A 57671-nucleotide genomic window follows, 5' to 3' on the forward strand; every position below is an offset into this window, starting at 1 on the left:
AATTTTGGCCACTGTATCATGCGATACTGTGGTCTTATGAGGTATTAATCACCGTTTCCGGCGGCTATCCCTCTGTACAAGGCAGGTTACCCACGCGTTACTCACCCGTCCGCCGCTTTCCAGCTCTATCTTCTCCCGAAGGATTAGTTAAAGCCTTCTCGCTCGACTTGCATGTGTTAAGCACGCCGCCAGCGTTCATCCTGAGCCAGGATCAAACTCTTAAATAAAATTTTCGGGTTTGACCTTTTATTGGTCAGGCTAAACGTTGACTTTTACATCAATCGTTCAACATGTTTTTTTATCCTTACACTGTTCAGTTTTCAATGTCCAAAGTTTTTGTCGTTTGTTGCCGACTTATTAATATTATCATATTCAATATCGCTTTGTCAATCTTTTTTTTTTGCTTATTTATATTTTTTTGGCAACAGAAAATATGATATCATTATTTTGATTTTTTGTCAATTGATTTTTAAAATTTATTTTTTTATATGCTTTTTTAGTTTAATAAGATCTTCAAAATAAATATCTTTTAAATTTCTATTATAAATTATTGCTGCTGGATGATACAAAGGAAAAATTGTATATTCTTTAGTTTCAATTATATTTCCATGAACTTCACCCACTTTTATATTTTTTTGGCTAGTCAAAGTTTTTAATGGTACATTACCTAGAGTTACAATTAACCTTGGCCTAATTATTTCTAATTCCTGAAATAATATTTTAGAATATTTTTCTATTTCATTTTTATTAGGAGGTCTATTTACTTTTCTACCGGTTTCTTTATTTATCCTATATGGTCTTATTTTTACAACATTAGTTATATATATATCTTCTCTTTCTAATTCAACTACCTTTAAGAATTCATTTAAATTTTTTCCTGCTTGACCTACAAAAGGCTTCCTTAGTTCTATCTCCTTTGAACCTGGGGCTTCTCCTATTAAAACAATTTTCGCATCTAGATTGCCTTCTCCAAAAACTACGGTTTCTTCACTTTCATCTATACAAATTTTCTTTAACTTCTCATATGTTTTTTTCTTTAACATTTATAACACCTCTTTCTTGAGTGGAGAATTTACACAATTACTTTTTAGGAAAAATAACTATTTATATATAAGTTCAGATTTTTCTAAATACTACCAAATATATTATATAATTGTCCTAAATTCCAGTTATGAAATTATCTAAAGTAAAGTAATCCTACCTTTAAAACTTAATTTTAATATAGGGAAATAAATTGATTTGCCCCCACTAATTTATAAAAATAGTGGGATAAGTATTTACAAAATCTATTTTCGTTTCTTAAGTTTGAAAATTAAATCTCTATAATAATATTATTATACAACTTCTCAATCAAAATACTAGAATTTCATTATAAAACCCATAAGATTTGTTTAATAACTCCTATGGGCTTTTAATATATAATTTTAATTATTCTCCTAAATATGCCTTTTGAACTTTATCATTATTAAGAAGATCAATACCATTCCCTTCAAGTACTATGGTTCCTGTTTCAAGTACATATCCGTAGTCAGCAATTTCTAAAGCTGCCTTTGCATTTTGCTCTATTAATAATATAGTAACTCCTTCTTTGTGAATTTCCTTTATTATATCAAATATATCCTTTACTATGAGTGGGGCAAGTCCTAAAGATGGCTCATCCATCATAAGTAACTTGGGCTTAGTCATAAGTGATCTTCCCACAGCAAGCATTTGCTGTTCTCCACCAGACATAGTACCAGCTTTTTGCCATAATCTATCTTTTAATATTGGGAAAAGTTCATAAACCCATTTCATATCTTTATTTATCGAATCCTTACTCCTTCTTGTATAAGCACCTAAAGTTAAATTTTCTTCAACTGTAAGATTTGGAAAAATCCTTCTTCCTTCGGGTACCATAACAACTCCCTGTAAAACTATATCCTTGGTTTTTTTATTGGTAATATCTTTATCATTATATATTACAGTTCCACTTGTACTTTTAACTAACCCCATAACACTTCTGAGTGTAGTACTTTTTCCTGCTCCATTAGCACCTACTAAAGTAACTATTTTATTGTGTGGAACATTTATATTTAATCCTTTTAAAGCATGTATTCCTCCATAATATACATGTAAATCTTTTATTTTTAACATTATTCCACCCCTAAATAAGCTTCTATAACCTTTGGATTGTTTTGTATTTCAGTTGGTGTACCTTCGGCTATCATTATTCCATAATCTAAAACATAAATCCTTTCACATACCCCCATAACAACCTGCATATGATGTTCAATCATTAAAATTGTAATATTGAATCTATCTCTTATTTCTGTAATAAACTCCATTAATTTCATAGATTCTTGAGGGTTCATACCTGCTGCAGGCTCATCTAATATTAAAAGTTTTGGATCTGTGGCTAAAGCCCTAGCAATCTCAAGCCTTCTTTGCTTTCCGTAGGGAAGAGATGAAGATTTTTCATTTATAACATCATCAAGTCCCACATCTTTTATTAATTTAATAGATTTCTCTAATATTTTTCTTTCTTTATTCCTATAATCAGGAGTTTTTATTATTGCTGAAAATAAATTTGAATCAAGTCTCATATGGTTTGCAATTAAAACATTATCAAGTACAGAAAGCTCTTTGAAAAGCCTTATATTTTGAAATGTTCTTGCAATGCCCAGTTTTGTTATCTCATGGGTTTTCATTCCAGTTATATTTTTGTCTTCAAAATATATTTTTCCTTCAGTAGGAGTATAAACACCTGTTATCATATTAAAACAAGTAGTTTTTCCTGCACCATTAGGTCCTATTAATCCAATAATTTCATTTTTCTCTATTTCCATATCAAATTTTGAAACAGCAGTAATTCCTCCAAATTTCATAGTCATTTTATCTGTTTTTAAAACAGTCATACTTTCACTTCCTTTTAACTAGCTTTTATTTACCTATAGCTGTTTTGTCTTTTTTCCTTAATATCCAATCCCAGCTAAATTCATTGGTTCCCATAAGACCTCTTTGATAAAAAAGTATAACAAGCATAAGTAAGGTTGAAAAAACAACCATCCTCATACCTGATATTCCCTTTATAATATATCCACCTATTTGTATATCCGTATCAAGTACCCTTAATGCCTCCATGGATATAGTAACTATTACAGCTGAAATAACACTTCCTGTAATACTTCCAATCCCCCCTAGTACAACTATAAGTACAATATTAAAAGTTAATAGGAATCTGAACATAAGAGGATCTATAGTTCCCATAAGATGTCCTAATAAAGCTCCCCCAATTCCAGCAAAAAATGAACCTATAACAAATCCCATCATTTTATGTTTAAATAAATTAATACCCATAGCTTCAGCTGCCACTTCATCTTCTCTAATAGCCTTAAAGGCACGACCATAACTACTATTTATAAGAAGAACCATAAAGATAATGGTGATTAATGCAACTCCCCATGTCCACAAAATAATCTCCTTAGGATTTCCAGTTATGCCTATATTAGGCAGACCCTTTATTCCTAAAGGCCCATTAGTTAAACTTTGTGTATTTGTAAATATTACTCGAATAATCTCGCCAAAACCTAAAGTGGCTATTGCTAAATAGTCATCCCTTAATTTTAAAACTGGTGCTCCAACTAAAAATCCAGCCACAGCAGCCACTATACCTGCTATTATTAAGGCCACTGGAAATTGATTTAATGGAAAAGGTACATTTTTTAGCCAAGGTACTATAGGCTCTAGGAAAAAATTCATTTCCTTTGCCTCGGAAGACATTGTAAGTAATGCACTGGTATATGCTCCTACTGCCATAAAACCGGCGTGTCCTAAAGAAAACAGTCCAACAAATCCATTTATAAGATTAAGGCTTAGTGCCAATATTACATATATACCACAAAGGTTAAAAATCCTCATTTTATATAAACCAAGATTAGCATTTAATATAAATAGAAGTATCACAAAAGCTAATATTGCAATCAATGTTAAAATATTTTTCTTATCCTTCATAGTCTACACCTTCTCCACTATATTTTCTCCCATTAAACCTCCAGGTCTAACTAATAATATTATTATTAAAAGAACAAAAGCAAATGCATCTCTATATCCCGACAAAGCTGGTGAAATAGCAACTATCATAATTTCACCAAGCCCTAAAATAAATCCACCTAAAACTGCACCTTTAATATTGCCTATTCCTCCTACAACAGCAGCTATAAAGCATTTAAGACCCGGCATTAATCCCATCGCAGGAATAAGTTGAGGATATTTTAACCCCCACATAATACCTCCAATGGCTGCAAGGGCTGAACCTGTTCCAAAGGTAAAGGATATTATACTGTTTACATTTATCCCCATTAATCTTGCTGCTTCATAATCCTTAGAAACAGCCCTCATTGCCATTCCGACCTTTGTCTTATTAATTATATATAGTAAAATATATAAAGCTATTGCAGTTATTATTGGAATAATAATTGAAACACTAACAATAGAAACTCCACCAATATTAGTTATCTTTGAAAAAATCGGTGGTATTGGAAATGCCTTTGGTCTTCCACCAAAGATAACTATACCTAAGTTTTGTAATAGAAATGATGCACCTATAGCAGAAATCATAATAGAAATTCTTGGAGAATTTCTAAGGGGTCTATATGCTGATCTTTCTAAAATAATACCAAATATACAGGTTAAAATAACTGCAATTAAAAATGATGCCCACCAAGGAAGTAAAAATGATGTCATAGCGTAGAATGCAAAATAAGTTCCTAACATAAAAACTTCACCATGAGCAAAATTAATTAATCTTAAAATTCCATATACCATTGTATAACCTATAGCCAAAAGAGCATATAAACTGCCAAGGGAAATCCCATTGACCAAGTGCTGCATAAAAGTGCTAAAACTCATTGAAATCATATCTTTTCCCCCATATCTCTTGTCATTTAAGTGAATATAGAAAGTTATATAAAATTATACAATATTTAACATTTAATCGATTTAGAATAGCAATGTAGACTCCCCCTTGGGAAGCCTACATTATAAATTTATTAATTAATAAATATTCTATTACTTTTTCATTGGCTCAACTGTTGTAAGGTAAGTAAATTTTCCATCCTTAACTGTTTTTATTACTGCAGCTTTAACAGCATCGCCATTTTCATCTAAATTAACTACTCCTGCAGCCCCTGGAAAGTCCTTGGTCTGTTCAATAGCATCTCTTATAGCAACAGGATCAGTGCTGTTTGCCCTCTCGATTGCATCTAGTACAAGTAAATATGCATCGTAGGCTAGTGCAGTAACTGCTGCTGGCTCTTTACCATACTCTTCATTATAAGCTTCTAAGAATTTAGTTGTATTATCGGTAAGTTTTGCATTGGCATCGAAAAATGTTGAAAATACAATACCTTCCGCAGCTTCACCACCAATTTCTATAAATTCTGGTGTTTCCCATGTGTCCCCACCTAATATTGGAAGATCAAGTCCTAGCTCTTTAGCTTGCTTTGTAACAAGAGCCGATTCAGTAAAATTACCCGGTGCAAATATAGCCTCAGCTCCTGATTCCTTAATACTTGTTAACTGAGCTGTAAAATCTTGATCTCCTGTATTATAAAAAGCTTCATATACTATTGCATTTTCATCACCAGTTAATTCCTTAAAGGTATTTTCAAAAAACTTAGCTAGTCCAACTGCATAATCATTAGTTTTCTCAATAATGAAGGCCACTTTTTTAGCCCCAACTTCATTATATGCATAATTGGCCATAACATTTCCCTGGAATGGATCTATGAAGCATACTCTAAAATAATAATCATTTCCTTTTGTAACTAACGGATTTGTACATGATGTTCCAATTGCTGGAACTTTTCTCTCGGATTTTTTTATAACTTCCCCGGCAGAAATTGAAAAACCACTTCCCCAGCTACCTATTATAGCCGATACCTTTTCCTGGTCTATTAATTTTGTTGCCGCATTGGCAGCCTCAACCTTATCGGATTTATTGTCTACATAAACTAATTTTACTTTTTTCCCTAAAACCTCAGGATACAGCTTATTTGCTAAATCAATACCTTCTTTTTCCAAAGCTCCACCTGCTGCATTTGGACCAGTTAATGGTTCAAATACTCCTATCTTAATAACCTCAGATGATTCTCCACTTCCATCTCCTTCAGATGTAGTTGCCTTTTCAACACAACCAACTAAAAATAATGATATAACCATTACAAAAACCAAAAGTAATGATATCTTTTTCATTTTGCAATCCCCCTTAATTTTTAATCGTTTAAATATTCATTGAAAACTAATAAATAAAAATCTTAACAATTGTTATAATAATTTAATATGTCTGATAATAATTTTAAATCTATGTGACGGTTTTGTCAATATAAATGTTTTTATTACATGTACAAATGTATTTATATCATCGACATTTTTCTTGTTTTTTCCTCATTATTCCGCATTTTTCATTATTATGGTATTTAATTAAGTTTTCCTATAACACATAGGAAATTATAAACTTACTAATTCTTCGAATAAATATAATTTTCGTTATGTGTTTCATCAAAATCTACATTTAAAAACTATCTTTCAAATTTATTTTAAGTCTTAATATTGTTTATCTTTATATACATATAAAAATATCAATGCTTCTGGATTTTTTTGATATATAAATTCATTTTTCAATTTTTAACAACTTATAAACTATAGATTTTATTGATAGGACTTGTATATTATGATATTTTAATATATTATAAAAATTAAATATATATGGATAACCAACATTAAAATTTATAACACTTTAGAGTTGTTTACCTATAGTTAAACAATGACAAAATTTAATTTATTCATAAGATATTTGCATAATGATATCCTATAATTGTTCATGTATAAATTAGACTTTGCTATATATAGTCATGCTACATTAAAACTTAAAATAAATTTTACTGATATAGTAAATGTTTTTATATTCTTTCAGTTCAGCGAAATTTATTAATCTTTTAGAGTAGCGTTACTATAATCCTATATTCATGATTTTATGTATAAATGGAGGTATACCTATGAAAAGAGTTTTTTCTGGTGTCCAACCAACATCACAAATTCATATAGGAAATTATATAGGTGCTATTAAAAGATTTGTTGATTTACAAGATGATATGGATTGTTTCTTCTGTATTGTAGATTTACATTCAATTACTGTACCTCAAGATCCCAAAAAACTATATGAAAATTCTTTGCAGCTTGCCGCTCTTTATATGGCAGTTGGTTTGGATCCAAATAAAGTTACTTTATTTCTTCAATCCCATGTTCCTGCTCATTCTGAACTTGCATGGCTTCTACAATGTAATACCTATATGGGTGAATTGAATCGTATGACTCAATTTAAGGAAAAAAGTAAAGGAAAGGATACAGTTACTACTGGTTTATATACTTATCCAGTACTTATGGCTGCTGACATTTTGCTCTATGGTACAGATTATGTTCCTGTAGGCAATGATCAAAAACAACATCTTGAAATATGTAGAGATGTGGCCTTAAGATTTAATAAAAAATTTGGCGAAACATTTGTTATTCCAGATCCATTAATTTCTAAATTCGGAGCAAGGATAATGGCATTAGATGACCCTACGAAAAAGATGAGTAAAAGCAACGAAAATAAGCATAGTAAAATAAATCTATTAGATACTCCTTCAAAAATCAAAAAAAGCATTATGAAAGCCATCACTGATAGTGATAGTGAAGTAAGATACGATGTGGAAAATAAACCTGGGGTTAGCAATCTAATGACTATATACAATATCTTGGGAGGCTTATCCTTAGAAGATATTGAAAATAAATATGCCGGATTGGGTTATGGGGCATTTAAAAAAGATTTGGTAGAAATTGTAGTATTGTCTTTAGAACCTATTCAGAAAAAATATGAAGAAATTCTTAACTCTGGTGAAGTCGAAAAAGTATTGAAAAAAGGTGCTGAAAAAGCAAACGAGGTATCTAATGAATTTTTAGAAAAAGCAAAAATAAATATGGGTTTTGTAGTATTTTAAATTAGAATTATCTGATATAGATATCTTACTGAGAAACAAAAGAATGAGTATAGATAACGAACTCTTTAATATTCGTCATCTATACTCCCCTGATTTAGATATTTTAATAAAAAAACTTCCACTTGTTTATCCTTGGAAGTTTTTTTATAATTCATTTAATTTTTTGAGTTCCTTTCTAAATTTCTTAATTATCTTCTTTTCCATTCTTGAAACAGTCATTTGAGATACTCCAAGATTCTTTGCAACTTCAACTTGAGTCTTATTTTGAAAAAATCTTCCATCTACTATCTTAATTTCTGCTTCATTAAGATTTTCCATACATTTCTTTAAAAAATCTCTATTATCAATAAAATCATAACTTTTATCATCTGTACCTATAATATCTTTTAATTGAACTTCTTTATCATCACCATTATTATCATAGCTTATATCAAGGGATTTAGGCGTATAAACCTGACTAGCCTCCATAGCTTCTAAAACTTCTTCCTGTGTAACTGATAAATAATCAGCTATATCCTTAACCTTAGGAACTCTTTGTAAATTTTGTTGAAGCTTTACTTTAACATCATTAACCTTTTTTGATAATTCCTGAATTCTTCTCGGAACCCTTATGGTCCAACCTTTGTCTCTAAAATACTTTTTAATTTCTCCAATTATAGTGGGAGTTGCAAAACTGGAAAATTCAAAACCCCTATCTACATCAAATCTTTCAATAGCATATATCAATCCTAAGGATGCAACTTGATAGATATCGTCATAATCAATTCCTTTATTTACATACTTTTTTGATAGAATCTCTGCAATATATAGATGTCTATTAACAAGCTCGTTCCTGATATTTATATCTTTAGTTTCTTTATAAATATTGAATAATTCTTTATGATCTAGCTTATCTAGGGATTCTACCATATCGTATTCCTTAGTATCATTTGCTTGGCTTCTCATATATTACCATCCCCTTAATTATACACTTCTTCTTTATTAAAATACTTTGTCATTCTTATTATTGTTCCTTTTCCTGGGGAAGATTGTACCTCAACATTATCCATTAAGGATTTAATTATAAATATACCAAGGCCACTCTCCTTTGGATTACAAGCATCTGGCTTAGGACATTTGTCTATATTAAAACCTTTACCTTCATCCTTTACCTCTACTGTCAGTTTATCATTACTAATAATAAATTCTACTTCAAAATTATTATTACACCCATGTAATACAGCATTATTACATGCTTCACCTACTGCAACCTTTATATCATCAATATCTTCAATATTAAAACCTACTTTATTTGCAATAACTGAAGATGTCATCCTCACAACACTTACATATTCTGGTTTACTAGGGAGTAATATACAAACGTTTTCTTTGTTGAAACGTTCAATTTTTTTTTCAGTTTTAGCATTCATAAAAAATTCACCTTCCTAAATTTGAATTACTTCATAACAAATATTTGATCTAAACCAGTAATTCTTAAAAGCTTAGACATATTTGGTTTTGGATTGGAGATTATTATATTTTTTTCAATATTTTTTAATTTTTTTAATATGCCTATTAAAACACCTAAACCAGTACTATCGATATATTCTAGTTCTTCACAATCAAGTTCAATATCAGTTTCTTTTTCTTGCAAAAGGTTATTTAAATTTTCTTTTAAATTATTGGCATTGTAAATATCTACTTCACCCATCAATTTAACTTCCCATAGATTTTTTTCATTATTAAATGTCTTATTAATGTTTAATGACACAAAAAAACCTCCTCGTAAAACTATTTTAAATTTACCCATTTTTTTTAATAAAAAAACACTATTTCTATATTTCTTTTTTAATAATAATATCATAAAAATAAATTTTATCAAAATATGTTGGAGATTGGTATTTTATAGATTCCCATTGATTTTTCTTTATTAGTGAACTTTATAAAAATTTAAATTAAAATAAATTTTTATTTTTTCCTAAAACTTTATTGTTTTACTGTATAATTTAAATATGTTAATTTTATGAATATAGTGAAATAAATTAAATTTTGAAATCATTTCACTATATTCAAATATATTATAAACGACAACTGACCCATTACAATGCATTATTTATTCATTACATATTTTTTATTTTTATCTATTATTATTTTTTGGGGGGATGCCTATGTTAAAATTTTTTAAAAATTGGAAATTTGTATTTATACTTACTCTTCTGCTGCTTTATATAGTTTATTTTACAGTAGTTTACAAAACTGAACTTGAATTACCTTCAGAAAAGTGGAGTAGAGATCTATTATTAACTGAATTCAAAGCTGAAAGTATAAGTGAGGCTATGGCAAATAGCAATATATCTTCTATACCTATTTCAGATGAAAATGTTTTTATAACTTTTTGGTATAATAATAACAATATCAATTATTCTATAATAAACAGCCAAGGAATTATCGTTTTAAAAGATAATTTGAATTTCAGCATAGAATCTTTAAAAAAAATTAGGGGAATATATAGAGATAATATCATTTTTTTATATAGCTTAGAAAATAGAAATTTAAAAATCTATGAATTTGATTTTAAAGCTAATAAAGTTCTATCTAAAAAAAATATAGCAGATGATGTTAAAGATTTTATTGTAAGAGAAGATATTCTTATTTATTCTAATAATAATTCCTTAAATTTCGTAGATACATCTGGTCATAAGGAAACTGTAAAAAATATAAATGTAGAAAAATTTGAAATTATAAAGGATAAGGAAAATCCTTTATACCATATTGCCTTATATGAAAAATTAAATTCTAAGGACAATTATCTTACTTATCTAACCTATAATTTAAACAACAGAAAAATAAATGTACATAAGCTAACAAGTATTGCAAATTCCGTAAAAATATCTTTAGACCGTGTTGATATAGGTATTATTGACGATAAAATAAATATACTAGCCTCTTTAAATGATAATAGATTTGGAACTAACGTTTTACATAATTTTACATTTAAAAAGAATGATGTTTCTAATTTTTCTAAAAATACAATGAGTTTAAATGGATCAAAGCCATATCCCCAAATTTTAAAGGAAGAAAGAAAAAAATTAACATTCATTGCCTCGGTAAATTTAATAAAGGGGAAGGACACTGAAACTGTTAATCTAATAAAATATACTATAGATAAAAAAAATAATATTACAGGTGAAAAATTATTAACTAAAACAAATTCCTTATCGGTAAATCCTTATTATTTCAATTTAAGTAACAATGACTATCTAGTGTGGACAGATATTAATGGAAGAAATAAGAGTATTTTAATATCAAGCAATTCCAATGACATAATCAAAGCATCAAAAAAATTAAGAAGTAGTGAAATACTAGATTTATTTATGGCAACTTTCACAAGTCTAATACCTAGTATTTTTATTTCCTTGATATCAGTTATGAATATATTTATGCCAACCATACTATTTATATTTATAGTTTCTGTAATAAATCTTAGATGGGTTGAATTTTACTATAATAGAGTATTTATTATTATATTTATATTACATTCTATTTTAAAAATTTTTTACACTAATAGAATACTAATAGATAATCATGAGGTTTATAAATTTCTACCAATTTTTTTAAAAAATCCAATAAGCTTATACTTTTTAATCGGAATAGCCACTTTAATTGCTTTATATTGTCTTAAATTATTCTTAAAAAATAGTAAAAATAGAAAGCATCTAGTAAAAACATACTCCTTCTTTGCCTTTATAGACATATTTATTTATACATTTTTAACTATTCCCTATGTTTATTCATATTTACTTTTAACTTATAAAATTAATATTAGCTAAATCATTTTAAAATAGTATAGGGAGGCATATAAAAACATGCCTCCCTATACTATTTTATTCTTCTTCTTTTTCTATCTGATGTGATATTTTGGCTATAGATGCTACAGTGTTATCTTCTCCAATTCTCATTAGTTTTACTCCTCTAGTGCTTCTACCAAATCTTGATATATCTTTAACTTCCAGTCTTATAACTATACTCGATGTATTTATAATCATTATTTCACTATCTTCACCAACTATTTTAGCACCTACAAGTTTTCCTGTCTTTTTACTTATATTGTAGGTTTTTATTCCTTTACCACCTCTAGTTTGTATTCTATATTCATCTAGTGAAGTTCTTTTCCCAAATCCATTTTCACTAACTACCAATAAATCCGTTCCTTCATCAGCTAGTCCCATATCTATAACATGATCGTTTTCATTAAGGTTTATGGCTTTAACTCCCATAGCTGATCTTCCCATACTTCTCACATCTTTTTCACTAAATCTTATGGACATGGCTCCTGAAGTTGCTAAAATTAATTCCTTTGTTCCATCAGTTAATTTTACACTTATGAGCTCGTCTTCATCCTTTAAGCTTATTGCTATTAATCCGGATTTTCTTGATGTGTTAAATTGTGGCAAATCACACTTTTTAATCATACCGTTCTTAGTTGCCATAACTAAATAACCATCTTCAGTAAATTCTTTTATAGGTATTACTGCAGTAATTTTTTCATTAGGCTCTAAATACAGTAAATTCACTATATTTGTCCCTTTGGCTTGTCTCCTGGCTTCTGGAATTTCATAGGCCTTCATTCTGTGTACCTTTCCAAAATTAGTGAAAAACATTAAATAGTTATGAGTAGAAGTAATAAATATTGTCTCAACAAAGTCTTCTTCCCTGGTTGAAAGTCCGGCTATGCCCTTACCACCTCTTTTTTGACTTTTATATGTGGTTGCAGGTACCCTCTTAATATATCCCATATGGGTTAAAGTAATAAATACTTCTTCTTCATCTATTAAATCTTCTATATCTATTTCATCTTCTCTAGCTGCTATCTTTGTTCTTCTCTTATCACTATATTTTTCTTTAATTTCAAGCAGTTCATCTTTTATAATATTCATGAGAAGTCTTTCATTTGCAAGTATTTCTCTAAGTCTATTTATAGTCATAATCAATTCTTCATATTCTGAATCTATTTTTTCTCTTTCAAGTCCTGTTAATTTTTGAAGTCTCATATCAAGTATAGCTCCAGCCTGTATTTCTGTAAGTTTAAAATTCTCCATTAAACCTTTTTTAGCTTCAGCTACATTTTTTGATCCTCTAATTAACTTAATAATAGCATCGATATTATCTAAAGCTATTTTTAAACCTTCTAAAATATGGGCCCTTGCTTCAGCCTTATTAAGGTCATACTGAGTTCTTCTAGTTACAACTTCTTTTTGATGAGCTAAATAATGATTTAATATTTCATATAGATTTAAAACCTTTGGCTGTCCGTCTACAAGTGCTATCATTATTATACTAAAGGTAGTCTGAAGCTGAGAATGCTTATATAATTTGTTTAAAACTACATTTGCATTAGTGTCTTTTTTAAGCTCTATAACTACTCTAATACCGTTTCTATCACTTTCATCTCTTAAGTCAGTTATTCCTTCAACCTTTTTATTTCTAACTAAATTTGCTATTCCTTCAATAAGCTTAGATTTGTTTACTTGATAAGGAATTTCGCTAACTATTAATGCTTGTTTTCCTTTACCTATATCAACAATCTCAACATTAGACCTTACTGTTACTTTTCCCCTGCCTGTTCTATAGGCTTCCTTAATAGATTCCTTACCCATTATTATTGCGCCGGTAGGAAAATCAGGCCCCTTTACCACTTTAATAATATCTTCCATCTCTGTATCTGGGTCATCAATCATTTTAACAGCTGCATCTATAATTTCACCTAGATTGTGGGGAGGTATAGAAGTTGCCATACCTACTGCAATACCTGTTGAACCATTTACAAGAAGATTAGGATATCTGCTTGGGAGTACTGCAGGCTCCTTTAGAGTTTCATCAAAGTTAAGTGTATAATCTATGGTTTCTTTATCTATATCCCTAAGCATTTCTACAGAAAGCTTTGTCAATTTTGCTTCTGTATACCTCATTGCTGCAGCGCTATCTCCATCAATAGAACCAAAGTTTCCATGTCCATTTACAAGCATGTATCTTGTGGAAAATTCTTGGGCAAGTCTTACCATTGCATCATAAACAGCTGTATCACCGTGGGGATGATATTTACCTAAAACATCACCGACAATACGGGCTGATTTTCTATGGGGTTTTTCTGGTGCTAAACCTAATTCATTCATTGCATACAATATTCTTCTATGGACAGGTTTTAGTCCATCCCTTACATCAGGAAGGGCTCTACCTACTATTACACTCATTGCATAGTCTATATAAGATTTTTTCATTTCACTAGCTATATCAACCTGTATAATATTTTGTTTTTTTTCCTCCATTTAAACTCCCTCCCTTATACATCTAAATTGTTTACATATTTAGCATTTAATTCTATAAATTCTCTACGGGGTTCAACCTTGTCACCCATTAAAGTAGTAAATATCTCATCAGCTAAAATTGCATCATCTATATTTACCTTTATTATAGTTCTTTGCTCTGGATCCATTGTAGTTTCCCAAAGCTGTTCAGGATTCATTTCTCCAAGACCCTTATATCTTTGTAAGGATATCCCTTTTCTTCCTATTTCATTTAATAATGTATTTAAGTCATTTTCATCATAAATATAATGTTCAGCTTTACCTTTTTTAACCTTATACAAAGGTGGTTGCGCAATATATACATACCCTTGTTCTATTAGAGGTTTCATATATCTAAAGAAAAAGGTTAAAAGCAAAGTTCTTATATGGGCACCATCAACATCAGCATCGGTCATTATAACGATTTTATGATATCTTAATTTGCTTATATCGAACTCATCTCCTATACCACATCCAAAGGCTGTTATCATAGCCCTTATTTCGTTATAGTTCAATATTTTTACTAGATTTGCCTTTTCTACATTCATTATCTTACCTTTCAGGGGTAAAATTGCTTGAATTTCTCTATTTCTTCCTTGCTTTGCAGAACCTCCGGCAGAATCACCCTCGACTAAAAATATTTCACTTTTGACTGGGTCCTTTTCTGAACAATCGGCTAATTTTCCTGGAAGAGTTAAATTATCAAGTATACCTTTTCTTCTAGTAAGTTCCCTTGCTTTTCTAGCTGCTTCCCTAGCTTTAGCTGATCTAAGACATTTATCAATAATAATCTTTGCCTCTGAAGGATTTTCTTCTAAAAAATTTCCAATAGTTTCAGAAGCTATTGATTCTGAAATACCTCTTATTTCACTATTTCCTAGTTTAGTTTTAGTCTGTCCTTCAAATTGAGGATCCGTTAATTTAACTGAAATTATTGCTGTTATACCTTCTCTTATATCTTCCCCCTGAAGATTATTGTCCTTCTCCTTTAAAAAATTATTCTTTCTTGCATAATCGTTCATTACTCTAGTTAGAGCGCTTTTAAAACCACTTAAATGGGTACCACCTTCATGGGTATTAATATTATTAGCAAATGTAAAAATGTTTTCTGAATATCCATCTGTATATTGGAGGGCAATTTCTATAACTGTCCCATCTTTTTGACCTTCATTATATAAAATACTTTTATGGATAACAGTTTTGTTTTTATTTAAATGTTTTACAAACTCTTTTAGTCCACCCTCATAATGAAATTCTGACTTTTTATTTTCATCTTCTCTTTCATCTTCTAAAATTATCCTTATACCTTTATTTAAAAAAGCAAGCTCTCTCATTCTATGTTCCAATATTTTATATTCAAAAACTATATCATCAAATATTTCCTTATCAGGTTTAAAGGTACTGGTAGTTCCACTTATATCTGAATCTCCGATAATTTCAAGCTGGGTTTTTGTTTTACCCCTTTCATATCTTTGCTTGTATATTTTGCCATTTCTTCTAACTTCTACTTCAAAATACTCCGACAAGGCATTTACAACTGAGGCACCAACACCATGAAGGCCACCAGAAACCTTATAGCCTCCTCCTCCAAATTTACCACCAGCATGAAGTACTGTATGAATAACTTCTACAGCCGGTTTATTCATTTTGGGATGCAGATCAACAGGCATTCCTCTACCATCATCGGAAACACTTATTGAATTGTCTTCATGTATAATAATTCTAATATTTTTGCAATAACCTGCTAAAGCTTCATCTATACTATTATCAACTATTTCCTCTACTAAATGATGAAGTCCCCTCGGACCCGTTGTACCAATATACATTCCTGGTCTTTTTCTAACAGGTTCTAAACCTTCAAGAACTTGTATCTGCTCGGCATTGTATTCTTGATTAATTTTTTCGGCCATCTGTTTCCCTCCTGACTATATACAAAAACTATAAAACTTCTTAAATATCATTATTTTGGACAATACTACCATTAGATATTTTAAAAATGCTCCCTTCTTTATCTAATGGAATCATAAGCTCAGGCAATTCAGTTATAGTAATAAAGGTTTGTACATTTTTTAAACTCTTTATTAAAAATTTTTGCCTATTTATATCTAATTCAGACATTACATCATCTAATAATAGAATTGGATATTCTCCAATTTCTCCTTTTATTATTTCTATCTCAGATAATTTTAATGATAGTGCTGCAGTCCTTTGCTGACCTTGAGAACCAAATATTCTTATATCCTTATTGTCAATGTAAATACCTAAATCATCCTTATGGGGTCCAACTGTAGTAAAACCTCTTTTTATATCATTATCAATTTTCTTTTCTAACATTTGTTTAAAACTTTCATAAATATCTTGGGTTTTATATTTTTTGTCTATTTTTATATTACTTAAATATTTTATTTCTAAATTCTCTTTACCTTCAGTAATTCTTCTATTCATTAATCTACTTAGCATATTGAGCTTTTTAATAAATTCTATTCTTTTGAAAATAACCTCTGTCCCATATTCTACTAATTTTTCATTCCATATATCAATAGTTTTTAATAATTTTTTATTATAAGCTATATTTTTTAAGAGATTATTTCTTTGTAACAAAACTTTATTATATGACATGATATTATAATAATATTTTTTGTTTACATGAGATATTTCTCTGTCGATAAATCTTCTTCTTTCAGAAGGCCCACCCTTTATTAATTTTAAATCCTCTGGAGAAAAAATAACTATATTAATGCTACCAAGTAATTCTGAAAGCTTAGTTAAACTTATTCCATTGGTTTTTATTTCTTTATTTCTATTATTCCATAATCTTAATTCTATAGAAATTTCTCCGTATCTTTTTTTTCCCTCAGCTTTTATATATGCCATATCTTTATTCATCTTTATAAGCTCTTTATCTTTATTGGTTCTAAATGATTTTCCAAAACCTGTTACGTATAAGGATTCCAATATATTTGTTTTTCCCTGGGCATTATTTCCAATAAAAATATTTAGTTTATCATGAAGTATTATATCTAACTTATTATAGTTTCTAAAGTTAATTAACTTTAATTTGCTAATAAACAATTTTAGCACCTCGGCTTAAAATCTAAATTATTTTAGACATACTATAATTAGATTTTTAATCTATAAATTCAAGGAAAACAATGTAATTTATAAATTTTTCCTTGAATATTTATAGACGTCCCTTATAAATTTTTATTTGAGAAACTTGCATAATTAGCATTATTAATTTTCAAATACAATATGTAGATAACTCACCTGACTATCTCTACTACATTTTGTATTTGAAATTTTTTTACATTTATTATACAATTTTCACATTTATCTCTACTTTTTATTCAATACTTTTAATTTTATATCTTCTATTTCGATTATATCCTTATTTTTGATTTTCTTACCTCTTTGGGTAACTACTTCTCCATTTACTTTGACCAGACCTTCTTTAATCAATATCTTTGCTTCTCCTCCCGAACCTACTATATTAGCATATTTTAGGAGTTGATCCATTCTTATATATTCTGTTTCAATAAGAATTTCCTTCAACTTTATACCTCCTTAATTTTCTATATATAATTATATATTTCTCTATTAAATAATCTTTACTATTTCATCCATATTTATTTTACATCAAATAGTAGGTTTTGTAAGTAGACAATTTGAACTAACAGAAATTAAGTCCTCCTTTATTAAGAGGACTTCTAATTATACAATAATCTTTAAGATGTAAAAAGATATAAAAGTAAAAACTTTTTATATTACTTTGACAATCTTACAGGTAAAACTAAATAAATATAATTATCATTATCTGTTGGTTTCATAACACAAGGACTCACAGCTGTAGTAAATTCTAAATATATTTCCTCGCTATCTATAACCTTTAAAGCATCTAAGAGATATTTTGAATTAAAACCTATATCTATATCTCCACCTTCTAATTCAATTCTAACTTCCTCATTAACACTTCCAATTTCTACATTGGAGCTGACATTCATAATTTCGTCCTTTATAGAAAATTTTATAGCATTATTTTTTCCTTCTTTAGCAAGTAATGAGGCCCTTTCTATACTATCTAATAGTTTTTTAGTATTTACCTTAACCTTTGATTTATATTCCTTAGGTATGATCTGATTATAATTTATAAATTCACCTTCAAGTAACCTCGAAATAATTCTAGTTTTATCAATGCTAAATAGTATTTGTTTGTCAGTAAAAGAAATATAAATATTTCCCTCTGATTCATTACCTAATATTCTATTTATTTCGTTTAAAGTCTTACTGGGAATTACTGCCCTATTTTTAATATCTGCATTTAGATATGCCTTTCTAAGAGCCAATCTATATCCATCTATTGCAACCATTAATATATTTTTATCTTGTATTTCAATTAAAGCACCGGTTAGTATAGGTCTTGTTTCGTCTTGGGATGTTGCAAAAATAGTTTGTCGTATCATATTTTTAAATAAATCCTGGCTTATTATATAGGTATTATTTTCTTCGATATATGGCAGCTGGGGAAATTCTAAAGCTGGTTGTCCTACAAGTTTAAATTCCGAATTTTCACATTTTATAAATACATTATTTTGTTCATCTACTTCAATTTCTACATCTGAATCAGGTAATTTTCTTATAATATCAACAAATAATTTTGAAGTTACTACTATTGATCCTTCTTCTAATATTTTTGTATCTATATAATTTTCTATACCAATATCTAAATCGTTTCCTACTAACTTAAGCTGATCATTTTTCGCTTCTAAGAGAATTCCTTTTAAAATTGGTAAGGTAGTTTTAGTAGAAACAGCTTTTTGAACTATATTTAAGGCCATTGATAGTTGTTTTTGTGAACATATTATTTTCATTTTTAAAAACCTCCTTTTGGAAAGGAATAATATAAATATAATAAAATTTATTAGTAATAGTAGTAGGGGCTGTTGGTTTGTGGAAAAGTCATTATAAACAAGATTCTTTAATTAATTAAGCTGTTTAAAAGATTGTTAATAAAAAAAGCATAATCTAAGATTTATCCACAAAAAAATTTACTAATTAAATTTTACTTTTATCAACAAGTTATACAACGTTTTTACACAAAAAACTGTTGATTAAAATTTATGACAGTAATTAATTTATAGAATTGTAACTAATGTATAATAAATTTGTTATATTATTACTTCCATTAAATAAATGATATATTTGCATAATTTTAAAGAAAAGTTTTATTTATTATTCTCCTTTTATTTCCTTTAATATTTTATCTACTCTATTTTTAAAATCGCTATTTGTGTTTATATCTTTGCTTATTTTATCGTAGGCATGAATTACTGTAGTATGATCACGACCACCAAATTCTTCGCCAATTTTAGGCAAAGATAAATCAGTAAGCTCTCTACTTAAATACATAGCTATTTGTCTAGGATATGTTATTGCTCTCGTCCTTCTTTTTGAATTTAAATCTTCAACCTTTACATTATAATTCTGTGCAACAATGTCTTTTATATATGATACTGTTATCTGTCTAGGCTTTGAAGATGATATTATATCTTTAAGTGCTTCATTTGCCAGATCAATTGAAACTTCTTTATTAGTTAGGGATGAATAGGCTGATATTCTTATTAATGCTCCTTCTAATTCTCTAATATTTGATTTGATTTTTTTAGCAATAAAATGAATAACCTCATTATCTATATTTATATTTTCTAATTCAGCTTTTTTTCTAAGTATAGCTATTCTTGTTTCAAAATCTGGAGCTTGTATGTCTGTTATAAGTCCCCATTCAAATCTAGACCTTAACCTATCTTCTAAAGTTGGGATTTCTTTAGGAGGCCTATCACTTGAAATGATTAATTGTTTATTAGCTTCGTATAAAGCGTTGAATGTATGAAAGAATTCTTCCTGGGTTCTTTCTTTACCAGCTATAAATTGAATATCGTCAATTAAAAGAACATCTACAGTTCTATATTTATTTCTGAATTCTACGTTTTTATCATCTTTTATTGAATTAATCAATTCATTGGTAAATTTTTCAGATGAAACATAAACTACCTTTGTACTAGGATTTTGACCTAAAATATAGTGACCTATAGCGTGCATTAGGTGGGTTTTACCTAATCCAACACCTCCATATATAAAAAGTGGATTATAGGCTTTAGCAGGAGTTTCTGCAACAGCTAAAGAAGCAGCATGTGCAAATCTATTGCTGTTTCCAATTACAAAGGTATCAAATACATACTTTGGATTAAGAACTGGTTCTTCAAAAAAGTTATTTTCTTTTGTATTATTATTTTTGGTTAACCTATGAAAATCATCGCTGCCAGGTATGACAAACTCTATTTTAAAGTCTTGGGAAGTTACTTGTTTTATTGCATTGGTTAGTAGGGTCATATATCTAGTTTCAAGTATTCCTTTATTAAAATCATTAGGAACACCTAAAATTATTGTTTTACCTCTTATAGAGACAGGTTCTAATGATTTTAGCCATGTATTATAGCTAACTTCAGTAAGTTCTGTTTTTATTAGCTTTAAAGTTTCTTCCCAAATTTCACGGAGATTAAGACTCATAATATAATCCTCCTAATTACTTTAATTAACTGAAATTATGATTTAGGTAATAAATATTAAAAATGTAATTAATTTGTAACAAATAGTGAGTAATTTTTTTATTTTTCATATAAAAGTCCACAATAAATCCACAACAAATGTTAATATTATAAAAGATAAAAGAAAAAATATTTATATATAATAATTAACAATGCAAACAATTATTTTTGTGGAAAAAATATTTTTTAAAAAATTTTTTTATAATATTAACATTATATACATATTTAAAATTAAGAAATTAACAAGAAAAAGTAGAGCTTTAGAGGTATTTATGTTAATAAAGTTAATGTTATACACAAGTTTATCCACAAATTGTGTATAAATAACAACTTCTTAATAATTTATCCACTTATCAACAGGCTATATCTAATAATATCAAATAACTAAATTGAGTTCAATGAAAATAAAAAAATATCCACAAGAAAATGGATTTGTTGATACTTTTTCCACACTAGAAATAAATAGATATATAATTTTTAATTTAACTAACTGTACTAGTGAATTGAATACGTAATTTCAAATGAGATTTAGAGGAGATGAATATTTCATTTGAGTGAATTTTAAAATAAATATGAAATTGTAAACTTAGCAAAATAATATATAAATATAATTTCTGTTATGTGTTAAAAAAAAGCTTACATTATAAAAGCTTTATAGGGATTTAAGTAAAGACTTTAATTTTATACATGTTCAAAATTCCCAAAAATCTTAAATATTTGTACATGTATAAATCAAGTTTTACTATGTAAATCTTATATAAAAGACCTTTTTATATTTTCTCCTTCAAAACTATATAGAAAAACGAGTTTATTATATGAACGAAAAGGAAATATTAAAAAGGCACGATATATAAGAACTATGATAAAGAGTTAATTTATACATATCAAAACTCCTCAGAAACTCTAGAGATTTTGTTATTTACAAATTAAGTTTTGTTATGGTAAATACATATGATTATGAATATCTTTAAATTTAATAAAATCCTTGACATGTAATAGTTATAAGGGTATAATTATTTAGCGGACTTTTACTATATGAATATAAGTTTAATATATAGATACATACGCAAAATTCGAAGGAGGTGTAGGAATTGAAAAGAACTTATCAGCCTAAGCGAAGACAAAGAAAAAAAGAACATGGTTTTAGAAAAAGAATGAGTAGTAAAGCAGGTAGAAATGTTATTAAAAGACGTAGGAAAAAAGGTAGAAAGAAATTGACTGCTTAAGGCCGCTAATAGTGGCCTTTTTCTGTAATTATAGATGACCAGCATCATACTTTATTATATTTTGGAGTTGGTTATTGTTAAGGAGGTTTGGAAAGAAAACCTTATGGCTCAAATAGAAAGGCTAAAAAAGAATACAGATTTTAAAAATGTTTATAAAAAAGGGAAGTCTTTTGCAGATAAATTTGTTGTAATTTATTTATGCAAAAACTTCAGTAATGTGACAAGGGTTGGTTTTACAGCAAGTAAAAAAGTTGGAAATAGTGTTAAAAGAAATAGGGCCAGAAGACTTATGAAGGAAAGCTTTAGAAACAATAGTCGTGATATAAAAATTGGCTATGATATTGTTTTTATAGCTAGGGTGGCTATAAATGATGCAGATTATTATGATGTTGAAAAATCAATAAGAAGAGTTATGAAAAAATCAAAAATTTATATGAATTAATAATAATTAACTTCAAAGTATAATAAATATAATATTTATTTCAATTCTAATATCTTATTGAGGAAAAAAGGTGTTATTTTGAAAAAAATTTTAATAATTTTAATAAAGATATATAGAAAGTATATATCACCTCTTAAAAAGCCAAGCTGTAGATTTTATCCAACTTGTTCCCAATATGCCCTCAGTGCCATTAATAAGTATGGAGCTTTAAAGGGGTTAAGATTAAGTTTGATTAGAATACTAAAGTGTCATCCCTTCCATCCAGGAGGATATGATCCTTTGAAATGATAAAATTTAGGAATTGAAAAAACTATGAAAAATTAGTATATAAACGATAGGGGGTAAAGAATTGATTGCAAAACCATTAGGTTCATTATTATTTTTCATCTATAATATAGTAAATAATTACGCTATAGCTATAATATTATTTACGGTAATAGTTAAAGTATTGTTATTACCTCTTACTTTAAATCAAGTAAAACAAACAAAAGAGATGCAAAAAATACAACCGGAATTGAAAAAGTTACAAGATAAGTATAAAAATGATAAAGAAACTTTAAACAAAAAGATGATGGAACTCTATTCAGAACATAAAATTAATCCTTTAGGTGGATGTTTACCATTAATTATTCAAATGCCCATTCTTTTTGGATTGTTTGGAGCCCTTAGAAATCCTGTTGAATACGTTTTCAAGGGTAAAGAAGCTCTTGCAAGTATAGCGACTGATGCTCCTTTTTTATGGTTACAAAATTTAGTTGATCCTGATGTTTTTATGTTAGGAGGTTTTGAAGTACCTGGTATATTACCAATTATAGCTGCAGTTTCTACTTACCTTTCAATGAATACTATGAATAGTGCTGCAAATCAAGCTGATCAGCCGCAAGCCATGAAGACTATGAATTTACTTTTACCACTAATGATTTTATGGTGGGGTAAAAGTTTCCCAGCAGGACTTACTTTATATTGGGTTATAAGTAATTTATTCCAAATGGCTCAACAGCTTTTATTACCTAAAGGTGTAAAGCTTAAGGAGGAGTAAAAAAATATGAAGTCTGTGGAAAATATGGATAAAACTATTGCAGAAGCAATAAGTGGTGCATTAGCTCAGCTAAATACTACTAGAGATAGAGTTGAAGTTGAGGTTCTTGAAGAGCCCAGTAAAGGTTTATTTGGACTATTTGGAAGTAAAAATGCCAAGGTTAGAGTGACTTTAAAGAATGATCCTGTAGAAAAGGCCACTAATTTTTTGGAAAAAGTTTTAGATTGTATGAAGATACCCGCGGTTCTTAAAGCAGAATTGAAAAATAATAATCTTCATATAGAAATAGTTGGGAAAAATGCTGCAATATTAATTGGAAGAAGAGGACAAACTCTAGATTCATTACAGTATTTGGTAAGCCTAGTAATTAATAATGGGGATTCAGATTATGTAAGAGTCATATTGGATACTGAAAATTATAGAAGAAAAAGAGAGCAAACATTAATAAAACTGGCTAATAAATTGGCCTACAAAGTGAAAAAATATAGAAAGAGTATAACCCTTGATCCTATGAATCCATATGAAAGAAGAATTATACATTCAGCACTTCAAAGCAATCCTTATGTGGGTACTAGAAGTCAAGGAGATGAACCAAATAGGAAAGTTGTTGTATATCTTAAATAGTTATAGATAAAATCACTAGAACTTTAAAATAAGCTCTAAAAGAAATCTATCGTTAAGGCTAAAGAATTATTTTAAAACCCAGTATAAATACTGGGTTTTGTTATTGTTTTGTGTTAAAATTGGAATAATAATAATGACTGCTAGTTAGTGAGGTGAACAATATGATCGATGATACTATAACTGCTATTGCCACTGCTTTAGGTGAAGCAGGAATAAGTATAATTAGAATAAGTGGTCCAGAGGCTATAAATGTTTTAGATGGAATTTTTAGGTCTAAAAAAGGAATTAGTATAAAGGAATATCCTCAAAGAAAAATGGTATATGGACATATATTTGATAAAGAAAGAAATAAAGTATTAGATGAAGTTTTAGTGGTATATATGAAAGCTCCCTATACATACACCAAGGAAGATATAGTAGAAATTAATTGTCATGGTGGAATAGTACCAACAAGAAATATATTACATCTTGTATTAAAAAATGGTGTAAGGATGGCTGAGCCTGGAGAATTTACTAAAAGAGCTTTTTTAAATGGCAGGATAGACTTAGCTCAAGCAGAGGCAGTAATGGACTTAATAAGTGCTAAAACTGATAAGGGGTTTGATGTGGCTTTAAGTCAGCTTGAAGGAAATCTATCTAAAAATGTGAAAAAACTTAGAGAGATTATATTAGAAACCTTAGCTCATTTACATGTTAGTATAGATTATACTGAGGAAGATATTCAGGAAATAACATATTCCCAGCTTTTATCTAATATGGAAACCATTAAGGATGAGATTGAAAGGCTTTTAAAGACATCTGAAACGGGAAAAATAATTAGAGAAGGGTTAAATACTGTAATCATTGGGAAACCAAATGTAGGTAAATCATCTCTTTTAAATGCCTTACTTAGGGAATCAAGGGCTATAGTTACTGATGTTCCAGGAACTACAAGGGATGTTATTGAAGAGTATCTTAGTATTAAAGGGATCCCATTAAAGATTGTGGATACTGCTGGAATTAGAGATACAGAGGATTTAGTAGAAAAAATTGGTGTGGAAAGAAGTAAAGAATTTTTTAATAGGGGAGATCTAATTATATTAGTTTTAGATGCTTCTGAAGATTTAACTAAGGAGGATATGGAAATAATTGAACATATTAAGCATAGAAAAGCAATAGTTCTGTTAAATAAAACCGATTTACCTCAGAGGGTTGATGAAAAGAAGCTTGAAGGATTATTACCTAATCAAAGAGTAATAAAAATATCAATTTTAGAAGAAAAGGGCTTAGATGAAATTGAAGATGAAATAGTAAATATGGTTTATGGTGGGAATATTAAGTCAAGGGACAGCTCTTTTATCACAAATGTAAGACATAAAAGCTCTCTTGAAAAAGCTTTAAAAAGCATTTCAGATGGCATAGAAGCTGCAAATCAAAATCTACCATATGATTTAATAGAAGTTGATATAAAGGATTGCTATGATTTTTTAGGAGAGATAACAGGAGATACAGTTGACGATGATATTGTAGATAAAATATTTAGTAATTTCTGTTTAGGTAAGTAAAAGTTTATGGAGGTTGATTTATGATTGAAAAATTTGAAGCAGGTAAATATGATGTTATTGTTGTAGGTGCTGGACATGCAGGATGTGAAGCAGCGTTGGCATCTGCAAGGCTTGGGCAAAAAACTTTGATTCTATCTATAAATCTTGATTCTATAGCTATGATGCCCTGTAATCCATCTATAGGAGGAACGGGAAAGGGACATCTTGTAAGGGAAATAGATGCTTTAGGTGGAGAAATGGGTTTAACTATTGATAAGGCATTTATTCAAAGTAGAATGCTCAATACTGCTAAGGGCCCGGCAGTTCATTCCCTAAGGACCCAGGCCGATAAAAATCTATATCACAGGGAGATGAAAAAGACTTTAGAAAATGAAGAAAACCTGGATGTAAAACAAGGTGAAGTTGTAGAAATTATAATTGAGGAAAATGAGGTAAAGGGAGTAGTATTAAGATCCGGGTCTATATATTATAGTAAAACTGTGATATTGGCAACAGGCACATATTTGGGTGGAAGAATTTTTATAGGTTCATCTAATTATGAAAGTGGTCCAAACGGATTAGCTCCATCATTAAAACTTACTGAAAGTCTTGTAAAGGTTGGTATTAAACTAAGGCGATTTAAAACTGGAACACCGGCAAGGGTAGATAGAAAAACCTTAGATTTTAGTAAAATGATTGAACAGCCAGGGGATGAGGAGATTATACCCTTATCTTTTATGAATGATGAGCTGAAAAAGGATCAAGTATCCTGTTGGCTCAGTTATACAAATAATAAAACCCATGAAATTATAAATAAAAATTTACATAGATCAGCCATGTATAGTGGTCAAATTGAGGGAACGGGTCCTAGGTACTGTCCATCGATTGAAGATAAAGTCGTTAGATTTGCTGATAAAGATAGGCATCAATTGTTTATAGAACCTGAAGGTTTGGATACAAATGAAATGTATGTGCAAGGAATGTCTACAAGCTTACCAGAGGATGTTCAAATAGAATTTTTAAGTACTATACCTGGACTTGAGAATGTTAAAATTATGAGGCCTGCATATGCTATAGAATATGATTGTATTGATCCTACAGAATTAAAGCTATCGCTTGAGTTTAAAAATATTAATAATTTATTTTCTGCAGGTCAATTTAATGGCTCTTCAGGATACGAAGAAGCTGCAGCCCAAGGGCTTATGGCCGGAATAAATGCTGTCTTAAAAATAAAAGGAAAGTCACCTTTTGTATTAGACAGATCTGAAGCATATATAGGAGTTTTAATTGATGACCTTGTTACTAAGGGTACGAATGAACCATATAGAATGATGACCTCCAGAGCTGAATATAGACTGATATTAAGACAGGATAATGCTGATTTTAGATTGACTGAGAAGGGATATAAAATTGGTTTAGTTAAAGAAGATAGATATAAGAAATATATCAATAGAAAATTACAATTTGAAAAAGAAATGGAAAGACTAAAAAGTATATATGTAAAACCTGATGAAGTAAATGATTTTTTAGAAAAGAGAAACAGCTCAAAAATCAATAGCAGCATATTATTATATGATCTTATAAAAAGACCAGAACTTAACTATGATATAATCAAAGACATTGATACTAGCAGGCTAGATATAAGAAAGGATATTGCTAGACAATGTAATATACAAATAAAATATGAAGGATATATAAGTAAGCAATTAAGACAAATTGACCAATTTAAAAAATTGGAAAGCAAAAGATTGAATTCTAATTTAGATTACAGTAAAATAGAAGGGTTAAGACTAGAAGCAAGGCAAAAGCTAAATGAAATAAAACCCTTGTCAGTTGGACAGGCTTCTAGAATTTCTGGAGTTTCTCCAGCAGATATTTCTGTATTATTGGTTTATCTAGAGCAAAGCAGAAGAAGGAAGGCAAATGAAAATGAATAGCAAAGATATATTAAAGCAGGGTGGCAAGGAAATAGGATTGGATATAGATGATAAAATGGTAGAAAAATTTTCATCTTATATGGAATTGTTAATTCAATGGAATGAAAAGATTAATTTGACAGGAATAACTGATAAAAATGAAATAATGATAAAGCATTTTTTAGATTCATTGACCTGTATTATCACAGGTACTATAAAAAATGATTCAAAGATAATTGATGTAGGAACAGGAGCAGGCTTTCCAGGAATACCTTTGAATATCTATTATGAAAATTTAAATATAACTTTATTAGATTCTCTTAACAAAAGAATTAGATATTTAAATGAGGTATGTAAAGAGTTGAATCTTAAAAATATTGAATTATTACATGGTAGGGCAGAAGACTATGGAAAAAAGGAAGATTATAGGGAAAAGTATGATGTTGCCGTTGCAAGAGCTGTGGCGGATTTAAGTGTGATTAGTGAATATTGTCTTCCCTTTGTAAAGGTCAATGGATTTTTTATTGCACAAAAAGGACCCAAGGCTTATGAAGAAGCTTTGAAATCTGAAAAGGCAGTAAGCGTTCTTGGTGGAAAAATAATAGATAAAGTAGATGTAAAATTGCCCTTTAGTGATATAAACCATACTTTAATTATTATTAAAAAGATTAAATCAACTCCTAAGAAGTATCCTAGAAAAGCAGGAACTCCTACCAAAAAACCAATAGTGTAGATGAAAAATATATTTATTAAATTTTTTGAGGTAATTATGTAAAAATCTCATTTAATAGAGCTAATGAAAAATTCTTCTATTTTATAAAAAAACAAGAAGGAAGTAGAATATTTATGACGAATAAATAGGTTAGAAGTATTTATATAAGGGGTCGTGGACAATGGAAAATGTTAGTTTAAAGAATAAGGTTACATATCTATCAATTGATAGTATCCAGCCAAATCCTTATCAGCCTAGAAAAAAATTTAGTAAAGAAGGGTTAGAGGAGCTTTCTTCTTCAATAAAATCTTATGGAGTTATACAACCTATTAGTGTTAAGAAAAAAAATGAAGATAATTATGAATTGATTGCTGGTGAAAGAAGGTTAAGAGCTTCAAAATTAGCTGGTTTAGATGTAATACCTGCTATAATAGTTGAAATGAGTGATGAAGATTCTGCTGTTGTGGCTTTGATAGAAAATCTTCAGAGGGAAGATTTGAATTTTGTAGAAGAAGCTGAAGGATATTTTATGTTAATAAATGAACATGGTTTTACACAGCAGGAATTAGCTGAAAAAGTAGGTAAAAATCAATCTACTATAGCTAACAAATTGAGAATTTTAAAGCTTTCTGATGAGATTAAGGATTTATTAATATCCAATAATCTTACAGAAAGACATGGGAGAGCCTTATTGAAAATACAGGATGAGAAAATTCAAAAAGAAATATTAGAAATAGTGATTGAGAAGGGTTTTAATGTTAAAAGAACTGAAAGGTTAATAAAAGATACTCTTGAAAAATTGCAAGGACCGGAAGAACCAGAGAGAAGACAATCAATTAAGAGTTCATTAAATTTTAGAATTTATTTAAACACTTTAAAAAATGCATATAATGCAATAAGGGATACAGGGATAGATGCTAAATATACTCAGGCAGATAAAGGGGAATATATAGAGGTTGTGGTTAAAATACCAAAAAAGAAGTAAAGATCGTGGCTAAAGCTGCGGTTTTTTTTATTTGAGATAATTGGAATTTGGACAATTGTATAATATATATAGTATTATTCTAAAGATTTTAAAAATATATGTAGTAGTTAGTTTTAAAAAGAGGTAATTATGCAATTTCCTCTTTTTATTTAATTTTGAACTTATTATTGTAAAATAGTAGAAGAATAAAAGAAGGTTTTGATTATAATTTATAATTTTCCTAATAAAGTTAATATACCTATTATTATAAATGCACTTCCTGCTCCAAACTTAAGATATTCAGGTGGTATTAACTTTGTTATATATGTGCTGGCAAGAACTCCTATTAAAGCACTAAGAATAAGTGCTAGAGAAGCCCCTATAAAAACACCTAGTGGAGATTTTGTTTGAGTTGCCAATAACATTGTTTGAAGCTGTGTTTTATCTCCTAACTCTGCAATAAAAACCATCCAAAATGAAGTTAAAATAATTTTCCACATTAATAGTTCCTCCTATGAGTATAAAGTACTGCTACTCTGAAGATTAATAAATTTCGTTGAAAAAATGTAGAAGAGTTCATTATTTTAACAAAATTTATTTTAATTTTTAATATATCAAAAATAACCATACTTATTTTTATTAATGGAGAATAGAAAATATGAATATATTTTTGTTAAGGTAAATTATTGAGAGGGATAAATAATTTATATGATTGAGCAAATTGCATAATTACTTCTTCAAAAAACTAACTACTACATATTGTTTTGAAATCTCTGAAGCTATACCATATATATTATGTAATTTTGCCAAATTGGAGTTATGCAATTTTCTCAATTATTTCTAAAAAATATATTTTTTAAAAGGAGGAATTTTTTATAAAGAAAAGGAACTATATTATATAATATAGTAGAGGGTTAATAATAAATATAACCTTAAAGGGGGATTAAATATTATGGGGAAAGCAATAGCTCTATTTAACCAAAAAGGAGGGGTAGGAAAGACAACTACAAATGTAAATTTAAGCGCATGTATTGCAACAAAAGGCAAAAAAATACTTATTATAGATATAGACCCCCAAGGTAATACTACTAGCGGTTTTGGTATAGATAAAAATAGTACGGAATCAAATATTTACGATGCCTTATTGGGGGATGATGATATTGAAAATTGTATTATAAAAACTGATTACAAAAATATTGATATAATTCCTTCAAATGTGCAATTGGCTGGAGCTGAAATAGAATTAACTAAAATATCAAATAGAGAATATATATTTAAAAATATGATTAATAAAATAAGGGATAAATATGATTATATATTTGTTGATTGTCCTCCTTCCTTGGGTTTATTGACTATTAATTCCTTGACAGGGGTTGACAGTGTAATAATACCTATTCAATGTGAATACTATGCACTAGAGGGAGTAAGTCAACTTATGAACACAATACAATTGGTTAAAAAAAATCTTAATCCGTCACTTGAAATTCAGGGTGTAGTTTTGAGCATGTTTGATGGCAGAACAAATTTATCTATACAGGTAGTGGATGAAGTTAAAAAATATTTTAGAGGCAAGGTATATAGAACAATTATACCTAGAAATGTAAGGCTTGCTGAAGCACCTAGTCATGGTATGCCAGTAATAGATTACGATCCTAAGTCAAAGGGAGCTGAAGCTTATAATGAACTTGCCGAAGAATTCTTAGAACTAGAAGAGGATGTGATTTAATTGGCTAAAGCAAAAAGAGGACTTGGAAAGGGTTTAGATGCACTTATACCTCATAAATTTGAAGAAAGTGTATTAGATAATACAAATAGTGATGGAAAAATTGTTAAAATGATAAATATTGATGATATAAAGCCTAATAAAAATCAACCGAGAAAGTATTTTGATAAAGATAAGATAAAGTCTTTAGAGGAATCAATATCTAATCATGGTATAGTTCAACCTATTATAGTCAGAAAGCATGAAAAGGGATATGAAATTGTTGCAGGAGAAAGAAGATGGCGTGCAGCTAAAAATACAAAATTAAAGGAAATCCCTTGTATTATAAAAGAATTAGATAATCAGGAATTGATGGAGCTTTCTTTAATAGAAAATCTACAAAGAGAAGATTTAAATGAAATAGAAGAAGCTTTAGCTTATAAAAAATTAAATGAAGAATTTAAAATGACTCAAGATAAAATTGCAAATATTATAGGAAAAAGCAGACCCTATATTGCAAATACATTAAGACTTTTAAATTTAAATGATGAAGCAAAAAAAATGATAATAGAAGGTGAAATTTCAAGTGGGCATGGAAGAGCACTTTTAAGAATAGAAGACGACAAACTTCAAAAAGAGATTGCTTTTAAAATCAATACTGAGGATTTAACTGTTAGAGAAACGGAGAAGCTTGTATCTAGGATTATAGAAAAAAATAGAAAAAATAATGCAGTTAAAAAAGTTAATAAAGTTAATAAAGTTAAGGATAGTACTATTGTATATATTGAAGAAAGTTTAAAGGAGATTCTTGGAACAAAGGTAAATATTGTAAATGGAAAGAAAAAAGGAAAAATAGAGATAGAATATTATAGTGATGATGATTTGGAGAGAATTATAGAATTTTTGAAAAAGTAAATGTTTCATGTGAAACATTTACTATATGTTTTCATATAAAGTGAAAGAGGTGTTATATGGAAAAAATAATTTATCAGGTAGACTCATTTACAGATACAGTTTTTGGAGGTAATCCTGCAGGAGTTGTTTTGGACACAGAGGGATTAGATAAAAATAAAATGATTAATATTTCAAAAGAAATGGCTCTTTCAGAAACTGCATTTGTAAAGAAAGTTAATGGTAAGGAGTTTGATTATGAAATAAGATTTTTTACACCTACAGAAGAAATAGAATTATGTGGTCATGCCACTATAGCTGCATTTTTTGTTTTAGCTAAAGAGGGACTAATTGAGTCTGTGGATGAAAAAATAGTTGTAAAACAAAAAACTTTAGCAGGAGTTTTACCTGTTGAGATATATTTTAAAGAGAATAAAGTGGAGAAAATAATGATGACACAAAAAAGGCCTGAATTTATTTTTGATGTTGGCAATGTCGATGAAATTGCAAATATTATGGGTTTAAATATTTGTGATGTTGGGCTTGAAAAATTCGAAATATTACCAATGGCTTATTCAACTGGACTTGTGGATATTATTTTTCCAGTAAAAAATATAGATACACTAAAGAAAGTAAAACCTGATTTTGAAAAGTTAAAAAATTATAGTATTAAACATAATGTAGTAGGAGTGCACGCTTTTACTTTTAAAGATTATGATAGAAGGATAGTTTCATGTAGAAACTTTGCACCGGCCTTTGGAATTAATGAAGAAGCTGCCACTGGAACTTCAAATGGAGCTTTGGCTGCTTATTTGATTAACAATGATATAATTAATATAAAGCAAAAAGTTGACATTATATGTCAACAGGGATATTTTATGAAAAGGCCAAGTCAAATACATGTAGAAATAAACAAAGATAGTGAAGGTTTAATTGTAAAGGTTGGTGGCAGAGCTGTTCTTGCTATGAAAGGGAAAATATATTTATAGGAAATAAAAAATATAGAATCTATCACATAAGGTGAAACAAATTGAAAGGTGAATTTATATATCTCAAAAACCTAGGTGTATTGATGTTTTTAGGATGTATAAATTAAGTTTTGAGATTGTTTCACAAAATTTTACAAAAGGAAGTGTTTCGATGATCTATTTAGATAATGCAGCTACTTCTTACCCAAAACCAGAAGAAGTGTATAAAGCTGTAGATAAGTGTTTTAGAGAATATGGAGCTAATCCGGGAAGGTCAGGACATAAACTTGCTTTAAAGGCAGGTAGAGGGATATATGAAACAAGGGAATTGATATGTAAGCTTTTCAATATTGATAATCCAATGCAAATTATATTCACATATAATGCCACAGATTCGTTGAACCTTGCAATAAAAGGTATTCTTAAAAAGGGAGATCATGTTATAACTTCAGGTATGGAGCATAATTCAGTTATAAGACCTATAAAGGCATTGGAGAAAATAGGTGTTGAAAATACCATAGTAGAATGTGATCATGAAGGTATAATAAAAATTAATGAATTAAAAAGGGCCATCAAAAATAATACAAAATTAATTGTTATAACCCATGCTTCTAATGTTACAGGAACATTAATGCCTATAAAAGAAATAGGAAAAATTGCTAAGGAAAGAGGAGTTTTATTTTTAGTAGATGCAGCTCAAACAGCAGGTGTTTATAATATTGATGTTAATGAAATGAATATAGACCTCCTGGCTTTTCCTGGACATAAAAGCCTTATGGGGCCTCAGGGAACCGGTGGACTTTATATTAGACAAGGCATAGAGCTTAATCATATGAAAGAAGGAGGGACTGGTAGCAAATCAGAATCTCTATTACAGCCAGAAATAGTTCCCGATAGATATGAAAGCGGCACTCCTAACACACCGGGAATTGTAGGACTGGGTGCTGGCATAAAATATATTCTAGATATTGGTATAGATAATATAAGAAAGCATGAAGAAAATTTAACTGAATATATGCTAAATGGACTAAAGAATATTGATGAAATTAAAATTTATGGCCCTAAAGATGTAAAAAGAAGGGCGGCTGTAATTTCAATAAATATTGGGGATTTAGATTCATCTGAGGTAAGCTATGTACTGGATCAAGGTTTTGATATTGCAGTAAGATCAGGTTTGCATTGTGCACCGTTGGCCCATAAAACATTAGGGTCTTTTGAACAAGGAACTGTAAGGTTTAGCATTGGATATTTCAATACCAAAGAAGATATTGATAAGGCTTTAAATGCAGTAAGGATGATATATGAAGAAATGTAGTATGGGATATAGGTAGAAAAAATTTATAGTGGAACAAATTTATTAATCTTTAAAGTTTTTTATCTTTATAGATATTCCAGCAAAACAGTTAATTTATACACATCAAAAATCCCTAGAAGCATCGGATATTTTGGTATGCATAAATTAAGTTTTGCTATAGGAAATCTATATAGATATAAACCCTTAAAAGTTTAATTTACTCATGTAGACACTGAGAATCCTTTTACGCCCCTCCTATAAACTTGTTTAAATTTTAAACAGGTTTATAGGAGAAAACATATCATATATATTATGTAATTGTTCCAAATCATGATTATGCAATTTCCTCAATTATAAAACTCAAGATGAGATAGCGAGTGTGGAAGATTATGAAGAAATATTTATTTGTAGTAAATCCTGTTGCTGGAAAAGGACGAACAGTAGAAATTATTCCTAAAATAAAGGAAAGCTTTGATAAGGATAATATACAATATGAAGTCAAGATAACTAGTCAGAGGGGTGAAGGAGAGAAGATTGTAAGGGAAGGGATAGATAAGGGATATACCCATATAATCTCTGTGGGAGGAGATGGAACAGCTTATGAGGTGGTTAATGGTATTAGAAGGGAAAAAATAGTATTGGGGATATTGCCTGCTGGAACAGGAAATGATTTTGCAAGAATGATAAATATGCCTAAGGATCATGATGAAATATTAAAGGTTCTTAAGATGGGCAAGACAAAAAGAGTAGATATTGGAATGGTAAATAATAGATATTTTCTAAACTGTTCAAGTGTGGGTATTGATGCAGAAATAGTGAAAGAAACTGAAGCTATTAAGCAATATGTTTCAGGACCATTGGCATATTTAATAGGAGTTTTTAAAACTTTGACAAAGTATAAAAATAAAGAGGTAGAAATATTTATTGACAATAAAAAAATAAAAAGAAATATTGAGCTTGTTGCAGTTAGTAATGGTAAATATTATGGCGGAGGCATGAAGATAAACCCTATGGCAGATTTTCATGATGGGTTATTAGATATATGTTTAGTAAATAAGATTAATAAAATTAAATTTGCTTCACTTTTTTTTACTGTTTTCAAGGGACAGCATATAAGGTTTCAAGAAGTAGAAATTTTTAGAGGTAAAGAAGTAAAGATATTGGGAGACAAATCTCTATTGCTAAATGCAGATGGAGATATTATTGGAAATATTCCTGCTGAAATTAATATACAAAAAACAAGAATAGATGTGATTTTCCCATAAAAGTATAATATTTGCCATTGTAAATAGGAATTATAAGATAGTCTAATTATAAACTGTTTTTTGAATAAATAATAGGCCTCTTAGAAAGAATATTTCTAGGAGGTGTTTTTTGATGAAGAAAACTATAGCCTTAAATAATGTTCCTATACATATTAAAGAAAGCCTTATTGAAAAAGGATATAAAGTAGTTGATGATTCATATACTGGATATGTAGATACAATATTATATAATAGTGATAATGGATCATTAGGATATCTAAATATGTTTGATAATATAATAGATATGAGCAGTGGAGCATTTGTAGTAGATGTTAGAGGTAAACATCCCGATGAAATTGAAAATATAATTGAAAATAGAAGTTATACATCATTATTATAAAAAGACTACTATTCAATTTAACCTGTTGTATTAATAAATTAAATATTTGAGAAATTTTTATAACACATAGGAAATTATAATCTTGTCAAATTATAGATGAATATAATTCTAATTATGTGTTTCAAAAAAGCTTTATAAACCTGCTTTTTTCCTTCAAAGTTATATAAAAAAACAGGTTTATTAAATAAGCCAAAAAAATTTTTAGTAATTCCCTGAGTAGGTTAAATTTCTTGATCACATATTTATAATGCATTAATCTGTATAATGTTTTTGAATTGATAATATATTTAAATGAGTAGTTAACTTAGATTCAACTGCTCAATTTTTTTGTTGATTTCTTTGTAAAATTTCCAAAGTCCAAAATAAATTGCACTTGAAATAGTTTCGGCCATATTCATTACTAGATTTAGTCTTGTATTTTGTAGTACAATATACTCCATAAATCCTCCTAAATTTACAATACCTGTTATATGTATATCTCCAACTGGTGGTAAGACTTTTTTAACTCCAGCTCCAGGTTTTATTGGGCCCTGTGATACCGTTATGTAACCAACTCTATCAACTTTACCAAGACATGCATCAATGGCAATAACAAATGGATTTTTATGATCTGAATAAATATTTTCAATTTTTTCTTCTAAATTTTTTGCATGAACTGGTTCATTTAAAGTTCCATATACATGAACTTTTTCAAATCTATTTAATATTTTTTTGATTTTATATCCAGTTAATGGGCCTAGGGAATCCCCTGTGGATCTATCGGTGCCGATACATAATATAATTATTTCATCATGACAACTGGTATAATTGTTCTTTAGATAAGATAAAAATATATTAGAAAAATATGAAGTGGCTAAAGGATTATTAATATTTACTGTATTTTCTGAAAGCTTCGATATTGAATTCAATAGAATACCCCTTTCTTAATTAATACATTGCAATGAGCTTTGCATAGTAATATTTGAACTTTTAAAGACTATTGATTTTGTAAATGAATACAAGATTTATATATGCAATGTATATAGTATTTTTATAAAAGTTTTCCCTATAAACAGAAAAAAATACGTTAAAGATAAAGAACTTTAGGCTTGAATAAATTTCAAATAAAAAATGTAGGAGTATTCATTCTTTTCTTACGAAATTCATTTTAAACTTTAGAGTTATAAAAAAATCTTTGATATTAATTGATGACTGTACTAATTTATAGTAATATAAAAAAAAAGAATGTAGGGAGGAGATATCATTGCCTACAAAAGATTTATTAAGTAAAAATATAAATATTTATAAGCAATGGGAACAATATGTAAAAAAAGGAAAGCTAGAAAAAAAAGCTTTGAGGAATTTTATTGCTGATTCATGGATAAGAAGTAAAAATTATGGGATAGATCCATTCACAGAAAAAGTTAAAATAGAGTTAAATGAAAAGGAAATAAATAAAAGGTATGAAAAATTTAAACCTCTTCTAAAGACAGCTAAACCTTTCATGAATAGTCTTCATAAAATAGTTGGCAACTCTGGATTATTAGTTAGATTAACCGATAAAGATGGTTATGTACTTGAATGTATAGGTGATATGAATTTATTTGACAAATATGGTAGTTTAAATATATATAAGGGATGTAATGTGAAAGAGGAAGTAATTGGAACAAATGCAATTGGTACTGCATTATATACTAAAAAGCCTGTTCAAGTCATTGGTGCAGAGCATTTTTGCAAACAATATCATGGCTGGAGTTCTTCAGCTTGTCCAATTAGGAATAATAAAGGAGAAATAATAGGAATACTAAGCATGACAGGGCCCTATGAAAAGGTTCATTCCCATACTTTAGGTATGATAGTAGCATCGGCAGAGGCAATAGAAAAGCAGTTAAAATTGGATCTTATAAATAAACAATTGGAGATTGCTATTAAGCACTTTCATGCCATAATGGAATCCATATCAGATGGGTTAATTTGTATAAATACCAGGGGAATAGTAACAGATATCAATTTGTTTGCAAGAAAAAAATTATTATTAAAAGAAAAAGATATAATTGGGAAAAGTATAAAAAATATATTATTTGAAGATTATAGTGATAGAATATTGAAAGCAATAAAGAAGGGGAGAAAATTTGAAGAAGAAGAAATTTATTTTAAACTTAAAAGAGGCAAAAAATTACTATGTATCGCAAATATAACTCCTATAAACGAGCTATCAACAAATAAGCTTGAAGGAGTAGTTATAACATTTAATGAAGCTAAGGTTATTCATAGTTTGGTAAATAAAATAGTAGGAGCTAAAGCAAGATTTAAGTTTAATGATATCCTTGGTGAAAGCCCCCAAATTAAAGATGTAATAGAATTAGCTAAAAGATGTACAATGAATGATACAACAGTTTTACTTAAAGGAGAAAGTGGTACTGGAAAAGAGTTGTTTGCACAATCTATACATAATGCCAGTTTAAGAAAGAATAAACCCTTTATTTTTCTAAATTGTGGTGCTATACCTAGAGAGCTTGTGGCAAGTGAGTTGTTTGGATATGTAGAAGGAGCCTTTACTGGGGCTAAAAGGGGAGGTCATACAGGAAAATTTGAGCTGGCTGATGAAGGTAGTATTTTTCTTGATGAGATAGGAGATATGCCTCTAGATGCTCAAACTAATCTTTTAAGGGTTCTTGAAACCAGAGAGGTAGTAAGAGTTGGAGGTCATGAAATTATTCCTGTAGATGTTAGGGTAATAGCTGCAACCCATAAGGATTTAGAGAAGGAAGTAGAGCTTGGAAATTTTAGAAAGGATCTTTATTACAGATTAAATGTAATGCCTATTAATATACCCCCACTAAGAGAGAGAAAAGAGGATATAAAACTTTTTATAGATTATTTTATAAAGAAATATTCTGCTAAAATGAATAAAAAAATAGAGGGTATACATGATAGCTTCTACAGAGGGATGATGAGCTACAATTGGCCTGGGAATGTTAGAGAGCTGCAAAATGTTATGCAGCAAATAATAAATATTGTTGATAATGGAGAAATTTTAAGCTATAATAATCTACCTGATTATATGAAATCAAATGATATGACAGAGTCCTTGGGGATAAAAAATAAACTTCTTTCTTTAGAAGAAGTTGAAAAAATCACCATAGAGAGAACTGTAACAGAGGTTGACAGGAATATTGCATTGGCATCTAGGGTATTGGGAATAAGTAGAAGCTCTCTTTATAGAAAAATATATAAATACGGGTTACAACATGTACTAAAATAGAACATGTGTATTAAAATAAAACAGAAAAAATGTTATCAAATCTAAAAAGTGTATAAAAATAAAACATATTTATTTTAAAGGGAGATTTTTTACAAGCATTCCCTTATTTTTTTTATTTATATTTACAAGCATAAATAAGTTATAGCAACAGTTATAAATCTTTCGAAAATATTGGTATGATATTTGCATTAATATACCTTAGGCTTTATTTTGAAATTTTTGGAGGTTTTTATGAAATTAAAAGAGGTATTCTTTAAAGTATTAGTATTGTATTTGATTATTTGGACTATTTTAGCAGAAAAAGTTGACTATCAGGTCATAATAATAGGGATATTCATTGCTTTCTTAATAAGTATGTATAATTATAAAATAAAATATAGGGATTATAAAGGAAATTGTTTTCTGAAATTTAGGAATTTGAAATTGTTTGTTAATTATTTATTTTTACTTATTAAAGAAATAATTATAGCGAATATTCAGTTAGCTATTATAGTTTTAAGTAGAAAAATTGTTATTAGTCCTAATATAATAAAATTTAATACTAAGTTAAAGAGTGATTTTTTAAAAATGATTTTAGCAAATTCTATAACTCTAACTCCAGGTACTTTAACAATAGAGATAGATGATGATGAGTTTACTGTACACTGTATTACCAAAGATCAGGCATCTGATGTTATAGATTCTAAATTTGAAAAATTACTTTTAAAGATAGAGGAGCAGTTATGATGATTGAAAAAATATTAATTTTTTCTTCAATTTTTTTGAGCTTGACAATATTATTATGTATGATTAGAGCTTTAAAGGGACCAAGCCCTGCAGATAAATTGATTGCAATTAATGTTATCGGTACAAAAACTGTAGTATTGATATCAATAATTTCCTATATTTTGAAGGAAACATATTTTATAGATGTAGTGCTGGTGTACGCCTTAATAAGTTTTATTGGTTCTATTGTAATATCAAATTATATAGAAAATAGGAGGTGAAGTTCATGAAAAATATTTTGATATGTATATCTTTAACTGGAGGATTGTTCTTTCTATTGGTTGGAACTATAGGTTTGTTAAGATTTCCAGATATTTATACAAGAGCCCATAGTGCAGCAAAATGTGATACGCTTGGAGCTATTCTTTGTTTATTTGCATTAATGCTTTATGGAGGACTGAGCTTTGCAAGTTTAAAACTATCTTTAGTAATAATTTTTTTGTGGATGACTTCACCTACTGCAACCCATTTAATAGCTAAGGCTAATTACAAAGTAAAGAAGAGAAACTATTAAAGGAAAAATAGCTTTAGATTTGATTCACAGATTGTGAAACAATGCTAGATTTTATTTTATAGATTGTAAGAATATATATGATTTTGAGATTTTTTATGGTTTATAAATTGACCTTTCAATTTGTTTCACTAAAGATAAACCACTTTAAGGTTTAATAAATTTGAAATAATTTCACTACTTTTTTGAAATTTATAATACTTTAGAGTTCGTTATCTTTATATATAAACGGGGTGAAAATGTAATGAAGGTATTTAGTATAATCATGCTTGTATTTCTAATTGGATGTTCTATAGCAGTATCAACTATAAAGAGCTTACTTGGAACTATTATAGTTTTTATGGCATATAGTCTTGTAATGGCAATTCTATGGCAGCAGCTCAATGCTCCTGATCTTGCTATAACTGAAGCTGCAGTTGGTGCAGGTATAACTACCCTTCTTTTTGTTCTTACTCTCAGGAGAATTAGGGGGAATAAATAGATGAAAAAAGGAATTTCAATTATTTTAACATTAATCATAATACTAATTTTACTTATAGGAGTAAATGAACTTCCCACCTTTGGTAAAGAGAATAATCCATCAAATAATTATGTTGCCCATAAATATATAGAAAATTCCATAGAGGATACAGGAGGGTTGAATATAGTTACTGGGATTATACTGGATTATAGAGCATTTGATACCTTTGGAGAAGCCACTGTATTGTTTACTGGTATAATAGTGGTTCTAATTGTTCTTAAAAAATCTTAAAAAACAATTCGTATGAAATTAATCTTAAGTTTTAATGTTGTTTATTTATATCTATAGGTGGTGATTAAAACGAATAATATAATCTTAATGGAAGTAGGGAAAATTGTAATACCTTTGATTCAAATATTTGGTATTTATGTAATTTTCTTTGGACATTTATCCCCTGGAGGAGGGTTTTCAGGGGGAACTATACTAGGTACGAGTTTAATTTTATACAGAATATTATTTGGTAAAGAAAAGACAAGGGAAAAATTAAGCTATGAAAGACTTATAAAATTAATATGTGGATCACTTATATTTTACGGTATACTAAAGGGTTATAGTTTTATAACAGGAGGATCTCACATAAAAGCTCCTCAAATTCCCCTAGGGAATCCAGGAGATTTAATATCAGGAGGATATCTTCTTCCACTTAATATAGCAGTGGGAATAATAGTATCGGTTATCATATATTTTTTATTTTGCTTGTTTTATGAAGGAGAAGTATAGCTATGGATAAATTGTTTGTTAATTATTTTGAAACTGCTGCGATTATATTGTTTGGAGTAGGATTTGTTACTTTACTTTTACATAATAATCTTATTAAAAAGATTATTGGAATGAATATTATGGATACAGCGATATTTCTGTTTTTTATTTCAAAGGGCTTTATATTTGGAAAAGAAGCCCCAATAGTTAGTGATGTTCATAAAGGTACATATGGATATGTAAATCCCGTTCCTACTGCTCTAATGCTTACAGGAATAGTAGTTGCAGTCAGTATAACTGCCTTTGCCTTAGCTTTAACAGTAAAGCTCCATGAGGAGTATGGAACTATAGAGCTTGATGAAATTATGAAAATAAGGAGGGAATAAAGTGGATATAATTAGAAGTTTTCCCCTTGTAATTATTTTAATTTTATTTATAGGGTCCTTTGTTATACCATTTCTTAAAAAAAAGAAATTGGTAGAAGGTTTGAGTTTGGTAATGCTAGGAATTTCGGCCATATTATCCTTCATAACCTTTAAATATGTATATAGCTTCGGTTCGTTCATATACAGGATAGGTCATTGGGATGCGCCCTGGGGAATAGAGTTTAATATAGGTATTTTAGAAGCTATTATGTCAATAATGTTTACATTTGTTGCATTTTTCATATCCTGGTATTCTATTTATACCATAGAAAAAGAAATAAAAGAAAACAAGATTTCCTTTTATTATATTCTAATTAATATATTAGTGGGTACTCTTCTTGGAATAGTATATACAAATGATCTTTTTAATGCCTTTGTTTTTATAGAGATAAGTACCCTGGCAGCCTGTGGAATTGTTGTAATAAAGGATAAAAAGGAAAATATAAAGGCTGCTTTAAAGTATTTGATATTAAGCAGTCTTGGTTCAGGTCTTGTATTAATGGCAATTGCTTTTATATATTCTATAAGTGGCAATTTAAACATGAGTTTTATTCATAAGGAACTTATTGATGTTTATATGTCCTATGAAAAGAGTATATTGATTTCTATAGGACTTTTTACAATAGGACTTGGTATAAAAAGTGCAATGTTTCCACTTCATGTATGGCTTCCCGATGCCCATTCCAATGCTCCATCCAGTTCAAGCGCCATGCTTTCAGCCCTGGTTCTTAAGGCATATGTTATTTTGTATATAAAGATTTTATATAGAATGTTTGGCAGTGAAATAATGAATGAATTTAAGGTGCTATTATTTATGGTTTTAATACTTGGTAGTTTGGCCATGATTATTGCTTCAATATCAGCGATACTTCAAAAAGATATAAAAAGGATTATTGCTTATTCCAGTGTAGCTCAAATGGGATATATATTCTTTGGAATAGGACTTGGTAATAAGCTTGGCCTTGTTTCTTCCATTTTTCATATATTAAATCATGGCTTTATAAAATCTGCATTATTTTTATCGGTAGGTGCTATGATTGAAAAATCAGGGGAAAAAAAGGTACTGGGATTAAGGGGAATAGGTAAAGAAATGCCTATAACCCTTGGAATATTTACCTTGGGCGCCATGTCTATGGTTGGTATTCCTGTGCTTCCGGGATTTATTAGTAAATTTAATTTTGCCCTTGCAAGTATTGAGGCTGAGAGAAAAATATTTATTTCAGTAATACTTATAAGTAGTTTATTAAATGCATTATATTATTTCCCAATAGTTATTAATGGATATTTTGGAGAAGAAAACTTAGAAGGTAAAAAATTAATGTCTAGGGAAAAGCCAATAAAGGAGTTGATGCCTGTTTTAGTCTTAATTACAGGGGCTCTCTATTTGGGAATTAGATTTAATAAAATAATATATATTATTGAAAAAGGAGTAGAGGTCTTTTTTTAGGTGAGTAAATTATATGAGAAAATTTACGTACGGAGGTAAAAATTTTGAAAAGCTATTTTATACTTTTTCCTATACTATTTCCGCAAATAGCTTCCTTAGTTATGGGAATGATACAATTTAAAAGTGATAGAAGAAGAAATATATATGTGATGAGTATATTATCATTAAATCTTATTTTAATCATTGCTTTATTGTCTATTAATCAATCTATGGATTTTCATTTTATAAAGATGAATAATTTAATGGATATATATTTTAAAATTGATAAATTAGGTATATTATTTGTTTTATTGGCATCTATATTATGGATATTTACAGGATTTTATTCCTTTTCATATATGACCCATGAAGGTAAGGAAAAAAGATTCTTTTCATATTTCATGTTAACATTGGGAGTTACTGTAGGGATTGCCTTTTCCGGGAACTTATTCACATTATATATTTTCTATGAATATTTAACCTTAGCAACTTTTCCCCTTGTAATTCATAATGGAAGTAAAGAAGCCCTTAAAGTAGGCAGAAAATATCTTATTTATTCCTTTGGTGGAGCAACAATGGCTCTTTTGGGAATTATATTAGTTTTTACACTTGCCAACAGTACAGCATTTATGGAATTTGGAATACTTAGGGGGATAAGTCTAGATAATAGAAGCTTATTATTGGCTATATATATGATAATGTTTATAGGATTTGGAGTAAAGGCTGCATTGGTTCCTTTTCATTCATGGCTTCCTGCAGCTATGGTTGCCCCAACTCCCGTCAGTTCACTGCTGCATGCTGTGGCAGTTGTAAAATCAGGGATATTTGCACTTATTAGAGTGAGCTATTATATATTTGGTTCCGGTGTTCTTTATGAAATAGGAGGAAATTATTATATAAGTATATTGGTAGTACTTACCATACTCATGGGTTCTTTACTTGCTCTACATCAGGAAAATCTCAAGAAAAGGCTTGCATATTCTACTGTTAGCCAGCTTGGATATATATTACTTGGGATTGTTTTACTTAATGATCAAGCATTGGTTGGTGGGCTTTTGCATCTCATTAACCATGCAGTAATAAAAATAACATTGTTTTTCTGTGCAGGGGTAATTTATTATATGACAGGAAAAAAAGATATTCATGAAATTAAAGGAATAGGTAAGGAGATGCCTATAACTATGGGATGTTTTACAATAGCTTCAATTTCCCTTATAGGAATACCTCCTACCAATGGTTTTGTAAGCAAATGGTTTTTAGCCCTTGGGGGACTTGATGAAAATAAAATTCTTTTTGTAGTAATTTTATTATTAAGTGCCATATTGACAGCAGGATATTTGCTCCCTATAGTGATTACTGCCTTTTTCCCCGGGCATAATGAAAAGATAATTAAAAAAGAGCCTCCTTTGCCTATGCTTATACCTATAGTAATATTAACGGTGATTATTGTAGTTTTAGGACTTTTTCCAAATATAGTATTACATTTTATAGAAGATATAGTTAAAGGAATAGTTTAAGCTTGATTGTTTTATCAACAATCGAAATCCTTGGAGGGATCAAAAATGATTTATAGGAATGCTATTTTAGCAATTTTACTTTTGCCTATGATTGGAGCTCTAATAGGATGGCTAATAGGTAAAAAAAGTGAAAAATATAGAGATACCTTTAATATAATATTAACTGGAGTTGAATTCTTAGTAATAAGTCTACTTTTTAGAAAAATAACTTCAGATCCCATAGAGGTATTTATTCCAGATATAATGGGAATTGGCCTTTCTTTGAAGCTGGATATATTTAGATATATATTTATATGGGTAACTTCCTTAATATGGTTTTTAACTACTATATACTCTACCCAATACCTAATAAAATATAAAAATAGGAATAGATATTATGCATTTTTTATGCTGACTCTGGGAAGTACTTTGGGAATATTTCTATCAGAAAACCTTATAAATCTATTTACTTTTTTTGAAATAATGTCATTTACTTCATATATACTAGTTATACATGATGAAGATGAATATGCCCATGATGCTGGGAAATCATATATTTCCATGGCAATAACGGGAGGCATGGTTCTTCTTATGGGATTATTCTTAACCTATGATTATTTAGGAACTGTAGATATAAGCCTGCTATCAAATTCAATGAAGAATTTAGGAAATATTAAATATTTGATATCCTTTTTGCTTATTATAGGTTTTGGTGTAAAGGCAAGTATGTTTCCTCTTCATGTATGGCTTCCAAAGGCTCATCCCGCTGCACCTACTCCAGCCAGCGCCATATTATCGGGTATATTGGTAAAAACGGGTATATTTGGAATAATTATAGTGGTTCCAATAATAATGGGGGACGATATATTTCTTTCAACAACTATAATTGTTTTAGGGTTTATAAATATGTTTTTAGGAGGATTTTTAGCTATATTTCAAAGGAATATAAAAAGAATACTTGCCTATAGCAGTATGAGTCAAATTGGATATATATTATTAGGTGTTGGACTTATTGGACTTTTAAAGAAACATAAAGCTATAGCTGTTTATGGAACCCTATATCATATATTTAATCATGCCCTTTTTAAAGTGCTTCTATTCTTGTGTGCAGGTGTTATATACATGATACTCCATGAATTGAGTATAAATAAAATAAGAGGCTTTGGAAAACATAAGAATATACTTAAGGTGTTATTTCTGGTGGGATTATTTTCTATAATAGGAATGCCTGGATTTAATGGTTTTATAAGTAAGACTCTTTTACATGAAGCTTTAGCCCAAGCACATCATATTTATGGAAATAGATGGCTTGATCTGGCTGAAATAATATTTACCATAAGCAGCAGCTTTACAGTGGCATATCTGTTAAAAATATTTGTTACGGTATTTATAGAAGAATCCGAAAAATACTGGGGACAATATAAGCATCATTTAAAGAAAAGGGCTATAATTCCAATGATAGTATTAGGTTTTATAATAATATTCATAGGTATTAGACCCAATTTCATTTTTAAAATAATTGGAGGTACCATGGATTTATTTAAAGCCCATGGACATATTAAACCACATTTCTATACAATCCATAATATTAAAAGCTCAATTATTACTATGGCCTATGGCTTTATAATATACTTTGGATTTATAAGGAAATATATTAGAATAGAACAAGACGGTAACCCCTTGTATATTAATCCGTCTTTAAGATGGCTCAGCTTAGAAAAGCATGTATATATTCCAATTAGTGTGTTTTTATATAGATCAAGTTCAGTAATATTTAAAGTGATTGATAGAAGTGTAGTTAATCTTGTTGTTTATATATCTAATGGGTTTAAAGCTTTAAGTGGAATTAAGGTTAAAAAGCCAAATATATCTGTAAAAAACATTAAAGTAAAAAAAACCGATATATTTCTAAAGAATATTAAAGTAAAAAGACCTAATATATCTATGAAAAATATTAAGGTAAAGAAACCACAATTGGATATAAAGAATATTAAAGTAAAGAAACCAAAGTTATTATTACGAAAGAAAAATGTAAAGGAATTTAAAACATTTTCTGATATTATATCTATTCTAAGATTTAACCTTAATAGTTTAATGTATGCGGTATTTATATTAGCTATTATGCTTATAGTTGTTTTAGGAGTTTTAATTTTATAGAAGATAATTTGTTTTTATAAAGGGCTTACTTTAAATATAAGGGGCTCTTTATATTTTAAAGTTCTTTATGTTTTATGTAATTTCCTTAATTATTATTGGCACATAGTATAAGTAGACATAGAAACAATATTAGTGATTTATAAGAGCTAAATCCATGACTTATAGCTTCATTTAGTGAATATAATTCATTGCCATTATGGGAATTATAATAAAAATTAAGCAAATGACTTAAGTCAAGCCTATTATTATAATCGTATTTATTACATAATTCCTCTGAAGAAGTATTACTTTTTATATCAGCCAGATTACTTACATTAGGGCTGTTATCAATATTAGTATTGTTTATTGAAGCAGGATCATCTTTAGGTTCATTGTAAAAATCAAGTAAATAGCTTAAATCAAGCTTATTATTATAATTACATTTATTGCATAAAAAGTCTAAGGACGGGTTATTTTTCACATAAACTTCATCATTTATATTGGTGTCATTATTAGGTTTAGGATTATCTATTGAAAATAGCTTGTTTTCAAACTCTTTGGAATAATAAGGTAAATCATTTGACTCCTGGTTTTTTTCTGCGGTAGTTTCATTATTTATATTGAATTTATTTTTTGAATTAATATTATCTTCTAATGGAATATTTTTGTTGAAGCAGGAATTTTTATTATCATTAGAAGAGTATTTTATATAAATTTCTTTATTTTGAAATATTTCAAATTCAAGTAAAACAATCATATTAATATTTAATTCTTTAACTTCCTTTATATCTATAGATTCTTTTTGTGAATTTTTATCATATACATACTTATAGTGTTCATTAATTTTGCTGCTAATCAATTGGAAAAAGGGTGGCTTATTAGGAATTAGTTTGCTTTCTGATGATAAATTACTTTTTTTAAAATGTTTAATATCTGTTGTATCATTATTTGATAGGGGTGATATTTTTAGCTTATTAGATATTATTTTTGTAGTATATTCAAATGGTATATTTATATTGTAATGTCTTAAATTAGCATATGCTTTTGAATTATAGTATATTTTTTTAGAAACTATCCCCTTTATAAAAAGACAGTTTTCCTCTTGTATAAATTTACAAGATTTTATTATAAGTTTATTTTTAACAGAATTAATGTTTATTGCATTTTCCGGTAATTTCACTAGTTTGTCTATGGATAGTTTAACTATAAGTTTATCAATTAAAACAGGTACATTTGATACTATATCTGATTTTATATAATCTAAATCAACAAGCTCATTTTTAGAGCTTTTTAAAATTTTAGTTACAGACTTTATGTAATTAATGTTTTTCTTTTTATCATCAGTCAATTTTATCACCACCATATTTAAAGAAAATAATATTTTTTCACATTTTGCTGTCTATTACATAATATGAAATTAACTATAATAAGTTCAAAAAAAGTATCTAGATAAAATCTAGATACTTTAAGAAGGTATATTTTTTTTAATTATATAGCATCAATTTGAACTTGACGTTTTTGTAAGATTTTTAAAGTAAGGAATATAACCATTTTTTCTTCTATTTTAGAGAATAGTCTTTCTTCAAAGGGTGCAGGAGAAAATTCTAAGCGGTTAAGGTATTCATCAAATTCTACTATTCTGCTGCTGATAAGTTCACAGAATGGCATTTCGTTGAAAAATTCAGTACTTATTTGGTTATATTCTGATAAATCACCAGCTAATAAATCTTCTTTTTCAGGGAACCCAGATGGTAGTTCTTGAGTTCTGAAATATTCGAACTCCTCCGTAGTATTTGTTTGTAATGGTGCAGGGTCAATACCATTGAAGGTTACAGGTGTTGAGCATTCAAATGGAACGTCTACAGTACAATGACGTATATCTCCACATACGCTTTCGCTATCTGCACAAGCAGCTGTGGCATAATCTATATTTTTACGGACAAAGCCCTTTATAAAGAGAATATTTGTATCCTGTAAAAGTCTACATTGAGTTATTTTAACTCTTTTCTTAATATTTTTTATTTCTATTGCAAATTCAGGAAGGTTTATAAAAGAGCTTACGTTAATTTGCACATTAAGTTCAGCTAAAACTACAGGTACCTTTACCACTGCACCGGTTGTAATAGGGTCTAAATCTACAGGCGTATTAACGCAGCCTTCTAAGGTGTTTGCAAAAACGTCTGCACAAAATGATGAGTCTCCACAATTGTTTCCATTAGTAACAGTAACATTTGCAACTTGGTTAGTTGTTTCATTAGCCATGAAATAATTACCCCTTTCTTTTATTTTAATGATGGAAATAGGGAAAGATAGTAGAGGGCTATTTCTCTATTTCCAGTAATAGTATATTCAGCTGTCCATTTTTGGTGATTAATATTAAATAAATTATTTATAAAAAATTAAAGAAAGGTTAATTGAAGTTTTTGGAGAAATAGTTTATGATTAATATTGAAAATTACAAAGAATATAAAATTGATTAAAATAATTTATTGTACTAGTCTCATATCAGGAATTTTAATATTTAATTAACTATCACAATAGGTTAAAATAAGTATAATCTAAGTAAAAGAGAGTATTGAGAAATATTTCCTTTGTTAAAATAGTAGACGAGCTTAGGACTAGTAAATTAGTAGTTTGTGAAAAAATTAAAATTGAAAAAAGAAAACCTGATAGAAATATATAGCTTTATGCAATTTGCTCAATTAAAAAGAGGTGTTAATTAATGAAACGTATTGTGATGACCGGTGGAGGAACAGCAGGCCATGTAACTCCAAATATTGCCCTTATTCCCAGACTAAAAAAATTAGGATATGATATTCATTATATAGGAACTGAAAAAGGAATTGAAAGAAAGCTTATAGAAAAAGAAGGTATACCCTACCATGTTATTAATGCAGGAAAACTTAGGAGATATCTAGATGTAAAGAATTTAACAGATGCATTTAGAATAACCCATGGATTTATGCAATCTTTAGCATTAATTAGCAGGTTAAAACCTAATATTGTATTTAGTAAGGGAGGATTTGTATCATCTCCCGTTGTTTGGGGGGCATGGATGAACAGGGTTCCCATAGTAATACATGAATCTGACATTACCCCGGGATTGGCCAATAAGATTGCTATTCCATTTGCAAAAAAGGTATGCTATACATTTCCCGAGACAGGAAAGTATATTTCAGAGGATAAGGGAGTTCTAACTGGTATACCTGTCCGTGACAGTCTTTTTTTTGGAGAAAAGAAAATGGGTAAAGAGATTTGTGGTTTTAATGATGAAAAACCAATTATCCTTATTATAGGTGGCAGCTTAGGGTCTCAGGTAATAAATAGAAATATAAGAGCCAATATAAAAACGATTCTTAAAAGCTTTCAGGTTTGTCATATATGTGGAAAGGGAAATATAGATAAAAATTATGAAGGAATAAAAGGTTATAAGCAATTTGAATATGTAAGGGAAGAACTATCCCACCTATTTGCCATGGCTGATTTGATTATTTCCAGAGCTGGAGCAACGGTTCTATATGAAATATTAGCCCTTAAAAGGCCGAATATTTTAATACCATTATCTAAAAAGGCCAGCCGTGGGGATCAGATATTAAATGCAGAGTCGTTTAAGAAGCAAGGTTTGAGTCATGTTATTATGGAAGAAAATCTAAATAGTGAACTTCTTTTAGAAGGTATAAAGAAGGTATATAAAAATAGGTCTGCTTATATAAATGCTATGAATTTAAATAGGGCCGGCAGTGGAATTGATAATGTAATAAAAGTTATTCAAAAGTTTAGCAAATAATTAAATTAAAGTTAATAAAGAAAGTTCAATTTAACATATGTACATAAGTTAAATTGAACTTTTTTAACTTAATCCGTTGTGTCAGTTTGTATTTTAAGGACTTTTAATATTTGGGGAAATTGCATAATACATGTGAAGAATTTTAATTATACAAGTTTCTCATTTCATTTAAAAAGTTTATGTGTATAACTTATTTTTAAGATAAGCTGTTGATAATATAAAGAAATGTGTATAAAATAGAGAAAAAGATAAGTTTATCCACAGTTAAATATGAAAAGCTTTTAATCTATTATAGGAATTTTAGAAATTATTATTTAAAACTACAGAGGGATAGAGGTGACAATATATTATGTATAAATTTAATGTGAATATTGACAGATTGATTATAGATTTTATTCAAAAACATATCCACAACCCATTTCTTGATAGAATTATTCCTTTTATTACTTCACTAGGTAATCTAGGATTAATATGGATTATTATTTGTATAGTTTTGATAGCAAGTAAGAAATATAGAAAAGCTGGAATTATAGCAATATACTCTTTAATTATAACTACAGTATTAGGTGAGTTTTTATTAAAAAACCTTGTAGCAAGACAAAGGCCCTTTATAAATATTCCAAATATAAATTTATTAATAAATGAACCAACATCATATTCTTTTCCATCTGGACATACGGGATCTTCCTTTGCAGCAGCCTTTACATTTATAAAGATGATCGATAATAAGATATTAGTCATACCATTGGTATTATTGGCCTGTGGAATAGCCTTTTCCAGATTGTATTTAATTGTCCATTACCCTACAGATATATTGGGAGGTATTATACTTGGACTAATTTCTTCTCTATTAGCTAGTAAGTATTTTGTTTTTAGAGAAAAAAATAAAGGCTTAAATTTATAAATTAGGGTTTAAAGCTTAAATTTATAGAATAAAATTTTATAAGGAATAAATTTTAGGTTCAATTAATGGGAGAGAGTATATTATGAAGAAATATAAATTGAGAAATGGCAAAGTTGTGGTTATAAGAGAGGGAAAGAGAGAAGATGCCAAAGCTGTAATAACTTATATGGAAAAAGTTTCTGGTGAAAGTGATTATTTAACCTTTGGCGATGGAGAATTTAACACTACAGTAGAGGAAGAAGCTATATTTATAGAAGATAGTAAAAAGTATAGAAATGCCTTGTTTTTGATTGCAGTGTGGGAGGGCGAGATAATAGGCTGCCTAACATTTTCAGGAGGTAATCGTAAAAGGATTGAGCATTATGGGGAGTTTGGTATAACTGTTTTAAGAAAATACTGGGGTTTTGGTATTGGAAAGATATTGATAAATTATTTAATTAATTGGGCGAGGGAAACAGGTATAATTAAGAAGATTAATCTGAAGGTGAGAGCTGACAATATAAAAGCTATTAAGTTATATAAAAGATTAGGTTTTATAATGGAAGGAGCTATTTCAAGATTTTTTTATCATAATGGTATATTTTATGATATATATATTATGGGAATTGAGATTGATTAGAAAAAACTTAAGATAAGAATTTAAAATATAAATTAATGAATTTGGCCCTTAAGGCTGGATTTATAAAGTACCGAAGTAATCATTGGATAATGGTGAAGATAGAAAACTAATGTAAAAAGGAGAAGAGGGAGATGGCTAATTTAAATGAAAAAATATTAGAGCTGAAATCAAAAATGAATGATAAAAAGAGAATAAAGCATAAATTGGATAATATGTTAAACCAGAGAATGGAACTAAATAGAAGAAAAGATGAATTGAACAAAGCTTTTAAAAAAGAAGAGTTAGATGTGGAGAAATTGGAGGGAATGTCTTTTGCAAATATTTTTCATTCAATAATTGGAGATAAATCAGAAAAGCTTGAAAAGGAAAAACAGGAGGCCTTAGCAGCTAAATTAAAATATGACAGTATCTGCAGTGAAATACAGGCGCTGGATAATGACATAGAAAGACGAAACAGAAGATTATATGAATTAAAGGATGTAGAAGAAGACTATGAAAAGCTTATAAAAGAAAAGCAGTATAGACTTGAAGCATTTAATAGTGAAATAAAAGAAACCTTAAGTAGATTTCAAAGTGAGGAAGTAAGGGCCCTTTCAAAGGAAAAGGAAGTAAAAGAGGCAATAGAGGCAGGAGAAACATTATTATATTCCCTGCAAAGGGTGAAGGAGCATTTACAATCGGCCGGTGCCTGGGGAACCTGGGATATTCTGGGAGGTGGATTCATTTCCACCATGGCAAAGCATTCCAAAATAGATGATGCTAGGAATGAAATAAGTATAGCCCAAAGATATCTAAGAAACTTTCACAGGGAATTACAGGATGTAGGAAATACAATTGATATAGATATAGAAATAGGTTCCTTTTTAACCTTTGCAGATTATTTCTTTGATGGTCTTTTTGCTGATTTGACAGTTCAAAGTAAAATAAATGATTCTAAATCCAAGGTTGAAAAGACAACAAATGATGTAAGTTACATGCTTGATAAACTAAGAAGGGAACTAAAAGAGTCTGAAATTGAAAGAGAAAATATTAGAAAAAAAGTACAGGAGCTTATAGAAAACAGTTCCATAGAATAGATATATTAAACATCCTTTTAGAGTGGATAGATTTTAGTGTAATATTTAAGATAAATAACTTTAATAAAAACACAGAAGGGTTTATATTTTCTTTCAAAAGGAGAAAAAAGATGAAATTAAGATTAAATTCAATGATAAAAACATTACTAATTCTTTCTATAATTGGTTTTGTCATGATAGCTTTTAGAATAATTAATCAAAGAAGTATAAGATTTGCCTTTTTAATATGGAATCTTTTTTTAGCTTGGATACCTCTTTTTTTATCCTCTGCAATGAAATATATAAATAAAAATAAAAGACAAGGCATAAAGAAAACGATCTATTTATTGGCCTTAGGGTTTTGCTGGCTCATATTTTATCCTAATGCACCTTATATAGTTACTGATGTAATTCATTTAAGTGTTTACAATTACTATACTATATCAAATTCTTCATATAATTTTGATTTCAATTTCATTATGTGGTATGATTTAGTCCTTGTTATGCTTTTTATATTTACGGGTTATATAATAGGGCATATTTCCTTGTATAGAGTACATAAAATAGTAGAGGATAAATATAAAAAATCATTGGGGTGGATATTTATATTTATTGTTTCAAACTTAAGTGGATTTGCTATATTTCTAGGAAGATTTCTTCGACTCAATAGTTGGGAGTTTGTAACTAATCCAAAGAATCTGTTTAGGATGATATTTGAAAGTATAAATTCAGGATCATTGAAGTTTACATTTATGTTTGGGCTTTTTATATTTTTAATATATATTGTCATGTATAATCTAAGCTCTTTAAAGAAGAGTGAAGATTGTTGATTTTCAATCCTTATGTAGGGTAAAGCCTCTTAAGGGTTTTTTAAATTGAGAAAATTGCATAACTTTAATTTGCTCAATTAGAAAAATTTAAATTTCTTGAAGGGTTTAATAAATAACCAGCGTCTATATAAATAGAAATGGAAAAGTTAAAGAAGGAGGTCACAAAATGAAGGAAAAAAAAATTGGCGTATTTACCTTGGCCATATCTTTAATATTATTAGGAGCCTTATTTTTATTGGACAATTTTATTGATATGAATATATATGATATTTTATCTATAGCTTGGCCCGTAATTATTATTTTACTAGGTTTAGAATTGATTTTTAGTAAATTCATTTTTGGAAAGGATGAAGCTAAACTATCTATAAGTGGAAAAAGTATCTTCTTTATTATAGTAATAGTATGTATATCCTTTGTTTTTGCAGCTATTCATCAAATTCCCTTAAGGCTAGATATTGATGGAAGCTTTATACCTATTGTATACAAAAACGAAACTATTGAAAATAGGGATATAGAGGTTCAAGTTAAAGATAAAGATAAACTAGAAGTTAAAAATGAATTTGGTAATGTTAATGTAAAAAAAGGTGATCAGAAGGATATTAAGATAAATATGCAAGTGAAAATGAGGCATAATTATGATGGAGAGGAAGCTAAGAGGATAGTTTCAGATATATTAGATGTGATTAATAATGATGGAGATACAATTCAAATAGTTAATAATGGAGAAAGAATTACTGCCAATGGACAAATAAGTAATTTGGAAGTGGATTTGGATATTGTGATACCTAAGGATATGGAGTTGGATATTACTAATAAATATGGAGAAGTGTCAGTGGATGACCTTGGAGATGGGGCTGTAATTAGTAATAAACATGGTGATGTGTCAATTAACAATTTAAAGGGAGATATAGATATAGAAAATTCATATGGCAAGGTTGAAATAACAAGTATACAGGGAAGTGCAAGTGTTAAAAATAAGCATGGAAAAGTATTGGCTAATAGTGTAAGCAAGGATATAGGTGTAGAAAATGAATATGGAGCAGTTGAAGTTAATGATATAGGTGGAAATGCAGATATAAGTAACAAGCATGAGCTTATAGAAGCTAAAAAAATAAGAGGCAATCTAACTATTGAAAGCAGTTATTGTAAAATAGATATAGATGAAATAGAGAAAGACTTAAAAATCAATGGAAAAGGAGGAAATATAAATTCACAAAATATAGATGGAAATGTCAGGATAGACAGTGAGCATGGTAATATTAAGCTCATAGAAGCAAACAAGGCAATAGATATTAGAAGCAGACACGGCCAAGTAGTTTTTGAAAGTGAAAAGCCCATAAGTGATAAATTGGAAATAGAAAACGAGTATGACAGAATTGATGTGAGATTACCTGATAATCAAGAGGGAAAATTTAATATATATTCGAAGAATGGACGAATAAATAATGATTTTGGATTAGAAGCTGATGAGGATAACAATGAAAGTCGTATTGATGGAAATATTGGAAATAGTAATGTTAAAATAAATATAAGGGCTATCAATGGCAATATTAGAATAGATAATTAATAGATTTATATGATTGAGGAAATTGCATAATACATGTGAAAAATTTTAATTATACAAGTTTCTCAATTGTTTGAATATGGTGGTGATTCATTTGGATGAAAACGACATAATAATAAAGGTGCAAAGAGGAAATACTGAGGCATTTAGCAGTATAGTGGACCTCTATAAAAATAGAGTTTTTGCTTGTGCTTACAAATTTACAAATGATTATAGTGAAGCCCAGGACTTATCCCAGGAAATATTTATAAAAATATTTAATAATATATCAAGTTTTAGATTTGAGTCAAGTTTATCAACATGGATTTATAAAATTGCCACCAATAAATGTATAGATTATAAGAGAAAAAAGAAAATAGAAATTTCAAGTTTTAATGAAGCTTATAAATATGAAGGTTTACCAGATATTAAATTAAGTTCAAAGGATAGCTCCCCAGAAGAAATAGTGATAAGCGATGAAAAACAAAGAGAGGTTCATAAAGTCGTATATGATTTACCCGAGAGATATAAAACTGTAATAATAATGTATCATTTTAATGAATTGTCCTATAGGGAGATATCCAAAATACTTAAAGTTCCAGAAAAAACAGTTGAAACCAGACTCTATAGAGCTAGACAACTATTAAAGAAGAAATTTTCAAATAAAAGCTCAGGAGGTGAGAAGGGATGGAATGCAAAGAAATATTAGAAAAGCTGGATATGTACCTTGAAAATAGATTGAATGATATTGAAAAGTATAGGATAGAGAAGCATTTGGAGGTATGTAGTAAATGCAGTAAAGAATATAAAGAGCTTAAAGGGGTATTTGATCTTCTTTCTAGTCATCCTGTGGTTTTACCTCCTGAGGATTTTACTGAAAAAGTAATGAATCAAATAAAGATAAAATCAAAAGCCAATAATATAAGGACAATTATAATAAAGAAATGGGGTATAAGCTTTGTGGCAGCAGGTTTGTTAATATTTGTATTAAATACATCTTTTGGATATAGTACTGAGGATATTTCAAGCTATATATATGAAAAACCACTATCTATTAATAGCCAAATTACTAATTGTTTAAAAGAAATACCTTCAGTTGTTTCAAGAACCTATAAAAAATTAGATTTTAAGCAAATTAAATTTTTTAAGAATAAATAAGGTTATATATTTAAAAGTAGGGAGGGATTAAAGTGAAATGTAGTGTACACAATGATAAAGAAGCAAGCTTTAGATGTTTTGAATGTGGAGCCGTTATTTGTAAGGAATGTGCTGTAGATATTGATGGAAAGATTTTTTGTAAGAATTGTTTACAAAAGAATATATCTAAGGATAATAAAGGTATAAATATAGATAAGCCAATAATGAAAAATAAATACGATAAAAATACAAGTTCCTTTTGGACATTTGTTTTTTCATTAATTCCTGGAGCAGGACAAATGTATCTAGGATTAATGAATAGAGGGCTTCAACTTATGGTGCTTTTTATAATACCAATATTCTTAGCAAATATGTTATATTCAATAGGAGGAGTATTGTTCTTGTTTAACGTAATAATTTGGTTCTACAGCTTCTTTGACTGCTTACAGACAAGAAAATCTATTAATGAAGGAGAAACTGTTGATGATACGCTTATCTGGGATATAAAGATTAAAAATTTAGATTCATTAAACTATAAACATGTAGGAATAGGCTTTATAGTAATCGGGGGCTTAAGCATATTAAATAATGGATTTCACAGGATATCTAACTATATTCTTGAATATTTTTCAAGAGATGTATATCAAATTTTCAGATTTATTAGAGAATCACTTTTTCCAGTTCTC

General features: G+C 28.7%; 56 protein-coding genes and 1 rRNA gene (1 of these 57 running past the window's edge). 37 read left to right on the forward strand and 20 right to left on the reverse strand.

The annotated features are described in order from the left end of the window. The 7 genes from B5X81_RS23715 to B5X81_RS23745 form a co-directional block, all read right to left on the reverse strand. A 16S ribosomal RNA gene (locus B5X81_RS23715) occupies nucleotides 1-227 on the reverse strand; the annotation flags it as partial. A 249-nt stretch (nucleotides 228-476) separates the two neighbouring features. Beyond that, nucleotides 477-1043, reverse strand: coding sequence for a uracil-DNA glycosylase (locus B5X81_RS23720; RefSeq protein WP_079495491.1), 567 nt, complete (start codon nucleotides 1041-1043; stop codon nucleotides 477-479). Nucleotides 1044-1428: 385 nt separating this feature from the next. Beyond that, nucleotides 1429-2133, reverse strand: a complete 705-nt coding sequence (locus tag B5X81_RS23725) for an ABC transporter ATP-binding protein (protein WP_079495492.1) — start codon at nucleotides 2131-2133, stop codon at nucleotides 1429-1431. Further along, on the reverse strand, nucleotides 2133-2894 hold the full coding sequence (locus B5X81_RS23730; protein WP_079495494.1) for an ABC transporter ATP-binding protein: 762 nt from the start codon (nucleotides 2892-2894) through the stop codon (nucleotides 2133-2135). The genes B5X81_RS23725 and B5X81_RS23730 overlap by 1 nt, the downstream gene beginning before the upstream one ends. Nucleotides 2895-2919: 25 nt before the next feature. Next, nucleotides 2920-3990, reverse strand: a complete 1071-nt coding sequence (locus B5X81_RS23735; protein ID WP_079495495.1) for a branched-chain amino acid ABC transporter permease — start codon at nucleotides 3988-3990, stop codon at nucleotides 2920-2922. Between the two features lie 3 nt (nucleotides 3991-3993). After that, nucleotides 3994-4896 carry a branched-chain amino acid ABC transporter permease gene (locus tag B5X81_RS23740; RefSeq protein ID WP_330397445.1) on the reverse strand — a complete coding sequence of 301 codons (903 nt, stop codon included), beginning with the start codon at nucleotides 4894-4896 and terminating at the stop codon, nucleotides 3994-3996. A 150-nt stretch (nucleotides 4897-5046) separates the two neighbouring features. Beyond that, nucleotides 5047-6231 carry an ABC transporter substrate-binding protein gene (locus B5X81_RS23745; protein ID WP_079495497.1) on the reverse strand — a complete coding sequence of 395 codons (1185 nt, stop codon included), beginning with the start codon at nucleotides 6229-6231 and terminating at the stop codon, nucleotides 5047-5049. Nucleotides 6232-7034: 803 nt separating this feature from the next. On the opposite strand from B5X81_RS23745, the gene trpS reads away from it, so the two are divergent. Then, nucleotides 7035-8018: a tryptophan--tRNA ligase gene (gene trpS, locus B5X81_RS23750; RefSeq protein ID WP_079495498.1), complete on the forward strand. Its 984-nt coding sequence runs from the start codon at nucleotides 7035-7037 to the stop codon at nucleotides 8016-8018. Nucleotides 8019-8162: 144 nt separating this feature from the next. Here trpS and B5X81_RS23755 read toward each other — a convergent pair whose 3' ends face one another. From B5X81_RS23755 to B5X81_RS23765, 3 genes are read right to left on the reverse strand one after another with little or no spacing between them, the layout of a single operon-like run. Next, nucleotides 8163-8963: a SigB/SigF/SigG family RNA polymerase sigma factor gene (locus B5X81_RS23755; RefSeq protein ID WP_079495500.1), complete on the reverse strand. Its 801-nt coding sequence runs from the start codon at nucleotides 8961-8963 to the stop codon at nucleotides 8163-8165. A 14-nt stretch (nucleotides 8964-8977) separates the two neighbouring features. Beyond that, on the reverse strand, nucleotides 8978-9427 hold the full coding sequence (locus tag B5X81_RS23760) for an ATP-binding protein (RefSeq protein ID WP_079495501.1): 450 nt from the start codon (nucleotides 9425-9427) through the stop codon (nucleotides 8978-8980). A 26-nt stretch (nucleotides 9428-9453) separates the two neighbouring features. Beyond that, a complete protein-coding gene (locus tag B5X81_RS23765; protein ID WP_079495503.1) occupies nucleotides 9454-9768 on the reverse strand; it encodes an STAS domain-containing protein in 315 nt (104 codons plus the stop codon). Between the two features lie 397 nt (nucleotides 9769-10165). Between B5X81_RS23765 and B5X81_RS23770 the strand changes: the two genes are divergently transcribed. Next, nucleotides 10166-11827: a hypothetical protein gene (locus B5X81_RS23770; RefSeq protein ID WP_079495504.1), complete on the forward strand. Its 1662-nt coding sequence runs from the start codon at nucleotides 10166-10168 to the stop codon at nucleotides 11825-11827. 54 nt (nucleotides 11828-11881) lie between these two features. Here the strand turns inward: B5X81_RS23770 and gyrA are convergent, their stop codons facing one another. The 6 genes from gyrA to dnaA form a co-directional block, all read right to left on the reverse strand. Beyond that, nucleotides 11882-14323, reverse strand: coding sequence for a DNA gyrase subunit A (gyrA, locus tag B5X81_RS23775; protein ID WP_079495506.1), 2442 nt, complete (start codon nucleotides 14321-14323; stop codon nucleotides 11882-11884). Nucleotides 14324-14337: 14 nt separating this feature from the next. Further along, nucleotides 14338-16251, reverse strand: coding sequence for a DNA topoisomerase (ATP-hydrolyzing) subunit B (gene gyrB, locus B5X81_RS23780; RefSeq protein WP_079495507.1), 1914 nt, complete (start codon nucleotides 16249-16251; stop codon nucleotides 14338-14340). A 40-nt stretch (nucleotides 16252-16291) separates the two neighbouring features. Then, nucleotides 16292-17413 (reverse strand): DNA replication/repair protein RecF, encoded by a 1122-nt coding sequence (gene recF / locus B5X81_RS23785; RefSeq protein ID WP_079495509.1) that lies wholly within the window; start codon nucleotides 17411-17413, stop codon nucleotides 16292-16294. A gap of 264 nt (nucleotides 17414-17677) precedes the next feature. Then, nucleotides 17678-17893 carry an RNA-binding S4 domain-containing protein gene (locus B5X81_RS23790; protein ID WP_079495510.1) on the reverse strand — a complete coding sequence of 72 codons (216 nt, stop codon included), beginning with the start codon at nucleotides 17891-17893 and terminating at the stop codon, nucleotides 17678-17680. Nucleotides 17894-18105: 212 nt separating this feature from the next. Continuing rightward, the gene (gene dnaN, locus B5X81_RS23795; RefSeq protein ID WP_079495512.1) at nucleotides 18106-19209 is read right to left on the reverse strand and encodes a DNA polymerase III subunit beta; all 1104 of its coding nucleotides are present in this window, start codon (nucleotides 19207-19209) and stop codon (nucleotides 18106-18108) included. Nucleotides 19210-19570: 361 nt separating this feature from the next. Further along, complete coding sequence (dnaA, locus tag B5X81_RS23800; RefSeq protein ID WP_079495513.1) at nucleotides 19571-20905, reverse strand: chromosomal replication initiator protein DnaA; 1335 nt, start codon at nucleotides 20903-20905, stop codon at nucleotides 19571-19573. Nucleotides 20906-22034: 1129 nt separating this feature from the next. Here dnaA and rpmH point away from each other — a divergent pair. The 9 genes from rpmH to noc all read left to right on the forward strand — a co-directional run bounded on the left by rpmH (nucleotide 22035) and on the right by noc (nucleotide 29410). After that, nucleotides 22035-22169, forward strand: a complete 135-nt coding sequence (rpmH, locus tag B5X81_RS23805; RefSeq protein ID WP_079495515.1) for a 50S ribosomal protein L34 — start codon at nucleotides 22035-22037, stop codon at nucleotides 22167-22169. Nucleotides 22170-22272: 103 nt separating this feature from the next. After that, nucleotides 22273-22611 (forward strand): ribonuclease P protein component, encoded by a 339-nt coding sequence (gene rnpA / locus B5X81_RS23810; RefSeq protein WP_079495516.1) that lies wholly within the window; start codon nucleotides 22273-22275, stop codon nucleotides 22609-22611. A 78-nt stretch (nucleotides 22612-22689) separates the two neighbouring features. Next, complete coding sequence (gene yidD / locus B5X81_RS23815) at nucleotides 22690-22899, forward strand: membrane protein insertion efficiency factor YidD (protein WP_170917580.1); 210 nt, start codon at nucleotides 22690-22692, stop codon at nucleotides 22897-22899. Nucleotides 22900-22960: 61 nt separating this feature from the next. Then, a complete protein-coding gene (locus tag B5X81_RS23820) occupies nucleotides 22961-23650 on the forward strand; it encodes a YidC/Oxa1 family membrane protein insertase (RefSeq protein ID WP_079495519.1) in 690 nt (229 codons plus the stop codon). A gap of 6 nt (nucleotides 23651-23656) precedes the next feature. Further along, a complete protein-coding gene (jag, locus tag B5X81_RS23825; protein WP_079495521.1) occupies nucleotides 23657-24274 on the forward strand; it encodes an RNA-binding cell elongation regulator Jag/EloR in 618 nt (205 codons plus the stop codon). 161 nt (nucleotides 24275-24435) lie between these two features. Continuing rightward, nucleotides 24436-25818 (forward strand): tRNA uridine-5-carboxymethylaminomethyl(34) synthesis GTPase MnmE, encoded by a 1383-nt coding sequence (mnmE, locus tag B5X81_RS23830; RefSeq protein ID WP_079495523.1) that lies wholly within the window; start codon nucleotides 24436-24438, stop codon nucleotides 25816-25818. A gap of 20 nt (nucleotides 25819-25838) precedes the next feature. Continuing rightward, nucleotides 25839-27734, forward strand: coding sequence for a tRNA uridine-5-carboxymethylaminomethyl(34) synthesis enzyme MnmG (mnmG, locus tag B5X81_RS23835; protein WP_079495524.1), 1896 nt, complete (start codon nucleotides 25839-25841; stop codon nucleotides 27732-27734). After that, nucleotides 27721-28446 (forward strand): 16S rRNA (guanine(527)-N(7))-methyltransferase RsmG, encoded by a 726-nt coding sequence (gene rsmG / locus B5X81_RS23840; protein WP_330397446.1) that lies wholly within the window; start codon nucleotides 27721-27723, stop codon nucleotides 28444-28446. Before mnmG ends, rsmG begins: the two co-directional genes overlap by 14 nt. A 160-nt stretch (nucleotides 28447-28606) precedes the next feature. Beyond that, the gene (gene noc, locus B5X81_RS23845; RefSeq protein ID WP_079495525.1) at nucleotides 28607-29410 is read left to right on the forward strand and encodes a nucleoid occlusion protein; all 804 of its coding nucleotides are present in this window, start codon (nucleotides 28607-28609) and stop codon (nucleotides 29408-29410) included. Nucleotides 29411-29619: 209 nt separating this feature from the next. On the opposite strand, the gene B5X81_RS23850 is transcribed toward noc, so the two are convergent. Continuing rightward, nucleotides 29620-29889: a TMEM165/GDT1 family protein gene (locus tag B5X81_RS23850; RefSeq protein ID WP_079495527.1), complete on the reverse strand. Its 270-nt coding sequence runs from the start codon at nucleotides 29887-29889 to the stop codon at nucleotides 29620-29622. Between the two features lie 452 nt (nucleotides 29890-30341). Between B5X81_RS23850 and B5X81_RS23855 the strand changes: the two genes are divergently transcribed. The 6 genes from B5X81_RS23855 to B5X81_RS23880 all read left to right on the forward strand — a co-directional run bounded on the left by B5X81_RS23855 (nucleotide 30342) and on the right by B5X81_RS23880 (nucleotide 35888). Beyond that, nucleotides 30342-31115 (forward strand): ParA family protein, encoded by a 774-nt coding sequence (locus B5X81_RS23855; protein ID WP_079495528.1) that lies wholly within the window; start codon nucleotides 30342-30344, stop codon nucleotides 31113-31115. After that, nucleotides 31116-32006: a ParB/RepB/Spo0J family partition protein gene (locus B5X81_RS23860; RefSeq protein WP_079495529.1), complete on the forward strand. Its 891-nt coding sequence runs from the start codon at nucleotides 31116-31118 to the stop codon at nucleotides 32004-32006. A gap of 56 nt (nucleotides 32007-32062) precedes the next feature. Next, nucleotides 32063-32971: a PhzF family phenazine biosynthesis protein gene (locus tag B5X81_RS23865; protein WP_079495531.1), complete on the forward strand. Its 909-nt coding sequence runs from the start codon at nucleotides 32063-32065 to the stop codon at nucleotides 32969-32971. A gap of 151 nt (nucleotides 32972-33122) precedes the next feature. Continuing rightward, nucleotides 33123-34265, forward strand: coding sequence for an aminotransferase class V-fold PLP-dependent enzyme (locus B5X81_RS23870; RefSeq protein WP_079495532.1), 1143 nt, complete (start codon nucleotides 33123-33125; stop codon nucleotides 34263-34265). Nucleotides 34266-34633: 368 nt separating this feature from the next. After that, complete coding sequence (locus tag B5X81_RS23875; RefSeq protein ID WP_079495534.1) at nucleotides 34634-35509, forward strand: diacylglycerol/lipid kinase family protein; 876 nt, start codon at nucleotides 34634-34636, stop codon at nucleotides 35507-35509. Nucleotides 35510-35621: 112 nt separating this feature from the next. Continuing rightward, complete coding sequence (locus B5X81_RS23880) at nucleotides 35622-35888, forward strand: YkuS family protein (protein WP_079495535.1); 267 nt, start codon at nucleotides 35622-35624, stop codon at nucleotides 35886-35888. A gap of 299 nt (nucleotides 35889-36187) precedes the next feature. Here the strand turns inward: B5X81_RS23880 and yyaC are convergent, their stop codons facing one another. Next, entirely contained in the window at nucleotides 36188-36796 is a 609-nt protein-coding gene (gene yyaC / locus B5X81_RS23885; protein ID WP_139380458.1) for a spore protease YyaC, read from the reverse strand. A 335-nt stretch (nucleotides 36797-37131) separates the two neighbouring features. Here yyaC and B5X81_RS23890 point away from each other — a divergent pair, with 335 nt between their 5' ends. From B5X81_RS23890 to B5X81_RS23940, 11 genes are all read left to right on the forward strand, one after another. Then, nucleotides 37132-39132 (forward strand): sigma-54-dependent Fis family transcriptional regulator, encoded by a 2001-nt coding sequence (locus B5X81_RS23890; RefSeq protein WP_079495538.1) that lies wholly within the window; start codon nucleotides 37132-37134, stop codon nucleotides 39130-39132. A gap of 231 nt (nucleotides 39133-39363) precedes the next feature. Beyond that, nucleotides 39364-39858: a Na+/H+ antiporter subunit E gene (locus B5X81_RS23895; protein WP_079495540.1), complete on the forward strand. Its 495-nt coding sequence runs from the start codon at nucleotides 39364-39366 to the stop codon at nucleotides 39856-39858. Beyond that, a complete protein-coding gene (locus B5X81_RS23900) occupies nucleotides 39858-40118 on the forward strand; it encodes a monovalent cation/H+ antiporter complex subunit F (RefSeq protein ID WP_170917581.1) in 261 nt (86 codons plus the stop codon). The genes B5X81_RS23895 and B5X81_RS23900 overlap by 1 nt, the downstream gene beginning before the upstream one ends. Before the next feature lie 5 nt (nucleotides 40119-40123). After that, nucleotides 40124-40411: a monovalent cation/H(+) antiporter subunit G gene (mnhG, locus tag B5X81_RS23905; RefSeq protein WP_079495543.1), complete on the forward strand. Its 288-nt coding sequence runs from the start codon at nucleotides 40124-40126 to the stop codon at nucleotides 40409-40411. 241 nt (nucleotides 40412-40652) lie between these two features. Next, nucleotides 40653-40889: a hydrogenase subunit MbhD domain-containing protein gene (locus B5X81_RS23910; RefSeq protein WP_079495544.1), complete on the forward strand. Its 237-nt coding sequence runs from the start codon at nucleotides 40653-40655 to the stop codon at nucleotides 40887-40889. Further along, entirely contained in the window at nucleotides 40890-41159 is a 270-nt protein-coding gene (gene mbhE, locus B5X81_RS23915; RefSeq protein ID WP_079495546.1) for a hydrogen gas-evolving membrane-bound hydrogenase subunit E, read from the forward strand. An 87-nt stretch (nucleotides 41160-41246) separates the two neighbouring features. Next, nucleotides 41247-41648 carry an MnhB domain-containing protein gene (locus B5X81_RS23920; protein WP_079495547.1) on the forward strand — a complete coding sequence of 134 codons (402 nt, stop codon included), beginning with the start codon at nucleotides 41247-41249 and terminating at the stop codon, nucleotides 41646-41648. A gap of 2 nt (nucleotides 41649-41650) precedes the next feature. Then, nucleotides 41651-42013, forward strand: coding sequence for a sodium:proton antiporter (locus B5X81_RS23925; protein ID WP_079495549.1), 363 nt, complete (start codon nucleotides 41651-41653; stop codon nucleotides 42011-42013). Between the two features lies 1 nt (nucleotide 42014). Beyond that, nucleotides 42015-43499, forward strand: coding sequence for a complex I subunit 5 family protein (locus B5X81_RS23930; RefSeq protein WP_079495550.1), 1485 nt, complete (start codon nucleotides 42015-42017; stop codon nucleotides 43497-43499). A 44-nt stretch (nucleotides 43500-43543) separates the two neighbouring features. Continuing rightward, nucleotides 43544-44995, forward strand: coding sequence for a complex I subunit 5 family protein (locus tag B5X81_RS23935; RefSeq protein ID WP_079495552.1), 1452 nt, complete (start codon nucleotides 43544-43546; stop codon nucleotides 44993-44995). A gap of 45 nt (nucleotides 44996-45040) precedes the next feature. Beyond that, nucleotides 45041-47131 carry a complex I subunit 5 family protein gene (locus B5X81_RS23940; RefSeq protein ID WP_079495553.1) on the forward strand — a complete coding sequence of 697 codons (2091 nt, stop codon included), beginning with the start codon at nucleotides 45041-45043 and terminating at the stop codon, nucleotides 47129-47131. 85 nt (nucleotides 47132-47216) lie between these two features. Here B5X81_RS23940 and B5X81_RS23945 read toward each other — a convergent pair whose 3' ends face one another. Both B5X81_RS23945 and B5X81_RS23950 read right to left on the reverse strand, forming a co-directional pair. Continuing rightward, on the reverse strand, nucleotides 47217-48458 hold the full coding sequence (locus tag B5X81_RS23945; RefSeq protein ID WP_079495555.1) for a hypothetical protein: 1242 nt from the start codon (nucleotides 48456-48458) through the stop codon (nucleotides 47217-47219). A gap of 140 nt (nucleotides 48459-48598) precedes the next feature. Further along, nucleotides 48599-49372 carry a CsxC family protein gene (locus B5X81_RS23950; protein ID WP_079495556.1) on the reverse strand — a complete coding sequence of 258 codons (774 nt, stop codon included), beginning with the start codon at nucleotides 49370-49372 and terminating at the stop codon, nucleotides 48599-48601. Between the two features lie 460 nt (nucleotides 49373-49832). On the opposite strand from B5X81_RS23950, the gene B5X81_RS23955 reads away from it, so the two are divergent. The 9 genes from B5X81_RS23955 to B5X81_RS23995 all read left to right on the forward strand — a co-directional run. Further along, nucleotides 49833-50897, forward strand: a complete 1065-nt coding sequence (locus B5X81_RS23955) for an undecaprenyldiphospho-muramoylpentapeptide beta-N-acetylglucosaminyltransferase (RefSeq protein ID WP_079495557.1) — start codon at nucleotides 49833-49835, stop codon at nucleotides 50895-50897. A 349-nt stretch (nucleotides 50898-51246) separates the two neighbouring features. Next, on the forward strand, nucleotides 51247-51801 hold the full coding sequence (locus B5X81_RS23960; RefSeq protein ID WP_079495558.1) for a phosphatase PAP2 family protein: 555 nt from the start codon (nucleotides 51247-51249) through the stop codon (nucleotides 51799-51801). Nucleotides 51802-51883: 82 nt separating this feature from the next. Beyond that, nucleotides 51884-52420 (forward strand): GNAT family N-acetyltransferase, encoded by a 537-nt coding sequence (locus B5X81_RS23965; protein ID WP_079495559.1) that lies wholly within the window; start codon nucleotides 51884-51886, stop codon nucleotides 52418-52420. A gap of 131 nt (nucleotides 52421-52551) precedes the next feature. Then, nucleotides 52552-53496 (forward strand): hypothetical protein, encoded by a 945-nt coding sequence (locus B5X81_RS23970; RefSeq protein WP_079495560.1) that lies wholly within the window; start codon nucleotides 52552-52554, stop codon nucleotides 53494-53496. A 110-nt stretch (nucleotides 53497-53606) separates the two neighbouring features. After that, nucleotides 53607-54305: a DUF1361 domain-containing protein gene (locus B5X81_RS23975; protein WP_079495561.1), complete on the forward strand. Its 699-nt coding sequence runs from the start codon at nucleotides 53607-53609 to the stop codon at nucleotides 54303-54305. A gap of 166 nt (nucleotides 54306-54471) precedes the next feature. Beyond that, entirely contained in the window at nucleotides 54472-55872 is a 1401-nt protein-coding gene (locus B5X81_RS23980; protein ID WP_079495562.1) for a LiaI-LiaF-like domain-containing protein, read from the forward strand. A gap of 91 nt (nucleotides 55873-55963) precedes the next feature. Next, nucleotides 55964-56557 (forward strand): RNA polymerase sigma factor, encoded by a 594-nt coding sequence (locus B5X81_RS23985; protein ID WP_079495563.1) that lies wholly within the window; start codon nucleotides 55964-55966, stop codon nucleotides 56555-56557. Next, the gene (locus B5X81_RS23990; protein ID WP_079495564.1) at nucleotides 56536-57006 is read left to right on the forward strand and encodes an anti-sigma factor family protein; all 471 of its coding nucleotides are present in this window, start codon (nucleotides 56536-56538) and stop codon (nucleotides 57004-57006) included. Before B5X81_RS23985 ends, B5X81_RS23990 begins: the two co-directional genes overlap by 22 nt. A 32-nt stretch (nucleotides 57007-57038) precedes the next feature. Further along, on the forward strand, nucleotides 57039-57671 hold the 5' portion of the coding sequence (locus B5X81_RS23995; RefSeq protein ID WP_170917583.1) for a B-box zinc finger protein. Its footprint extends 57 nt past the window's final position; 633 of the gene's 690 nt are visible here — the first part of the coding sequence; its start codon is at nucleotides 57039-57041; the stop codon falls past the right edge of the window.

The sequence above is a fragment of the Maledivibacter halophilus genome (genome assembly GCF_900167445.1).
In the GTDB taxonomy this organism is placed as follows: domain Bacteria; phylum Bacillota; class Clostridia; order Peptostreptococcales; family Caminicellaceae; genus Maledivibacter; species Maledivibacter halophilus.

What these genes read in the sequence shown, in the direction of transcription:
- B5X81_RS23975 (WP_079495561.1), top strand. Translation starts at nt 53,607, where the DNA reads ATGAAATTAAGATTAAATTCAATGATAAAAACATTACTAATTCTTTCT.
- B5X81_RS23970 (WP_079495560.1), top strand. Translation starts at nt 52,552, where the DNA reads ATGGCTAATTTAAATGAAAAAATATTAGAGCTGAAATCAAAAATGAAT.
- trpS (WP_079495498.1), top strand. Translation starts at nt 7,035, where the DNA reads ATGAAAAGAGTTTTTTCTGGTGTCCAACCAACATCACAAATTCATATA.
- B5X81_RS23960 (WP_079495558.1), top strand. Translation starts at nt 51,247, where the DNA reads ATGTATAAATTTAATGTGAATATTGACAGATTGATTATAGATTTTATT.
- B5X81_RS23910 (WP_079495544.1), top strand. Translation starts at nt 40,653, where the DNA reads ATGAAGGTATTTAGTATAATCATGCTTGTATTTCTAATTGGATGTTCT.
- B5X81_RS23990 (WP_079495564.1), top strand. Translation starts at nt 56,536, where the DNA reads ATGGAATGCAAAGAAATATTAGAAAAGCTGGATATGTACCTTGAAAAT.
- B5X81_RS23865 (WP_079495531.1), top strand. Translation starts at nt 32,063, where the DNA reads ATGGAAAAAATAATTTATCAGGTAGACTCATTTACAGATACAGTTTTT.
- B5X81_RS23725 (WP_079495492.1), bottom strand. Translation starts at nt 2,133, where the DNA reads ATGTTAAAAATAAAAGATTTACATGTATATTATGGAGGAATACATGCT.
- B5X81_RS23855 (WP_079495528.1), top strand. Translation starts at nt 30,342, where the DNA reads ATGGGGAAAGCAATAGCTCTATTTAACCAAAAAGGAGGGGTAGGAAAG.
- B5X81_RS23940 (WP_079495553.1), top strand. Translation starts at nt 45,041, where the DNA reads ATGATTTATAGGAATGCTATTTTAGCAATTTTACTTTTGCCTATGATT.
- B5X81_RS23760 (WP_079495501.1), bottom strand. Translation starts at nt 9,427, where the DNA reads ATGAATGCTAAAACTGAAAAAAAAATTGAACGTTTCAACAAAGAAAAC.
- mnmG (WP_079495524.1), top strand. Translation starts at nt 25,839, where the DNA reads ATGATTGAAAAATTTGAAGCAGGTAAATATGATGTTATTGTTGTAGGT.
- mnmE (WP_079495523.1), top strand. Translation starts at nt 24,436, where the DNA reads ATGATCGATGATACTATAACTGCTATTGCCACTGCTTTAGGTGAAGCA.
- B5X81_RS23720 (WP_079495491.1), bottom strand. Translation starts at nt 1,043, where the DNA reads ATGTTAAAGAAAAAAACATATGAGAAGTTAAAGAAAATTTGTATAGAT.
- B5X81_RS23870 (WP_079495532.1), top strand. Translation starts at nt 33,123, where the DNA reads ATGATCTATTTAGATAATGCAGCTACTTCTTACCCAAAACCAGAAGAA.
- rsmG (WP_330397446.1), top strand. Translation starts at nt 27,721, where the DNA reads ATGAAAATGAATAGCAAAGATATATTAAAGCAGGGTGGCAAGGAAATA.
- B5X81_RS23740 (WP_330397445.1), bottom strand. Translation starts at nt 4,896, where the DNA reads ATGATTTCAATGAGTTTTAGCACTTTTATGCAGCACTTGGTCAATGGG.
- B5X81_RS23925 (WP_079495549.1), top strand. Translation starts at nt 41,651, where the DNA reads ATGGATAAATTGTTTGTTAATTATTTTGAAACTGCTGCGATTATATTG.
- B5X81_RS23920 (WP_079495547.1), top strand. Translation starts at nt 41,247, where the DNA reads ATGGAAGTAGGGAAAATTGTAATACCTTTGATTCAAATATTTGGTATT.
- dnaA (WP_079495513.1), bottom strand. Translation starts at nt 20,905, where the DNA reads ATGAGTCTTAATCTCCGTGAAATTTGGGAAGAAACTTTAAAGCTAATA.
- B5X81_RS23770 (WP_079495504.1), top strand. Translation starts at nt 10,166, where the DNA reads ATGTTAAAATTTTTTAAAAATTGGAAATTTGTATTTATACTTACTCTT.
- rnpA (WP_079495516.1), top strand. Translation starts at nt 22,273, where the DNA reads ATGGCTCAAATAGAAAGGCTAAAAAAGAATACAGATTTTAAAAATGTT.
- B5X81_RS23880 (WP_079495535.1), top strand. Translation starts at nt 35,622, where the DNA reads ATGAAGAAAACTATAGCCTTAAATAATGTTCCTATACATATTAAAGAA.
- gyrA (WP_079495506.1), bottom strand. Translation starts at nt 14,323, where the DNA reads ATGGAGGAAAAAAAACAAAATATTATACAGGTTGATATAGCTAGTGAA.
- dnaN (WP_079495512.1), bottom strand. Translation starts at nt 19,209, where the DNA reads ATGAAAATAATATGTTCACAAAAACAACTATCAATGGCCTTAAATATA.
- B5X81_RS23875 (WP_079495534.1), top strand. Translation starts at nt 34,634, where the DNA reads ATGAAGAAATATTTATTTGTAGTAAATCCTGTTGCTGGAAAAGGACGA.
- B5X81_RS23900 (WP_170917581.1), top strand. Translation starts at nt 39,858, where the DNA reads ATGATTGAAAAAATATTAATTTTTTCTTCAATTTTTTTGAGCTTGACA.
- B5X81_RS23895 (WP_079495540.1), top strand. Translation starts at nt 39,364, where the DNA reads ATGAAATTAAAAGAGGTATTCTTTAAAGTATTAGTATTGTATTTGATT.
- B5X81_RS23745 (WP_079495497.1), bottom strand. Translation starts at nt 6,231, where the DNA reads ATGAAAAAGATATCATTACTTTTGGTTTTTGTAATGGTTATATCATTA.
- mbhE (WP_079495546.1), top strand. Translation starts at nt 40,890, where the DNA reads ATGAAAAAAGGAATTTCAATTATTTTAACATTAATCATAATACTAATT.
- B5X81_RS23735 (WP_079495495.1), bottom strand. Translation starts at nt 3,990, where the DNA reads ATGAAGGATAAGAAAAATATTTTAACATTGATTGCAATATTAGCTTTT.
- B5X81_RS23755 (WP_079495500.1), bottom strand. Translation starts at nt 8,963, where the DNA reads ATGAGAAGCCAAGCAAATGATACTAAGGAATACGATATGGTAGAATCC.
- B5X81_RS23955 (WP_079495557.1), top strand. Translation starts at nt 49,833, where the DNA reads ATGAAACGTATTGTGATGACCGGTGGAGGAACAGCAGGCCATGTAACT.
- B5X81_RS23980 (WP_079495562.1), top strand. Translation starts at nt 54,472, where the DNA reads ATGAAGGAAAAAAAAATTGGCGTATTTACCTTGGCCATATCTTTAATA.
- gyrB (WP_079495507.1), bottom strand. Translation starts at nt 16,251, where the DNA reads ATGGCCGAAAAAATTAATCAAGAATACAATGCCGAGCAGATACAAGTT.
- B5X81_RS23730 (WP_079495494.1), bottom strand. Translation starts at nt 2,894, where the DNA reads ATGACTGTTTTAAAAACAGATAAAATGACTATGAAATTTGGAGGAATT.
- B5X81_RS23850 (WP_079495527.1), bottom strand. Translation starts at nt 29,889, where the DNA reads ATGTGGAAAATTATTTTAACTTCATTTTGGATGGTTTTTATTGCAGAG.
- mnhG (WP_079495543.1), top strand. Translation starts at nt 40,124, where the DNA reads ATGAAAAATATTTTGATATGTATATCTTTAACTGGAGGATTGTTCTTT.
- jag (WP_079495521.1), top strand. Translation starts at nt 23,657, where the DNA reads ATGAAGTCTGTGGAAAATATGGATAAAACTATTGCAGAAGCAATAAGT.
- noc (WP_079495525.1), top strand. Translation starts at nt 28,607, where the DNA reads ATGGAAAATGTTAGTTTAAAGAATAAGGTTACATATCTATCAATTGAT.
- B5X81_RS23950 (WP_079495556.1), bottom strand. Translation starts at nt 49,372, where the DNA reads ATGGCTAATGAAACAACTAACCAAGTTGCAAATGTTACTGTTACTAAT.
- B5X81_RS23965 (WP_079495559.1), top strand. Translation starts at nt 51,884, where the DNA reads ATGAAGAAATATAAATTGAGAAATGGCAAAGTTGTGGTTATAAGAGAG.